This window comes from Hallella colorans (assembly GCF_003096815.1).
Lineage (GTDB): Bacteria > Bacteroidota > Bacteroidia > Bacteroidales > Bacteroidaceae > Prevotella > Prevotella colorans.
The window spans coordinates 1-57671 of the sequence record NZ_QENY01000005.1; the positions used below are offsets into that span (position 1 = coordinate 1).

Here is a 57671-nt window from a genome sequence, read left to right on the forward strand (position 1 = left end):
GGGTCCCACCTCTTCCCATTCCGAACAGAGAAGTTAAGCCCGCTTGCGCCGATGGTACTGCAATGCAATGCGGGAGAGTAGGTAGCCGCCTTTTTCAACGAAGCCCTCAGGATATTATGTCTTGAGGGCTTTTTTCATTATGTTCAACATGTTTTGACGGACAGTTAACTTCTTTTTTCATTTTCTGCCAGATACGCCGTGAAATCGTCAAAAGAGTTAAAGCACGTTGAGACGATGTCCGTTTTTAGGCCGATTAAATTCGCTTGTTTGGCTGTATAGGGGCCTAAATAGCATAATGTAAGCTCGCCCAGGAGGTTGTGAGCATCTTTTCCATAAACCTCTTTCAGACCATCGCTGAACGCGACAACTTCGCTGCCACTTGTAAAAGCTATGCCGGTCAAATCTTTATTCTTAATCAATTCATATGCTTTTTTGCGCAGACGCAGTTCCGTCGGCATGTTAAGGTATGCGCCAAAGCGTTTGATTTTTGCGCCAAGACGCTCAAGTTCGTCCAAGAAATCCGGTACTGTCCGAGGTTCCTCCATTTCCTTGAATGCCGGCCCCACCACTGCCATGAGCTTGCCTCGCGCCATATCTCGCCGCTCCAACTCTTTGGCTATGCCCATAGGGCTGGGCTCCGTCGACACAAAAGGTGGCTCAACTCCCATCAACTCGCGCATGTAGTCATTGTCTTTGCCAATGGCAAGGAAACGCGCGCTTCCCAGTTCCTTGCGATTGTGCCAATGAAAGTGCATACTTTCGATGGCTTTCCTGCTGAGCAGAATGACAAAATCATATTTGTCAAGGTTGTCGCACAATTCACGCATTTGCTCACTGGTGTTGTCAAATGTAGACTCAACCATCGGTATATGCAATACGTCTACCCTGTCCTTGTACCTCTCAAAGGCCTTTAGAAGCCTCTGGCTGTAATGCATGGGAGCTGTGATTAATAACTTTCTGTTCATTTTGTCAAAGGATTACATTTTATATATTTTTTTTCGAATTTATGAAGAAGTAGATGACGTATAACAAGGAGATGGTGGCAATGCCCGCCTCCATGCAGAACAGGCCGCTATAACCAGCAAGGTCAGCTATCTTTCCGCTACCGATAGCCATGAGCAACCCACTGGTATGCGTGATGACAATCTGTATGGTGAAGTCGGTCCCTTCCGCGCCCTTGCGCACGATGTACATCGAAGAGGTGTACACCACCACCGTACCCATGCCATAGCAAATCCAGAGAAACACGATGCCAACCACCAACTCCGTCTTGGAGGGGATACCCATCGACATGAACGCGAAATAAATGGTTGCTAACAGTATGCACGCCGCAAAAGCTATTTTCGCCTTTTCCGTTCCCCATCGCCTTATCAGCATGCTGGCTGGGTAGCTCACGAGCATGGCCGCCGATATGCCAATGATGCCATTGAGCACGCCGATTTCTTTCATATCGTAACCAAGGTCTACCATGTAGGGCCTTGTCACGGATAGCAGGCCCATGATGCTGGCATAATAAAGCAGCAAGAAACCTATCTGTGGATATACCTCCTTGCGGCCGAAAAACCATATAAAATCATTCCATTTGGCTTTGTGCGACGGCTCTTTTTCTTGCACAAGCCTCATCTTCTTGTTCGTCAATAGTGGTATGAGCGCCAAGAGCACAAACACGCTCAAGCATTGTGTCACAACGTTCCAGCCGTAGTGGTGCATCACTATTAGCAGTATGCCACTTCCCAACAAGCTCCCGCCGAAGCTGCCCATCGACTGCATGCCGTTCACGAAGCTTTTCTGTTCTTTGCGTGTGGATAGTATGGCCAGCGCGTCTGTCGCTATATCCTGCGTGGCCGAGGCGACGAGCGACAGAAAAACCAAGATAATGATTAATTGGATATTGGTCTCCAAATTCAGCAGTCCCGCCCCGAGGATGAGCGCGGCGTAGACCACTTCGGACGATATTATCCAGCGTTTGTAGTCTTTCACTGTCATGCACTTGCGGTCGACGAGGGGCGACCACAGGAATTTCAGAATCCAAGGCACCTTGATTAATTGCAGCAAACTGATGGTGGTGAGTGAAAACGCCTGCTCGCGCATCAGTACTTGCAGTGCCGTTGAGAAGAAACTCATTGGCACGGCTTGCGCTATGTATAGGCTAAAAAAAGTTCCTAAGAGCAGTCGGTTTTTGTTGTTTTCTGATTTCATCTATTGTCAATGGTATTTGTTTTTGTCTCGTGCGTTTGGCCGTGGCTTTGCCGCGTGGCCTGTCCTACACGAACAGCTCCCGCAGTTCTTTGTTGCTCAACTTGCCAATCCAGCTTTCTCCCACCGCCACTGTCATGTCGGCGAGAGCTCGTTTCTCGTTTATCATGTCGTTAATGCGCTCTTCGAACGTGTCGCGCGTGATGAGCCGATGCACCATCACGTTCTGCTTTTGCCCTATGCGGTACGCCCTGTCAGTGGCTTGCGCCTCCACTGCCGGATTCCACCACAAGTCATAATGTATGACATGCGTGGCCGCCGTGAGGTTCAGGCCGGTGCCCGCCGCCTTGAGCGACAGAATTAATATGCGGTTCGATCGGTCGCCCTGAAACCTGTCCACCATTTCCTTGCGTTGCTTGATGGAGCATCCACCGTGCAGAAACATTGGCATGGCGCCTGTTGTCTCGGCTATAAAATGCCGCAACATGTCGCCCATTTCAGTGTATTGCGTGAAGATGAGAGCTTTCTCGCCGCTGTCATAAATAGACGAGACGATGTCTAACAGCATCTCTGTTTTGCCGGACAGCGATGGGTCCATCACTCTGTTTTTGAGGTATTGCGTAGGGTGGTTGCATATCTGTTTCAACGCCAGCACCATTTGCAGCACCAATCCTTGCCGCTTGAAGGGTGTTCTAATATGTCGTCTATAAGAGCCTCTTTTTCTTTGTCCGCGAAGGCTTTTACCTTGACCGCCACTCTGTATGGGGTGGGGCGGCTGCCGTCCACCTTGGCGCTTATCGCCCCATGATCAATGCTCACGCTCCGTACGTAGCCGTTGCGGGCGTATCTCGCGCCACGTGGTATGCGGTTTTCATAGTCTATATGCTGTAGCGATTGTAGCCATTCGCTTCCCCACCATGTTTTTCCAAAATTTTTTGCCATCGTTGCTATGGTAATAATTTTATATGGTTTCTCTGCTTGTCAGTGCCTTGCGTTGTTCCATGAGTGGAGGCGAGATCTTGGCGCGCGCTTGCCCCGTTCCTCCAGCGGGCCGCCACAAGCTCGCCAAGAAACGGTGGCCATGTATGCCTATGGATGACGACGGTTTTCTTGTCTTTTGTGACAGGTCCATGACAGCATGCGACAAAGGTACGATTTTTAACCCGCAAACCGCGACTGTAGACTTATAAAATATCTGCTTGCCACGTTCGTTTTTTATGGTTTAGTACAGGGTGTGTAAAATATTTTATCACAAAAACGACGTGGCTCGGGTCGTTGTTTTAGAAGTTAAAAAGGCTTTTGTCTGCCGATCTTTTTCGTAAGACAGTGCTTGTTTTTCGTTGTCGTTTGGCCATTGATACCTAAAGCTGTGGCGTTTAGGCCTTTTTTATGCCGTGATTGAGACTTAATCGTGGTGCCAATAGAACCTAAAGGCATCCCCTTTAAGGCCTAAAGGCAAGGCGAGTTTGAAAACTGATTTGAAGAAATGTTTCTTTTATCACTGTAAAGTGTTGTTTTTCTGTTATATGCGGAAAACTCAAATGCTTGGCGTATTTGCCATCAAGAAGTAAATTGCACGGAAATACGCGAAGCATGAAAGGGCTTTTGTCAATTTTTTTTAGTTTCTTCTATCTGACTGCTTGCTAAATATCAATTGTAATTCCGCGCTTGATGCTTGACCGCTAATCCTAATTAGCAGTGCAAAACAAAATAGGGTTAGAAGATGCGAAAAAAACAGAAATATCCAATATTATTCCTTAATTTTACACTGACTTTTTTTCTTTATATGTAAAAACGTGAAGCGTCTATCATAAATTTTGTTTTTTTATTATAAAAAAACATATCGCATGAAAAGACTATTTGTAGCATTCATTTGCATAGTTGCTTGTTGCATGTCAACAAACGCTAAGATCAAGACAGATTTTGGAACCTTTGCGTTCGGAGCCACGGCCAATTATGGAACAAGTGGCACTTACAACCATGGTGGCGCCGGTTTGAAATAGCAAAAGTTTTTTGGTGATGAATTTCGGGGCAGCATCTTCGTCGACTATTTCTTCAAACAAAACAACGCCAGCTTTATTGAGTTTGGCACAGACTTCAACTATGTGTTCGCATTGACGCCTAAGATGGGAGTTTATCCCATTTTGGGTTTGGGGTATTCCATCATGAAGTTGAACAATGTGATAGAGAAGCCCGCTGGTGTCGACATTCTACCTGATGACTATTCGGACGACTCTGAAGGCAATCTCAATTTTGATCTCGGCGTGGGATATGAATATTATTTCACTCCAACACTAAAGGGTTTTGCCGAGGCAAAATACCGATACGTTAAAAACTACGACCGGACGCTGTTACAAGTAGGAGTGGCCTACGTTTGGTAGTCAACAAATGGACCATTAACCAATCTAACATATAAGAGAAGATCACTATTCGCCATCATTGCCGCCGTATGCGCGACGATAACCACCGACCATGATCTCTGTAGGCAAGGTGGGGCGTTGGCGTTGTTGCTTCACAATAAACGGGTAGATGTTGCGTTGTATAGACAGTTATGCAATGGACCGATAAAATCAGGCGTGTCAATATTCTGCTCGTTATGGCGGCAATCACGATTGCCGTGGGGTCATTGTTGGTGTCTCATTATCTGACGCGCGACCTGCGAGAACAAGAGCAGCGCAAGATGGAGGTGTGGGCCGAGGCCATGCGTACGCTAAGCAATGCCGACGAGAATACCGACTTGAACTTGGTGCTCAAGGTGCTCAACGACAACAATTACATACCGGTGGTGGTGCTCGACGCCAATGGGCGCGCCACCGAGTTTCGCAACATTGAGCTGACGGCCGATAGCTATCAGGACAGCCTTAGGCAGGCTGAAAAAATAGGCAGGCAGCTGCTCATGCGCCATCAGAACATTCGCATCAAACTGTCAGGCGCCTCCAGCCGTCACGACGAGGTACGAGCGAACGATTTTATCGATGTGTGTTACGACGAGTCGCTCATTTTGAAACGGCTCTCTATCTATCCTTTCGCTCAAATGGGCGTGGTGCTTATCTTTGTCGCGGTGACTCTCTTCGCGCTCTTGTCGTCTAAGCGTGCTGAACAAAACAAGGTGTGGGTGGGTCTTTCCAAAGAGACGGCCCACCAGTTGGGGACGCCGATATCGAGCTTGATGGCATGGACGGACGTGCTGCGCGAGACCTATCCAGAGGACCCGCTTATACCTGAGATGAGTAAGGACGTGAAGCGCTTGGAGCTTATCGCTGACCGCTTCTCGAAGATAGGCGCCAAACCTGAACCGGTGCCCACCAGCCTGCAAGAGGTGGTGGAGCGCGTGGTGGACTATATGAACAGACGCACCTCGCATCGGGTCACTATATCAACAGTTTTTCCCCAGCATCGGGTCATGGTCAAATTGAACAGCTCTCTCTTTGAGTGGGTTATCGAAAATCTGTGCAAAAACGCCGTGGATGCCATGGGGGGTGAGAACGGCACCATCACGCTCCGCGTTTTTGAGCGTGGCGACAAGGCTGTCATAGAGGTGAGCGACACCGGTCGCGGCATCAAGAAAAAAGACGTGCGCAATGTGTTCAAACCTGGATTTACCACCAAACGCAGAGGATGGGGGTTGGGATTGTCGTTGGCCAAACGTATCGTGGAGGAGTATCACGATGGCCGTATATGGGTGAAAAACTCCGAGGTGGGGCGTGGCACTACTTTTCGCGTGGAGTTGCCGCTCATGGATAACAAGGGCCGCGATGGCGCAATGGCTCGTAAAAATTAGTTTGTCGCGGGCGTCATGGCTTACGCTGGTTGCTTTCTCAATATAATGAGGATGACCGCCGTGAGTATTAGCACGATGCCTGAGGCCAATCGCCATGTGAAAATTTCGCCAAAGACGAACGTGCTGATTACAACGGCCGTGACGGGTTCGAGCGCGCCAAGGATGGACGTGGGGGTGCTGCCAATGAGTTGGATGGACACATTGATAAAATATAGTGACAGCAATGTGGGCAACACGGCCAATTGTATCACGCAGAGCCATTGTTTAGGCGTATTGAGTGTTTGTAGTGGGTCGCCCGCGAAAATCATATATCCGATGATGGTCAGCCATCCAAACGCAATGATCCAAAAGGTGTATTTCACGACCGACATCTCTGTTTTGAACTGGTGAACATACACGATGTAGAGGGCGTAAAACAAAGAGGAGGCTAAAACTAATATCACGCCAGTGATGTTGAGTGGCTCGCCGCCATCGCCACGATATAACAATCCTATACCCGTGATGGCCAACACCAACGCAAAAGTGGTGATCCATGTGACGCGCTCGTGATAGAACACCACCATGAGCATGGCCGTGATGATGGGATAGGAAAACAAAATGGTAGACGCTACACCTGCGTTCATGAAGTGGAAGCTCATGAAAAGCGTTGCCGACGACAAGCCGAAGAGTACCCCTAAGATGGCAAACTTGATGGCATGCCCCCGCCTAATCTTGAAGTTTTCTTTTTTCAACAGCATCCATGCGGCAAAAAGTAGCATCGTGATGCCGTAACGATAAAATAACACATTGCCCGACGTGATATGGTCAGCATAGAGCGGTAGCGCGCCTAATGGGTTGGTACCATAAAAAACAGCAGCAAGAACACCTGCGATAAATCCTTTAACTCGTGAGCTCATTTTTATTGGCCCGCACTCTACACAATGTGCATAGTGTACAGGCATTTAATGTCATCATTTATTATTCGGGGTGCAAAGGTATAATTAAAAAGCATAATGACCAATGCTGTTGGCAATATTTTTGGGGCGCTAAGCCTATTTGATGATTTGGAACAATACGAGAAAGATACTATAATTATCTTTTGTTGTTTTTTTTCTTAATTATCCGATATGATACGATAACATTTTTTATATCTATTCTGAGAAGGCATATGTAAACTTGGCCATATAGCAAGTCAAGCTGCTTGGACAATTTGGTACTTGTTAGTTCAAGGTAAAATCTCGCAAAGTGACAACACTAATTGACAAACTCCATCATAATTCACATTAAGCGACGTAATGCTATGCTTTTTTGTTTTTTATCATTACATTTGCCAAATCATCTCAATGATGTTACACATTCGCTTTCTTGAGACACCATAATGTATTTGAGAGCGTAAAAGCAGGCAAGAAAGTTACGAATAAGGACGTAATAAAAATGTGGAGATACATAGAAACTATAATCGGAAAATCGCCTGTTATGGCAGCTATGGCAGCGTCTAAGAAAGGTAATCAAAGTAGTTCTCTGACAATCCAAACAGATGATATAATCGATATTCGTTCCATGACGGTTGAACAATTGCAGGGTGTTGTGCCAATCCTTATGCTTGCAAAAAGCGTCCAAGCTGTGGAACCTGTGCGTGAACTATCTTATTTTAGTCCTAAAGATATAGAACCTTTGCTATATGACAAACTCAAATCTGCAAAGAAATTGTTAGATAGAGCAAAGCGACTTACAGTAACAAAAAGAGATGTTGAGAAAATAAACTTTATCCTATTATCTGTAGATAGAATTTTAAAATAGCCTTTGGCATACTATTCTTAAAGGAGTATGAATAATATTTTATTATCATTATTTTTTGCGATTAGATAGTTATTTATCAGAAAAAAATCGTAACTTTGCAGCCCAAAGTGTGGAGATGTCTTATTTAGAGCAGTTTAAAATAGATCTGAAACGGTTGGCTGAGGGAGACAATGTTCTCGAGTACGACCTGGATGATACCTACTTTGAGGCCATAGGTGCTCCCGTGGTGCAAAGAGGAAAACTGCGCTGCACGCTTGACATTCATTGTGTCGGGTCATTATTTGACATTAATTTTCACACAAAAGGCTCGGTCGTAATACCGTGTGACATCTGCTTGGACGACATGGAACAAGTGGTTGACACTCGCGATCATCTCACGGCCAAGCTTGGCGAAGGCAGCTCTGACGATGACAACCTTGTCTTTATAGCCGAGAACGAAGGAATACTCGACGTGGCATGGTACATCTACGAGTTCATAGAGCTCAGCATCCCACTCAGGCACGTGCATGCACCTGGAAAATGCAACCCTGCCATGATGAAAGTTTTAGAAGAACATTCGGCTGCCCGAAGCGGCGTTGGTGATGGTGATAAGGCTGTGGACTCTCGATGGGAAGCATTAAGAAAAATAAAAATTACAGAATAAAAGTTTAAACATTAAAGTATTATGGCACATCCTAAAAGAAGACAGTCAAAGACACGTACTCTTAAGAGAAGAACTCACGATAAGGCGGTCGCCCCAACACTGGCCATCTGCCCCAACTGCGGCGCATACTATGTTTATCACACAGTCTGCCCCACTTGCGGATATTATCGTGGTAAAGTCGCTATCGTCAAGGAAGCTGCGGAGTAATGGGCAAGATTAACGCTGTAATCACAGGTGTGGGTGGCTACGTGCCCGACTATGTTCTCACTAACGAGGAACTGTCTCGCATGGTAGATACCAATGATGAGTGGATCACCACACGTGTGGGTATCAAAGAGCGCCGCATCCTCAAGGAAGAAGGGCTCGGAAGCAGTTACATGGGGCGTAAAGCCGCCAAGCAACTCATGCAAAAGACAGGCGTTGATCCAGACACTATAGATGCACTCATCCTTTCCACTACCACTCCTGACTATGCGTTTCCTTCCACGGCAAGCATTGTGTTGGGAAAGTTGGGCTTGAAAAATGCGCACGCATTTGATATGTCGTGCGCTTGTTGCGGATTTCTTTACGCTATGGACACCGCATCAGCGATGATTCAGAGTGGTCGCTATAAGAAGATTATCGTGATTTCGGCCGAAAAGATGTCGTCTGTTGTTGACTACACCGATCGCCAAACTTGCGTTCTTTTTGGCGATGGTGCTGGAGCGGTATTGGTAGAGGCGACCGAAGAAGAAGGGGTCGGTTTTCAAGACTCTTTCCTTCGCACAGATGGCAAAGGCCTTCCTTTCTTACACATGAAAGCAGGTGGTAGCGTTTGCCCTCCCTCTCATTTCACGGTGGATCATCATTTGCACTATATATATCAAGAAGGGCGCAATGTTTTTCGCCATGCTGTTACCGATATGGGCAATGACGTTGGCGAGATTTTCAAGCGCAATGGCTTGAGTGCTGATGATGTGAATTGGGTGGTGCCCCACGAGGCCAACTTAAGGATTATCGAGGCCGTTGTCAAGCGTGCGGAGATACCTATAGAGAAGGTGATGATTAATATTGATCGTTACGGCAACACCAGTTCCGCCACCATACCTTTGGCGTTGTGGGATTATGAGTCTAAGTTGAAAAAAGGTGACAATGTCATCATGACGGCTTTTGGAGCCGGTTTCGTTCATGGAGCCTCTTATTATAAATGGGGATATGACGGAGCGGCTGTTTCTGGTGTAAAATAAGTAAATTAAACTATAAGAAAACGCATCCTTCAGTCTCATGAATCATGCGTTTTTTTATTGTTTCTCCAATTTTTCTATACCATAAAAGATATGCACAAAGCAGGCTTCGTAAATATTGTGGGCAATCCCAATGTGGGCAAGTCGACGCTGATGAACCAGCTTGTTGGCGAGAAAATAAGTATAGCCACTTTTAAGGCACAGACCACGCGCCATCGCATCATGGGCATTGTGAACACACCAGAGACACAGATAGTATTCTCTGACACGCCTGGGGTGTTGAAACCAAACTACAAGATGCAAGAGATGATGCTGGCTTTCTCGGAGTCGGCGCTTGCGGATGCGGATATTCTGCTCTATGTCACCGATGTAGTGGAGAACCCGGAAAAGAACATTGAGTTCTTGAACAAGGTCAAGACCATGACTATCCCGGTGATTTTACTTATCAACAAAATAGACGAAAGCGACCAACAGCATCTTGGTGATATTGTGGAGAAGTGGCACGCTCTACTCCCTAACGCAGAAATCTTGCCGATCTCGGCTCAAAACAAGTTTGGTATTGATATTCTGATGAAGCGTATTGTTGAGCTGTTGCCCGAAAGCCCAGCTTATTTTGACAAAGACCAGCTCACGGATAAACCTTCCAAATTCTTTGTCTCGGAGATCATTCGCGAGAAAATTTTGCGTTATTACGACAAGGAGATACCTTACTCGGTAGAGGTGTTGGTTGAACAATTTCGAGAGAGCGAAAACCTCATACGTATCAATGCGGTGATATATGTGGAGCGCGATTCGCAGAAAGGCATTATCATTGGGCATCAAGGCACTGCGCTAAAACGTGTGTCTTCAGAGGCGCGAAAAAGTTTGGAGACCTTTTTTGGCAAGAAAATTTTTCTCGAGATGTTTGTCAAAGTTGACAAGGATTGGCGAAACTCTCAAAAAGAGTTGGACCATTTCGGATACAATCCGCGATAAATCTTTTTCTTGGAATGAGGTAAGGTAAGTGTAGAGAAAGAAGTGGAAGACATTGTTCATCCTTGTAATTATACTTATCATACTTTTAAACTTACCCAACTTCTCTCTCTTCTCTGGAGTGCTTTCTCCTGTTTTAAGAACAACCCCTTTAATATTGATATAGATATGGCAAATTTAGTAGCAATCGTAGGACGTCCCAATGTGGGCAAGTCTACACTTTTCAACCGTCTCACCCAGTCGCGTCAAGCCATCGTTAGCAATGTGGCTGGCACCACTCGCGACCGCCAATATGGCAAATGCAATTGGAATGATCGGGAGTTCTCGGTCGTAGACACGGGTGGATGGGTTGTGAAATCTGATGATATTTTCGAGGGTGCCATACGCCAGCAAGTGAAGATAGCGGCTGATGAGGCCGACTTGGTGCTGTTCTTGGTGGATGTGGAGACAGGACTCACCGATTGGGACGAGGATGTAGCGGCAATCTTGCGCCGCGCCAAGCTGCCTGTGATACTCGTGGCTAACAAGGTGGATAATAGTGGTGAGGCATACGTGGCTGCCGAGTTTTACAAGCTTGGCTTGGGCGACCCTGTTTGCGTGAGCGCTGCCACGGGCGGTGGTACGGGCGACTTGCTCGACCTTGTCATACAGAAACTGCCTTCTGAGGCCAACGAGGAGCCGCTGGATGATATACCGCGCTTCGCTGTCGTGGGCAGGCCCAACGCTGGCAAGTCGAGCTTGATAAACGCCTTTGTAGGCGAGGAACGCAATATCGTGACCGAGATAGCGGGCACCACGCGCGACAGTATTTATACCCGTTACGACAAGTTTGGCTTTGATTTTTATCTTGTTGATACAGCTGGCATACGTCGCAAGAACAAGGTGACCGAGGACTTGGAGTTTTACAGTGTGATGCGCAGCATCCGCGCCATAGAGAACAGCGATGTATGTATATTGATGATCGATGCCACGCGTGGCATAGAGGCGCAAGACATGAACATCTTCCAGCTCATACAGCGTAACAGAAAGAGCTTGGTCGTAGTGGTAAACAAGTGGGACTTGGTGGAGAATAAAGACCAAAAAGTAATCAAGACGTTTGAGAGTGCCATCCGGGAGCGCATGGCCCCATTCACCGACTTCCCCATTATCTTCGCCTCTGCTCTCACCAAGCAGCGCATATTCAAGGTGCTTGAGACGGCCAAACAGGTCTATCTCAACCGTACATCCCGCGTGGGAACTACCAAGCTCAACGAGGTGATGCTTCCCATTATCGAGCAAACGCCACCTCCATCTATCAAGGGCAAATATATCAAGATAAAATATTGCTCGCAGTTGCCCAACACGCAGATACCCTCTTTCGTGTTTTATGCTAATCTGCCGCAATATGTCAAGGAGAACTATCGTCGTTTTCTCGAAAACAAGATACGTGAGCATTGGCCCATGCACGGATGTCCCATCCATGTGTTTGTCAGAAAAAAATAGGGTTGGCACGGCGACCTGCACGTTGCTCGAGCATCCCAAACGAAAGTCTGCCCCCATAAAATCTGTTTTAGAGTGAGGAAAATACTATTTTTGATACTTGCCACATGTGCGGCTTGTTGGAGCTGTAGCGATGGTCCCGTCCCTGAGGAGCGAGCCGCACGAGCCGCAAAAGTGTACTACGACTGGTTGATACAAGGCAAATACGAAGATTTTGTCGATGGCAGGTATCAACCCGAAGCCATACCTCCGGCCTATCGCCAGCAACTCATTGCGAACGCCAAAATGTTTGTGGGCGAGCAGCAAGCCGCCCACAAAGGATTGAAAGAGGTACGCGTGGCTACTGCTACTGTCGATACCGCTCGCCATGTGGCCAACGTGTTTCTTATCTTTGTTTATGGAGACAGCACCACCGAGGAAGTGTTAGTGCCTATGATTGAAAACAAAGATGTCTGGTATATGCGTTGAGCGTGATATGCCTTTGCTATTCGTTTGGATGCGTGTTGACGTTCGTGGCTTGATATTCCAGTTCTTTATTGTTGAGTTGTTGACGATTTTTCTTTAGTCTGTTTGCTCGTATGGCAACACTTGGCGGATTTGAGAAAAATACGTTGAAAAATCACGACAAAACCCTTCTGCTCCTTGCGCTATTTGCAAAATCTAAGTTGATGGCTCGAAAATAATCTAAAATTGCGAGTTTTTTGTAACGCCCTAATCATAACCTTGTTATGTTTTTCTTGCGTTGTTGTCGCCATCATAGTTTTCAAAATGTTTTGCGTTTAAGGCTTATTGACGTGTCGTTGGATACCTAATTGCAGTGCGATAAAGGTTTAAACGTTGAGCGTATAGGCCCTAAAGGGAGCGCGTTTAATACTTATTCGTGACAGCTCGAAGTTTCTGCACGTTGAAATATCATAATTTTTGCGATTTATTTTCATGCGAATGGGCCAAAACAAGTTTATTCCTTCTCTATAATGATGAATAAACAAGATTGTTTTTTACGACTGTTTTTTTTACATTTTGGTTGCTTGTGCGTGTGCTTCTCAAAACTTGCTATAGGTTCGATCGCTAAACTTTCCTTGCGTCTGCTTTTCTTGTTTGTGGCGTGTGTCGTATTGCTATGCGAAGTGCGCTCACTACGTGGGCGCGGCAAAATGTGTCAATGGGTGTGTTGTGGCGTTGTGGCTATAACCCTTTCGGTTCATTGGTCGTACCCCAATCGTTGGCTATGCCACCTTTCTTTTAGTCGTCATTCTCCACTTGTTTCACCTTTTGGAAAAGGTCGCTGGCAAAGACAAAATCGTTCAGCCGCTTGTTGGTGGCTTCCATTACCTCGTCCTTGTTGCCCTGCCATTCACTTCGCCCCTTGTAAATGAATAGAATGTTTTCGCCGATACCCATCACTGAGTTCATGTCGTGGGTGTTAATAATGGTTGTCATGTTAAATTCTTTGGTGATTTCTGACAGCAGATTATCAATGACGAGCGATGTTTTGGGGTCGAGCCCAGAGTTGGGCTCGTCACAAAAAAGATATTTGGGATTAAGTACAATAGCTCTCGCAATGGCTACGCGCTTTTGCATGCCACCTGAAATCTCACCCGGAAACTTGTTTTCCGCATCTATGAGATTAACCCGGTCAAGACATTCTTGTGCTCTTTTTACACGGTCGCGGTAAGTGTTGGAGGAGAACATGTCGAGCGGAAATTGCACGTTCTCAAGCACCGACAGAGAGTCGAACAGCGCGGAGTTCTGAAAGATCATGCCCATCTCTCGGCGCATTAGCACACGTTCTTTCTTGGTCATTGTCACAAAATCTCGCCCATCGTATATCACCTCACCTTGGGTGGGCTCAAGCAGTCCGACAATGTTTTTCACCAATACGGTTTTCCCCGACCCGCTTTGGCCGATGATCAAGTTGGTCTTTCCTGTGAGGAACGTGGCGTTGATGTCTCGCAGAACGGTTTTATCCTCAAAAGACTTGGTAAGGTTTTTAACTTCAATCATGTTTGCAAGATGACTTTTAAGCAGGCTTTCTATGAGAGTAATTGTGTGAGAAATACGTCTGAAAACAGGATGAGCACACTGCTGCTCACCACAGCTTTGGTAGATGCCTCGCCCACTTCTACGGACCCTCCCTGGACGGTATAGCCGTAATGGGACGAAACGCTGGCGATGATAAAAGCAAAAAACAAGCTCTTGATGATGCTCATCCACACATACCACTGGTTGAAATAATGGGTCATACCTGCGGTGAGGTCCTCTGGTGGCATCATGTGTCCAATGTATGCGGTGGCGTATGCACCTACAGTGCTCATGGCCATAGAGATGATTACGAGAAAAGGCATGATGGCCAACAATCCCAATATTTTGGGCAAGATGAGATAACAGGCAGAGTTTATTCCCATGATATCGAGTGCGTCTATCTGCTGGGTAACACGCATCGTGCCTAATTCGGAGGCGATGTTAGAGCCCACCTTGCCAGAAAGTATGAGGCACATGATGGAGCTGGAAAACTCGAGCAAGGTTATCTCTCGCGTGACATAGCCCGTTACCCATCTCGGCATCCATGGACTCTGGATGTTTACTTTCATCTGAATGCAGATGACGGCACCAATGAAGAAGCTGATAAGTAATACGATGCCAATAGAGTCGACACCGAGTTGGGACATGTCTTTGATAAATCTTTTGTAAAACATCCTGAGTCGTTCAGGGCGTGAGAACACTCGCCCCATAAGGATGAGGTAACTACCTACGGTGCTGAGATACTTGTGTAGTATGTGAATGACAAACATCTGTACTTGCTTAGTAGATGCAAAAGTAACCAAATTCCTCTTAAAAACTACAACTATTCTAATAGTTTTTATTAATAACAACGTAGATTAGATGTTTTTTTAGTATTTTTGCATCTCAAACCTTTGTGTTCCCGAACATTGCGGGCGGTGGCATGCTTGTGCGTTTGGCGGCGGTATGGTGTCGATGAACACGTGATGTTCATACGTTTCCATGTGCCACACACTTATTTAAAAGGGTTTGTGCTATATGGCGTATGAGACAGTTTGATAGGCAATACGCTAAAACTGAAAGTGTAAAAATCTATGTCTGAAACAATAAAAACATTAGAAGACGACATGCAGGCAGCTTCGCAGGATCTGATGTCAGAATCGGAACAAGACCGTGACGCGCGTCTTGATATTGATAATATGACGCCCGAGGAGGTTGACGAGCTGCTGCGTGAGAAATTGAAACACAAAGAGCTGCGTGCCGAGGGATTGGTGAAGCGATATGGTCGGCGTACAGTGGCTGATCAAGTGACGTTCAATGTTAGGCAGGGAGAGATTGTTGGATTGCTTGGACCTAATGGCGCCGGCAAGACCACGTCGTTCTATATGACCACAGGGCTCATCATTCCCAATGCTGGCAAAGTGTTTATCGATGACAAGGATATAACAGGATATCCAGTCTATAAGCGTGCGCGGGCTGGCATAGGCTATTTGCCACAAGAGGCCAGCGTGTTTCGCAAGATGAGCGTAGAGGACAACATTATGTCTGTATTGGAAATGACAGACATGAGCCGTGAACAGCAGTTGGCCAAGCTGGAAAGCCTAATCGACGAGTTTCGCCTCAATAAAGTGCGAAAAAACAAGGGTGACAGGCTCTCGGGAGGTGAACGGCGACGCACGGAGATAGCTCGCTGTTTGGCCATAGATCCAAAATTCATCATGCTCGACGAGCCTTTTGCTGGCGTCGATCCTATCGCTGTGGAGGATATCCAGCACATTGTGTGGCGACTGAAATATCGCAATATTGGAATCTTGATAACCGACCACAATGTGCAGGAGACACTCTCCATCGTGGATCGCGGATATCTGCTCTTTGAGGGGCGCATCCTTTTTCAAGGTAGCCCAGAGGTGTTGTCGGCTAACGAGGTGGTGCGCAAGAACTATCTGAGCGATAATTTTGTTTATCGAAAGTTCCAGTCGAACGAGGAAGATCGAGCCGTCGCCGAAGAGTCAAGAAAATCTCTGCTGAATGAATTGTATAGTAAAAAATAATAATTTTTAGTTATATATATTAGGCATATTCATCAAATATGGCTAACTTTGCGCTTTAAAATCGCAATAATCCCCTTTAAGAAATACAAATATTAAAATAATAAAAATTAGAAATGAAAGTATCATTTGAAGCCCCTGACAAAATCAACGGTTTGCTGACGATCACCGTAGAAGAAGACGATTACAAGGAAGATGTCGAGAAGACACTAAAGGAATATCGCAAGAAGGCCAATGTGCCAGGCTTCCGTCCGGGACAGGTTCCTATGGGCATGATTAAACGCCAATTTGGCTCAGCGATCAAGATGGATGCCGTCAACAAGCTGCTTGGAAACGAGATCGAGAAATATATCTCCGAAAACAATATACAGATGCTTGGTGAGCCCTTAGGATCTGAGAAGCAAGAAGCGCAAGATTTAGAGGCGGCACCACCTTACACATTCATGTTTGATATTGCCATTGCGCCAGAGTTTAAGGTTGAGCTTACGAACAAGGATAAAATAGATTACTATGACATACAGGTGGACGATGAGCTTGTGGACAAACAAGTGAAAATGTTTGCCGCGCGTATGGGTAAGAATGTGAGCGTGGAAGAGTATCAAGATGGAGATTTGCTCAAAGGCGACATGCGTGAACTTGACGACAAGGGTAACACCAAGGAGGAAGGTCTCACCGTAGAGGATGCCGTGATAATGCCTAAATATATCAAGGTGGATGAGCAAAAGAAAATCTTTGACGGTGCCAAAAAGGGTGATATCATCACATTTAATCCTAAAAAAGCGTATCCAGACAGCATCACGGAGGTGGCCGCTCTCTTGAAAGTGAAAAAAGAAGAGGCTGAGCAATATGCTGGCGACTTCAGTTATCAAATCACAAATATAGACCGTATGCAGGATCATGCAGTTGATCAGGAGCTGTTTGACCAAGTGTATGGAGCTGGAAATGTCAAAGATGAGAAAGACTTTCGCGCGAAAATCGCGGATGGGTTGAAGAAGCAATTGGAGCATGAGTCTAACTATAAATTCTTGCTTGACTTGCGTAAATACGTTGAGAACAAGGTGGGTGCCCTAACCTATCCCGATGCTCTGCTCAAGCGTATATTAAAACAAAGAAACACTGACAAGGATGAGGCAGCCATAGAAAAGAACTATGAGTTGAGTCTAAAGGAGCTTTCTTGGGATTTGATGCGTAGCCAATTGGCAGAGCAATTGAAGGTAAAGGTGACCGATGACGATGTGAAGAACGCCGCGATAGAGACCGCTCGCATGCAATTCGCACAGTATGGCATGAACGATGTGCCAGAGATGTACGTGGAACAATACGCCGAGAATCTGCTAAAAAAAGAAGACACCAGACACAACTTTGTTAACCGGGCTGCCGATGTCAAAGTTGTGGAGGCTGTCAAACCAGTGGTGAAACTTAATAAGAAAAAAATATCTTTGGATGATTTTCAGAAGATGACCGAGGAGTAACACGGCGACAATACCCTTTCGATATTTGGATAAACTCTGCCTAAAGGCGAGTATGCTGAGGAGCCATAGTATCAAGACCAGTTGCATGTGCCAGGTGAGGCGTTGGTGGTCAAGGTGCTATGGCTTCTTGGGCTATGTGAGCATTCGTGTAGAGAGTTTATCGTTAGAAAAGATTTTTTAAGAATTTTAATAAGGCTAATCAGGTCAATATCGACTTTTTTTGTTATCTTTGTGTTATAAATCATAGTAAGAAGAAACATTTATCGTGATTTCTTAGTACAAACAAGAAATAAAATATGAACAACGATTTTAGAAAATTCGCAACCAAACATTTAGGTATGAGCGGTATGGTCGTGGATGATGTGATAAAAGCGCAAAACCGCTACCTCAACCCATATATTCTTGAGGAACGCCAGCTGAACGTGACACAGATGGACGTGTTCTCCCGATTGATGATGGATCGCATCATCTTTCTCGGCACCGAGATAGACGACTACACTGCCAACACGTTGCAAGCGCAGTTGCTTTTTCTCGATTCTACAGACGCGGGCAAAGATATTTCCATATATATCAACTCGCCTGGAGGTAGTGTCACGGCAGGTTTGGGTATTTACGACACCATGCAGTTTATCTTGAGCGATGTGACAACGATCTGTACAGGCATGGCCGCGTCGATGGCCGCGGTGCTGTTAGTGGCCGGCGCCGAGGGCAAACGCTCATCGCTACCGCATGGCCGCGTGATGATACACCAACCGCTTGGTGGAGTGCAAGGACAGGCTTCGGATATAGAGATAGAGGCGCGAGAGATTTTGAAGTTCAAGAAAGAGCTGTTCACGATCATCTCCGAGCATTCGCATCAGCCTTATGACAAAGTTTGGAAAGACAGCGATCGCAATTACTGGATGAACGCAGAAGAAGCTAAAGCGTATGGCATGATAGACTCTGTGATGAATCGTAAGAAAGTGAAAAAAGAACAAGAAGACATAAAGGACGAATAATATGCCAAAGAAAGCTTGTAGCTTTTGCGGGAGAACTGAAAATGACGTGAAGCTACTTATAACCGGACTTAGTGGATACATATGCGAAGATTGTGCCGCACAGGCGTATGAGATTGTCCAGCAAAGTGGAGTATGGGGCGAAGACGTGACGAACCCTGATGCTCCACACACCTATAAACCCACAAAAAAAATACCTAAGCCTAAAGAAATAAAGGCTTATCTTGATGAGTATATCATAGGACAAGACGAGGCAAAACGCTATCTGTCCGTGTCTGTTTATAACCATTACAAGCGTTTGCAACAGAGCAAGGACGATAATGGAGTGGAGATAGAAAAGAGCAATATCATCATGGTGGGCTCTACGGGTACTGGCAAAACTTTGCTGGCTCGCACGATAGCTCGGCTACTCGACGTGCCATTCACCATTGTCGACGCCACGGTATTTACAGAGGCTGGCTATGTGGGTGAGGACGTGGAAAGCATTTTGAGCAGATTGTTGCAAGTGGCCGACTATGACGTGGCGGCTGCTGAGCGTGGCATCGTCTTCATAGACGAGATTGATAAAATAGCGCGCAAAAGCGATAATCCCAGCATTACCCGTGACGTGAGTGGGGAGGGTGTGCAGCAAGGTCTACTCAAACTCTTGGAGGGCACCATGGTTAATGTGCCACCCAAAGGTGGACGCAAGCATCCTGACCAAGATTACATACACGTGAACACCAAAAATATACTATTCATCTGTGGCGGAGCCTTTGATGGAATAGAGCGTAAGATAGCGCAACGGCTCAACACGCACGTAGTGGGTTACAACTCCGTAATGAACGCTCGCAATATCGACAAGGGCGATCTTATGAAGTATATCTTGCCCCAAGACCTTAAATCGTTTGGGCTTATACCCGAGCTTATTGGTCGTGTGCCTGTGCTTACTTATTTGGAGCCACTCGATCGTAAGGCTTTGAGACGTATATTGGTAGAACCAAAAAATTCCATTATCAAACAGTTTGTCAAACTTTTCAGCATGGATGGTATCGCGCTGACATTCACTGACGATACGCTGGATTTTATAGTGGACAAGGCTGTGGAATATAAACTTGGCGCTCGTGGGCTGCGTTCTATTGTTGAGGCCGTGGTCATGGATGCCATGTTTGATGTGCCATCAAGGCGCATCAAGAAATTTGAGGTGACACTTGATTACGCAAAGAGCCAGATTGACAAGGCGCATATGCATAAATTGGAGTCTGCGTGACGTTTCTTATGGGTATCCTTGGTGGCTTGTGGTATGACGCATCTATCTGATATGATGAACAAAGACTATTTAATAGAGAAGTTAAAACTGTTTTTTGGCTTTGATAATTTCAAAGGCGATCAAAAATCCATCATAAAAAATTTGATGGATGGCGACGACTTGTTTGTGCTGATGCCTACGGGTGGTGGCAAGAGTTTGTGCTATCAGTTGCCCTCTCTGCTCATGGAAGGCACAGCTATAGTGATATCGCCCTTGATCGCACTGATGAAAAATCAGGTAGACGTTGTCAATGGTTTGACCGAGCAAGATGGTGTGGCGCATTTCATGAACTCTTCGCTTAACAAGGCCGCCGTGGCACAAGTGGTGAAAGATGTGCATAGTGGGAAAACCAAATTGCTATACGTGGCCCCAGAATCGCTTAACAAGTTGGACAACTTGGATTTCTTCGTGTCGTTCAAAATTTCTTTCTATGCTATAGACGAGGCACATTGTATTTCAGAGTGGGGACATGATTTCAGGCCTGAATACCGCAATATACGCCCTACAATAGAAAAAATTGCCACACTTAGAAATGAAAGGCGAGCGCCCATTATCGCACTTACTGCCACGGCTACCGATAAGGTGCGCATGGACATTAAGAAAAGCTTGGGTATTTTGAATGCCAAGGATTTTAAAAGCTCGTTCAACCGACCAAACCTATATTATGAGGTAAGGCAGAAGAATAGCGAGGAAGACGCGGATAGCCAGATAATCCGTTTCCTAAAGCAATGTGAGGGCAAGAGTGGCATTATCTATTGCTTGTCGCGCAAAAAGGTGGAGGAGCTATCTAAGAAATTACAGATAAATGGGTTTAGAGCGGCTCCATATCATGCAGGACTCGATACCGAGGTTCGCACGCAGACGCAGGACGATTTCTTGCGCGAGGATATAGATGTGATAGTCGCAACTATCGCTTTTGGCATGGGAATTGACAAACCGGATGTGCGATTTGTCATCCATTATGACATCCCCAAAAGTCTTGAGGGTTATTACCAAGAGACGGGTAGGGCTGGCAGAGATGGCGGAGAGGGGCGTTGTATAGCGTTCTACTCGCCCAAAGACTTGAAAAAATTGGAGAAATTCACTGATAATAAAGGTGAGGCAGAAAAAGAGATAGGGCGCCAGTTGCTTGAGGAAACTAAGGCTTACGCTGAAACTTCGGTATGTCGACGCAAATTCTTGCTGCACTATTTTGGAGAGGAATATACCAAGGATAATTGTGCAAACTGCGATAATTGTACGCACCCACAAAAGTCTATCGATGCCCAAGATGCCTTGCTGGTGGTGTTACGTGCCATTAAAGCGGTGAAACAACACTTTGACCAAGCGTATATTATCGATTTCGTTAGAGGTCGTGCCACAGATAATATCGTGCGCCATGAGCATGACGAATTGGCTGAATTTGGGTCGGGAATGGAGATCAATGAGCGTGAGCCATCTATTTGGAACCCAGTGATCAGACAGGCCATGATAGCGCATTATATTTACAAAGATGTGGAAAATTATGGCTTTTTGACATTGACACCAGAAGGACTTGGATACATCAAAAAACCGAAACCGTTTCATGTAGTGCTTGATAGACAGTTTGATGAAACGGAAGATGCCTCAGGTGGTAACTCCAGCGCACTTGATGACAAACTCTACAAGCTGTTGAGAGGGTTGCGAAAAGCTGTTGCCCGTAAGCACAATCTTCCACCATATGTCATATTCCAAGATATATCGATAACGCTCATGGCCACTACTTATCCCGTGACCATGGACGAACTGCTTCAAATTCAAGGCGTAGGGCAAGGTAAAGCCAAAAAGTTTGGAAAAGAATTTATAGACTTGATCAAACGCTATTGTGAAGAGAACGATATTCAGCGCACGGACATGATGCGTGTGATTAGTCTGCCAAATAAATCGCAAAAGAAACTAAAAATAATAGAACTGATAGACAAGCGTATTCCATTGGATGAAATAGCCGCCGATCAAGGCTACGAGTTTGACGAATTGTTGGACGAGATTGAGTCTATCGTAAACAGTGGGATGAAAGTTAATATCAGTTATTACGTAGACGATGACGGGGTGGTTGACCCTGACGAGATAGCCGATATCTACGAGTATTTTCGTAAAAGCGAGACGGACGATATTGATGAAGCCATCGACGAGGCTGATATATATGACGACGAAGATGGCTTGACGGCTGAACAAAAGGCACGTTTGGTGCTCATCAAATTTTTGTCGGAAGAAGGAAATTAAGGCTGTTTTTTCTCAGAGTGAGACTTGACAAACTGTCTTAATAATTGTTTATCTTGTGACAGACGCATGTCGCAGTCATCGTTTTGGATAATCGGGCTATGAAATTTTGTTATTCTTTGCTTAAAATATTTATTTCATGTGAATTTCTATTTGATAACTCGCGGAAATATAATTGGCGTTAAATAGCTTTAAAGCAGTAAGAAAAAAACGAAATGGAACCTGAATATGCGAAAATATTGCTATATTTGCACGCAATAAATTTATAAAATCACATTTATGTCATCATTTGTTGCAGATAAGATCGTCATGGACGGCTTGACTTTCGACGATGTCTTGCTCATTCCTGCTTACTCTGAAATTTTACCCAAGGAGGTACAATTAAAAACCAAGTTTTCTCGGCATATCGAGTTGAACGTGCCATTCGTTACCGCCGCAATGGATACTGTGACCGAATCGGCAATGGCCATTGCCATTGCGCGAGAAGGTGGCATTGGTGTTATCCATAAAAATATGCCAATAGACGAACAGGCCCGACAGGTAGCTATCGTCAAGCGTGCCGAAAATGGTATGATATACGATCCCGTGACCATACGTAGGGGAAGCACAGTGAGGGACGCCATGAAAATGATGGCAGAGTACCATATTGGCGGCATTCCGGTGGTAGACGAGGAAAACCATTTGGTGGGTATTGTTACCAATCGCGACTTGCGTTTTGAGGGCAGATTGGACAAGAAGGTGGACGAAGTGATGACTAAAGAAAACTTAGTGACAACGCATCAGCAAACCGATCTTGGCTCGGCGGCGCATATTTTGCAGGAGCATAAGATAGAAAAACTGCCTGTAGTGGATGCTAACAATCGCTTGGTTGGCTTGATCACGTATAAGGATATCACCAAGGCGAAAGACAAACCCATGGCGTGCAAAGATGACAAGGGACGTCTGCGTGTCGCTGCTGGCGTGGGTGTTACGGTTGACACGCTCGACCGTGCAAGTGCGTTGGTAGGGGCTGGAGCTGATGCGATTGTCATCGATACGGCTCATGGTCATTCCAAGGGAGTGGTCGACAAGCTGCATGAGGTAAAGGCTGCGTTCCCTAACGTGGATGTAGTGGTAGGGAATATCGCTACCGGCGAGGCTGCAAAATATTTGGTTGACAATGGGGCTGATGCCGTTAAAGTGGGAATTGGCCCTGGGTCCATCTGTACCACGCGTATTGTTGCGGGTGTGGGCATGCCACAATTAAGCGCTGTCTATGATGTTTTTTCGGCATTGAAAAATACAGATGTGCCATTGATTGCTGATGGTGGATTACGTTATTCGGGTGATATCGTGAAAGCCTTGGCCGCTGGTGGAAGCAGCGTGATGATAGGATCGCTTGTCGCTGGCACGGAAGAGTCGCCTGGAGACACCATTATTTATAATGGCCGCAAGTTTAAGAGCTATCGTGGCATGGGCTCTCTCGAGGCAATGGGACAAAAGAATGGCTCCAAGGATCGATATTTCCAAAGTGACACTAACGACCTGAAGAAACTCGTTCCGGAGGGTATTGCTGGACGTGTGCCATACAAAGGAACTGTCCAGGAGGTCATCTACCAGTTGGTAGGAGGGCTTCGTTCGGGAATGGGCTACTGCGGAGCAGCTATAATAGACAAATTGCACGAAGCCAAATTTGCCCGTATCACCAATGCGGGGGTGCAAGAAAATCATCCTCACGACATAACCATCACCAGCGAGGCGCCTAACTATTCGCGCCATGAGTAAATAGTATTTGGGATAGGCGAGAGGGCTTGTTTGTGAGCCTCTCTTGCTTGTTTTCCTTCATGATGAACAATTTTAGAATGAAATCAAAGCTACTATTAGGCGCCATGCTGTTGTGTGGCACTTTGTCGTTTGCACAGAATGCTGATCCTGTTATTATGACCATCAATGGTACCGATGTACTTCGTTCCGAATTTGAATACTCTTATAACAAGAACAATACGGCTGACGTTATTGATAGGAAAACAGTCCAGGAATATGTTGGAATGTTCATTAACTACAAGTTGAAAGTTGAGGCTGCCAAGGAAGCTGGCCTCGACACCATGATTTCATTCCAAAAAGAATTTGCCAACTATCGTGATCAGCAAATAAAGCCCGCTTTGGTCACAGACCAAGACTTAGAGTCAGAGGCTCAAAAGATATACGAACAGACACGTCAACGAATTGATAACAATGGCGGAATGGTGCAAGTGGCTCACATTTTGATAGCCATGAGACAGCAGGCTACGCCAGAGGAGGAAAGGGCGGCCAAGGTTCGCGTGGATTCCATTTATCAGGCATTGAGGAACGGAGCTGATTTTGGCTCATTGGCCAAACAGCTATCCCAGGACCCCACTACGGCTCAAAAAGGCGGTGACTTACCCTATATAGTCAAGGGGCAAACATTAAAAGAATTTGAAGACCAGGCTTGGCGCTTACAAGACGGCGAGCTTAGCCAGCCTTTTTTGTCTCCTGCCGGATGGCATATTATGCTCAAAAAGTCGCATCGTAACTTTTATAGTTATGCCGACCAGCGCGAGCACATCATGAAATATCTTGATCAACAAAGAATACGCGACCGTATAGCCACGGTCAAATTAGACACATTGGCCAAACAGCTGAACTCTACGCCTGCGCAAATGCTTGCGAAAAAACAGGCAGAGATGGAGGCGAGGGACTCCAGTCTGAAATATCTCATCAAAGAATACCATGATGGTTTGCTGCTCTATGAGATTAGTAACCGCCATGTCTGGGCCAAAGCGCAGAAGGATGAGCATGGATTGATGCAGTATTTCAAGAAAAATAAGAAAAAATATAAATGGGAAGAACCTCGCTTTAAAGGCGTAGCCTATCGCGCTCGAGAAGAAAAAGATATCAAAGCTGTGCGTAAGCTATTGAAAAAAACACCTTTTGAGCGTTGGGAAGAACAGCTTCGTACTACATTCAACACGGACTCTGTCCTCCGCATTAGAGCAGAAAAGGGTATTTTCAAAAAAGGAGATAATGCCCTCGTAGATCACGAGGTGTTCAAGGTGCACACCCTGCCCAAGCAAATAGAAGGATATCCATACAGTGCGGTTTATGGCAAAAAACTCAAATCGCCAAAAGTAATGGATGACGTTCGTCCCTTGGTTGTTACTGACTATCAAGAATATCTCGAAAGCCAATGGGTAAACGATCTTCGACAGAAATATACGGTTACCGTTAACGAGGATATCGTAAAGACTGTCAACAATCATTAAAAAGAAAAACGTATGACAATCAGACATTTCGCAATCATATCAGCATTAGCGTTGTTTACGGGTATGATGGCAATCCCCAACAGCAATCGTCGTGGCATGGATCAACAATCTTTTTTTTCAGATACCACGATAACAACCGTCACGCCAAACACTAACGAAGTCACAATCCCCGATGGAAGCGTGGTTGACGAGGTGGTATGGGTAGTCGGAGACGAGCCTATTCTTCGATCGGATATAGAAATGATGCGCATGCAAGGCATGGCAGAGGGCGTGAACTGGGGCCGAAACCCAGATTGTGCCATACCAGAGCAAATTGCCGTTCAGAAACTTTTTCTACACCAAGCGTCTATAGACTCGATTGAAGTGACAGAGAATGAGATTTCAAGAGGTATTGAGCAGCAGATCAATAGATGGATAGATGTTGCTGGAGGAAGAGAAAAATTGGAGGAATATCGCAAGAAGACGATAAACGAAATGCGTGCCGAACTGCATGACGATTTCAAAAATCAGTTGCTCATTCAGCAGATGAAGAACAAGATCGTGGAACATGTCAAAGTGTCTCCAGCGGATGTTCGCACCTATTTCCGTTCCTTGCCACAAGACAGCATCCCTTTTGTTCCTATGGAAGTAGAGGTACAACTGCTTGTCAGGACACCACGTGTCAAGCAAGAAGAGATAAACCGGGTGAAAGACCTGCTGCGCAATTACACCGACAGGGTGACCAAAGGCGAGACCACGTTCTCCACGTTGGCGCGTTTATACTCCGAGGATCCTGTCTCGGCGCGGGCTGGTGGTGAGATGGACTACACCGGTCGCGGCTATCTTGATCCCGCTTTTGCTAACGTGGCTTTCAACCTCACCGACCCAAACAAGATTTCCAAGATTGTAGAAACAGAGTTTGGTTACCACATCATTCAACTTATTGACAAGCGTGGCGACAAGATAAAATGCCGGCATATATTGCTCAAACCAAAAGTATCTATGGAGGAAATAGACAAGGCTTCGCACCAAGTAGATTCGATCGCAAACGATATTCGTGCGGGTAAGTTTACTTTTGAGGAGGCCGCCTCATACTTGTCAGAAGACAAGGACACCAGAAACAATCAAGGTTTGATGACCAACAACACGGGCGAATCCATGACCTCGCGATTCCAAATGAGAGAATTGCCCACAGAGGTGGCGCGTGTAGTTGATACGATGAAAGTGGGCGAAATATCCCAACCTTTCCAAATGATCAACAGTAAAGGCAAAACTGTTGTTGCCATAGCCAAACTCAAAAGCAGGACTGACGGGCATCGCGCAACCATAACAGAGGATTTTCAAGTGATGAAAAATGTGGTTTTAAATAAGGAGCGCGAAAAAACCATCAATAATTGGGTATCCGACAAGATTAAGCATACATACGTGCGTATGAGCGACCGCTATAAAAATTGTGACTTTAAGTATAAGGGGTGGATTAAATGACGAGTCGATCCATCTGCCACTTGCGTGCTATTGGGCATAGGATTATCTTTTCGATGGTTCTATGCTTCTTTGTCCTTGGCTTGCTCAACGCAGCAATCCGGAAAGGGAAGCGAAAACCTACCGACGAGCGAGTGCATCTTGTTCATGCAGACGAGTTGAGGTATGACGCCTATGGTCCCAACCCGGATGTTCAAATAGTCAAGGGACATGTAGCCTTCACGCACAAAGGGGCGCGGCTCAATTGTGACAGCGCTTACTTCTACCAAGGCACTAATTCTATGCGCGCCTTTGGCCACGTGCGATTTCGCCAAGGGGATACGCTGTCGCTTACGTGTGACAGAGCGTGGTATAATGGTGAGGAGCAAATGTTGGAAGCGAGGCAAAACGTGGTGCTCAAACATCGAAAACAAACGCTCTATACAGACAGTTTGAATTATGACCGACTTTATGAGTATGCTTATTTTTTCAATGGCGGAAGATTGATAGATGGCAAGACAAAGCTTAGTTCAGACTGGGGCGAATACCATACAGCCACCAGAACGGCTCGGTTTAACCTCGATGTTCAGCTCAAAACGCCCAAAAATTGGATTTCCACGGATACGCTTTACTATGACACAAGAAAGTCGAGAGCGCATGTGGTGGGCATGTATACCACGGATAAAGGCCGAGGCAAGGAGATGCCTTCTATCATAAGGGGAAAAGACAATACCATCACCACAACAGACGGTTATTTTAACACTGCCAAGGACGAGGCCGAGCTGTATGGACGATCCACCGTGGTGAACAAAGAGAAGACTATCACGGCCGATACCCTATATTATAATAGCGAGACTGGCAAAAATCGTGGCAAGGGTAGGGTGATATTTGTTGATGATAAGAATCTCCAAAAGATCACCTGCGAGAAGATGGAATACAATGAGAAAATTGGCCGTGGATATGCCACAAAAAATCTTTTGGTCATGGACTATTCGCGCAAAGACACACTATATATGCACGCCGACACGATGCGGATAGAAACTTTTAATATCAACACAGACTCGGTCTTTCGTAAGGTACACTGCTACAACAAGGTGCGAACGTATAGGGTGGATATCCAGTCTGTGTGCGACTCGCTCGTCTTCAATAGCAAGGATTCGTGCCTCACAATGTATCGCGACCCGATAATTTGGAATGCTGGGCGCCAGCTCCTTGGTGAGGTCGTCAAAGTATTTATGAACGATAGTACGGTGCGTGAGGCACACGTGTTGGGGCAGGCTTTGTCGGTGGAACAACTCCCGGATAGCACCTATTACAACCAAGTGTCCTCAAAAGATATGTATGCCTATTTCGTCAATGGACAAATGCGACGTAGCGATGCCGTCAGAAACGTCAGATCCATCTATTTTCCTATAGACAGCAAAGACAGCACCCTCATAGGACTTAACTATGTGGAGACCGACACCATGAAAATGTACATGTCTCCCAATCGCCAATTGGAGCGTATATGGATGCCCAAGGCGCAAGGCACGCTTTACCCAATGTCGCAGATTCCCCCCACGCGATACAAGCTCGACGTATTTGCTTGGTTCGATTATATGCGACCCAAAGACAAGGACGACGTGTTTATTTGGCGTGCAAAAACACAAGGTAGCGAGCTCAAAAATATTGTTCGCCATGCGGCACCCATACAACAAATTAAGATAGATCAATCACCCACGCCTAAACAGCAAGTAAAACAAGGGGAGGATTAGATATGCCCATGCTCTTCAAAGTGCCTAAACCACGACGTTTTAAACATCCAATGATTTATAGTGACGAGCGTAAAGAACGATTAGCGCGAATAGAAGAGCGCGCGCGGCAAGAGTTGGGCATGTCTTCAAAAGGCACAACTACGAGCGCATCGCGACGCATAAGGTTTGCCACCCAATGGCAATTGCGCCATCAACAGCATGCCAAGTCATCGCATTCAAGTACAGTCTTGCTTCTTTTTTTAATAGCCTTATTCGTTTTATTACTGATAATATTGATAATATGAGTGATGTCATCCATCTTTTACCTGATTCCGTTGCCAATCAGATAGCGGCCGGCGAGGTGATACAACGACCGGCGTCTGTTATCAAGGAGCTGATGGAAAATGCCTTGGACGCTGACGCTAAGACGGTGGATGTGAGCGTGGTGGAGGCTGGTCGCACTTCCATCCAAGTGATAGATGATGGGAAAGGCATGTCCGAAACCGACGCTCGTTTGTCTTTTGAGCGCCACGCCACTTCCAAAATTCGCTTGGCCGACGATCTTTTCAACCTTCGAACAATGGGATTTAGGGGTGAGGCTTTGGCTTCTATCGCTGCCGTGGCACAGGTGCAACTAAAGACGCGCACGTGTAATGAGGAAATAGGAACGCAGCTGTCAATAGCCGGTTCGCGCTTTAAAGATCAGGAACCATGCGCTTGTCCCGTCGGTTCCAATTTCCTCATCGAAAACTTGTTTTACAACGTGCCCGCGCGTAGGAAATTTCTCAAATCGAACAATACCGAGCTCAATCACATCATAACGGCGTTTCAACGTATAGCCCTTGTATATCCAGAGGTGGCTTTCTCGTTAAGAAGCAACAACTCGGAGATGTTCAATCTCAGGGCTGGAGGTTTGCGCCAGCGCATTGTCGATATTTTTGGCAAACGTATCAACCAAGATCTTTTGCCAGTCAACGTTGAGACATCCATGTGTGGTCTCAATGGATTTGTGGGCAAACCCGAGTCTGCTCGCAAAAAAGGGGTACACCAATATTTTTTTGTCAATGGCCGATACATGCGACATCCCTATTTTCACAAGGCTGTCACAACGGCTTTTGACCGGCTCGTGCCTCAAGGTGACCAAGTGTCTTATTTCCTTTATTTTGACGTGGATCCAAAGGATATCGATGTCAACATACATCCCACCAAAACCGAAATAAAATTTGAAAACGAGCAAGCCATCTGGCAAATCGTTCTCGCTGCGGTCAAAGACGCTGTCGGTAGGTTTAACAATGTATCTACGATAGACTTTGATACCGAGGGTAAACCAGACATTCCGGTCTTTAATCCCAATAACCATGCGGAGGCGCCCAAGGTGGAATACAACCCCACTTACAACCCTTTTGACAGTATGCAGGCGCCTTGCTCCTATTCTTCAAAAGACCCCAAACCATCTAAAGGTGATGCCGACCAAATTATACGCTCGCATATTCCAAGCCAATGGGAGCAACTCTATGACGACCTTGACACTGAGGGCGAGCGCCAACATGACACACTGTTTCCCGAAACAGCGACCGAGACAGCTGATAGTCTCATAGCCGAGAAGTCGCCTGCACATTATCAATACAAGGGGCAATACATCATGACCGCTGTCAAATCTGGACTGATGGTCGTAGACCAACATCGTGCGCACATTCGTATCTTGTTCGATCACTATCAGAAACAACTTGCCACGCGAGCTGTGCACGCGCAGAAAATGCTTTTCCCCGATACCATCCAGTTGTCCGTGCAAGAAGACACGCTGTACCAAACCATAGCCGAGGAAGTTTCAGCCATGGGTTTTGAGCTTGCCAATCTTGGAGGCGGCACCTACGCTATCAATGCTATGCCCGAAGGGTTGGAGGGGGTAGATGTGCTATGTTTGCTACACAATATGCTCCAATCAGTGCAAGACAGAGGCGTCGCTGCTAATCAAGAGGTTTACGATACCATCGCGCTGAGCATGGCACGCGCCGCCGCAATACCTTACGGTCAAGTGCTAAGCAATGATGAGATGGAAAATATCATCAACAATTTGTTTGTCTGTTCCAATGTGAACTACACCCCTGATGGAAAAAGCGTGCTATATATCTTAAAACAGAACGATATAGAGCAAATGTTGCGTTAAATTTTAAGCAAAATGGACAATACTTGTATAGAATAAAAATATTTCTTGATTTTTTTATTAAATTTGTGTACAAAAATCGCTTAGATTTAAAAAATATTATTAACTTTGCCCGTGTAATAGTGTGCGATTCAATAAAAACGATATATATTTGATCATTAAAGAATAAAAGATTATGAAAAAACTGTTAATTGCACTGGCTTGCGCCGGTATGTTCACGGGTGCTAATGCTCAAGAGGCAACGCCTCAAAAGAAGTACAGTGTTGCTACCAATTCTTTTTGGAGCAATTGGTTTGTTCAATTAGGTGGTGACTACCATGCATGGTATCCAGACGAGGAGCATGGCCGTTTTGACAAACGCGCAGGTGTCTTCTCTGAAGATCGCCGTACATTTGGCGCTCATGTTGCCATAGGTAAGTGGTTCACTCCCGGTTTGGGACTCCGCACAAAGTTGCAGGCTTGGCAGGGCAAGAAGATTGCTCCTAAGAGCACTGGCGAGCGCGAAACATTCGACATGTGGATCCTGAACGAGCACATCATGTTCAACTTGAGCAACCTCCTCTGTGGCTACAATCCAAATCGTGTTTGGAATGTCATTGCTTTCGCTGGTGGTGGTGTGGCTCGTAACATGAGCGACAACCTCTATGCTATGCAGCTTAGCGCAGGTATCCAGTCTACATGGCGTCTTGGCAAACGTGCCAACTTCTATGTAGAAGCAGGCTGGAACCGTCTTGAGGAAGATTTCTCCTTGTATCAGGGCACTTCTTTGGCAGACACTCGTCTTAACCGCGGATGGGAAGACAAAGACAACGACGTGTATGCCGAGGTTGGTTTGACTTTCAATCTTGGTACCGCCACTTGGGACAAGGTGCCAGATGTTGATGCTATCAAGGCCCTCTCTCAGAGCCAGATAGACGCTCTCAACGCACAGCTCAATGACGCTAATGCAGAGAACGCTCGCCTGAAGAACTTGCTGGCCAACCAGCCTAAGCAGGAAGCACCTAAGGCTGTTAAGGAGTTTGTTACCACTCCGGTATCTGTATTCTTCAACATCAACCGTACCGATATCGCCTCTCAAAAGGATCTTGTAAATGTTGCCGCTATTGCAAAATATGCAAAAGAAAACGGTAATAAGTTGCTCGTAAACGGTTATGCTGATAGCGCTACTGGTACTCCAGAGATTAACCAAAGACTGTCTGAGGGTCGTGCCGCAACTGTTGCTGACGAGCTTGTTAAGATGGGCGTAGACCGTAGCAACATCACAACCGTAGGTCGTGGTGGTGTTGATGAGCTCTCTCCAATCTCATTCAACCGTCGTGCTACAGTTCAGGTTTCTGAGTAACATCATCATTTTCTCCTAATTTTTTGACATAAAGTAATTAGGAGTTCCTAAGAATTACAAATTGAGCGCACCGTTTATCGGTGCGCTCTTTTTTTATTGAGGTGTGCAAGCTATTCGGGCCAAGTATGATAATGATATGACAACTTTTCGTTTACATACTAATCCCATCGTGATTAGATACTAATCCTATCTCGTTTAGATACTAATCCCATCGTGATTAGATACTAATCGCATCTCGTTTAGATACTAATCGCATCTCGTTTAGATACTAATCCCATCGTGATTAGATATTAATCGCATGGCGTTTAGATACTAACCACGTCGTAATTAGATACTAATCCCAAAGACTAACAGACTTTGATATGCTGGTTTTCGGTTTTGACATGCTGCGTTTAACCCCGAAAGGCAAAATCTTTAGCAAGAAAGGCGTTTCTGCTGATTGTTTCCTACTTCTATCTTGACACTTGCTCTGTTACGTTTCTGCATGCCATATCTGTGCAAACTCATGCTAAACACTGATTTTGGCAGGACTGTTTTTCTTGAATTTATTTACAAATTTTTAAATAATGACAATTTAGTTTCAAGACGTTGGTAATCAGATAGAAATAAAATGTGTGGCTTGTACTCTTCCTAAAAATTTATAAGGGGATATAGTCGCTTTTGATAATGTTTTTTGTTAGCGCTAAATCGTGTGGTTCTTGGTGCTCGCATGAATGTATGAATGACAGATTTGTGGAGCGTAATAAGTAATGATTTTTCATGTGGAAATAAAAAAAAGTTGCAAATATTTGGTGGTGCAATATTTTAATTGTATCTTTGCACCCGCAATCCGAGTTACTCGGGCGTTTAGCTCAGCTGGTTTAGAGCATCTGCCTTACAAGCAGAGGGTCGGCGGTTCGAATCCGTCAACGCCCACTTAGGGGTGTTTCCCTGTGGTCTTTCGGGGCTGCGGGGATTTTTTTTTAGAGGGCGTTTAGCTCAGCTGGTTTAGAGCATCTGCCTTACAAGCAGAGGGTCGGCGGTTCGAATCCGTCAACGCCCACCAATTAAAAAGTCTTACGACCACAACGGTTGTGAGACTTTGTCATATAGATGTGAGAGACTTTATGTGAGATATGATGGCATTAACTTATATTTACCAAAGATTTTAAGCCGAACTGCACATCATCTCGAATTTAATTCGTAAATTTGCATACATACAATACTTGTTATAATATATGAATCTTGATGTGTTGACCGCCATCTCGCCTATCGATGGCCGTTATAGAGGAAAAACAGAACCTTTGGCAGACTATTTCTCAGAATTTGCACTTATAAAATATCGTGTGCGTGTAGAAATAGAATATTTCATTACACTTTGTGAGTTGCCGTTGCCACAGCTTGCCAATTTCGACCACCATCTTTTCGATAAATTGCGCGCTATTTACCAACGCTTTGATGAAGTTAATGCACAGCGCGTGAAAGACATTGAGAAAATTACCAACCACGATGTGAAAGCGGTGGAATATTTCATCAAGGAGCAGTTTGATCAAATAGGTGGGCTCGACGACTTTAAAGAATTTATTCATTTCGGACTCACTTCGCAGGATATCAACAACACCAGCGTGCCACTTTCAGTCAAGGAGGCACTTGCTCACGTGTACTATCCTTGTGTGGAAGAACTGATAAGCCAGCTCAAAACTTATGCGGATGAGTGGAAGAATGTCTCTATGTTGGCACGCACGCATGGCCAGCCTGCTTCGCCTACACGTTTGGGCAAAGAGATAATGGTCTATGTTTACAGGCTTACCGAGCAGCTCGACGACCTTAAAAAGGTGAAGTTGACGGCCAAGTTTGGTGGTGCCACAGGCAATTTCAACGCACACCATGTGGCTTATCCGAATATAGACTGGCGCAAATTTGGCAATGATTTTGTGGCCAACAAATTAGGTTTGCAGCGAGAGCAGTGGACAACCCAAATCAGCAACTACGATTTTATGGGTGCCGTGTTTGATGCCATGCGCCGCATCAATACCATCATCATCGATTTGGACCGCGATTTCTGGATGTATATTTCCATGGAGTATTTTAAGCAAAAGATCAAAGCTGGCGAGGTCGGGTCCAGTGCCATGCCACACAAGGTGAACCCAATAGATTACGAAAACAGCGAGGGCAATCTTGGAATGGCCAATGCCGTGTTGCAATTCTTGGCTGCCAAACTGCCAGTAAGCCGTTTGCAAAGAGACTTGACAGACTCTACGGTGCTGCGTAACGTTGGCGTACCATTCGGTCATGGTGTCATTGCTATCAAGAGCACGCTGAAAGGGTTGAGAAAACTCATTCTTAATGAAGACAAGATGGCGCAAGACCTTGAAAACTCATGGGCTGTCGTGGCGGAGGCCATACAGACAGTTTTGCGCCGGGAGGGCTATCCGCATCCGTATGAGGCGTTGAAAGCGTTGACCCGCACCAATGAGAAAATGACCAAGAGGACAATACACGATTTTATACAAACACTGAATGTCAGTGATGAGGTGAAAAAAGAATTGATGGCAATAACGCCAGAAAATTATACAGGTATTTAATTTTACAAAAATAGTATCATTTATTAACCATAGCCGAGAGGCTTAAAATGTTACAACTATGACAGAAGATTTAGAGAACAAGATTCAGGAGCAAAGATCAGAGCAGTATCAAGACAACGAGAGTGGCCGTGAAGGCTATGAGCGCAATTCAGATTATCAGAACGACTATCGTGAAGAAAACTCACGGTCGCAACGGCCGCGCATCCATACTCAGCGGGCCTATAGCAGTGACCGTAACAACAATATGCAAGATCGGGGTGGGTTCCGTCCCGAGGGCTTCGGCGCCAATCTACAATCGGGAAGTGGCGAGCAGGGCCGCCCATCTTACAACAATTATCAGCCGCGTGGTGGCTATCAACCTCGCCAAGGAGGTTATCAATCGCGTGGTTACCAGCAGCGTGAAGGCGGTTATCAGCAGCGTGATGGCGGCTATCAGCAGCGTCCCAATAATTATAACCGTCCGCGTTACAACAATAATGATGGCGGCTATCAACAGCGTGAGGGCTACCAACCACGCGAAGGCTACCAGCCACGCACCGGTGGTTACCGTCCGCGCCAAGGTGGGTACGACCGCCAACAAGGTGGTTATCAACCACGCCAAAGTGGCTACGGTCGTCAGCAAGGTGGCTATCAGCCTCGCCCGGGAGGCTATGGCCGTCAGCAGGGTGGCTACCAGCCACGCCAAGGTGGATACAATCGTTATCAGGGCGGTTATGATAGGCGTCCGGGTGGGTACGTGCCTCGTCAGGGTTATGACCCAGACGCAAAGTATAGCATGAAGAAACGCATAGAGTACAAGGAGGAACATATAGATCCAAACGAGCCGATTAGGCTAAACAGATACTTGGCTAACGCTGGCGTTTGCTCTCGGCGAGAAGCCGACGAGTTCATACAGGCTGGCGTGGTGGCGGTCAATGGTGAGATCGTTACAGAATTGGGCACGAAAGTGTTGCGTAGCGACGAGGTAAAATTCCGTGACCAACTGGTGACTTTGGAGAAAAAAGTGTATGTGTTGCTCAACAAACCCAAAGACTATGTCACCACGAGTGACGACCCTCAACAGCGCAAGACGGTGATGGACTTGGTGAAAGGGGCTTGCCCTGAGCGCATATACCCCGTGGGAAGATTGGACAGAAACACCACGGGAGTGCTTCTTTTGACGAACGATGGCGATTTGGCCAGCAAACTCACACACCCTAAATTCTTGAAGAAAAAAGTTTACCACGTGTTCCTCGATAAAAATGTGCCCGTAGAAGACCTGCAGAAAATAGCAGAGGGTGTCGAATTAGAAGACGGCGAGGTGCATGCTGACGCCATAGAATATGTTGACGAGTGCGAAAAGGCGCAGGTTGGCATTGAGATACACAGCGGTAAAAACCGTATTGTACGCCGTATCTTCGAGGCGTTGGGCTACCGTGTGATCAGACTTGATCGTGTACAGTTTGCCGGGCTGACCAAAAAGAATGTTCGTAGGGGCGACTGGCGGTTCTTGACCGAACAGGAAGTAGACATGTTGAGAAGTGGAATGTACGAATAAAATATTTATGTAAAAAATCGTGATATCGAGAATGTAATATGGCATACTACGTATGTTGGTTTACACTCGATATCCAAATATAATATGGAAAGGCGATTATAGTTTATGAAAAGAACAAAAGTGGTCGATGCGCTGTGCTGCACCGATTTTGGAAAAGATATAACGGTAAAAGGATGGGTTCGGTCACATCGTAGTAGCAAGGCTGTGGATTTTATTGCCGTCAACGATGGCTCTACCATCAAAAATGTACAAGTGGTCATTAATCCCGAAAAGTTTGATGCAGACATGCTGAGGGGCATAACCACCGGAGCTTGTATACGAGCTACCGGAAAATTGGTGGAGAGTCAGGGCAAAGGTCAAACTTCAGAGATCCAAGCAGAAGACATCGAGGTGTATGGATTGTGCCCGAGCGACTATCCCATGCAGAAAAAAGGGCAGAGCTTTGAGTATATGCGCCAATACGGACACATGCGGCTTCGCACCAACACTTTTGGAGCGGTGTTCCGCATTCGCCATAATATGGCTATTGCCATACACAAGTATTTCCATGATCATGGCTTCTATTATTTTCACACGCCAATCATCACGGCCAGCGACGCGGAGGGAGCCGGGGAGATGTTCCAAGTGACCACGCTCGACCTTGACCGTGTGGCTAAAAGTGGTCAAGTGGACTATGACCGGGATTTCTTTGGTAAGAAAACAAGTCTTACGGTAAGTGGACAGCTTGAGGGAGAGCTCGGTGCCACGGCGCTTGGGGCCATCTATACGTTTGGTCCCACCTTTCGTGCCGAGAATAGCAACACGCCCCGGCACTTGGCTGAATTTTGGATGATTGAGCCCGAGGTGGCGTTTATCGACCAAGAAGAGTTGATGGATCTTGAGGAAGATTTTATCAAGTACTGCGTGCGGTGGGCGCTGGACAATTGCAAGGACGACCTTGAGTTCTTGAACAAGATGATAGACAAGTCGCTTATCCAAACTTTGGAGTCGGTAGTTAAGGAAAGCTTCGTGCGCCTCACTTATACGGAGGGTCTCAATATCCTGCAAGAGGCGGTCAACAAAGGCCATAAGTTTGAGTTCCCGGTTACGGAATGGGGCATGGACCTTAGTAGCGAGCACGAGCGTTACCTTGTGGAGGAGCATTTTAAGCGTCCTGTCATTATGACCGACTATCCTGCGGAGATCAAGGCTTTCTACATGAAGAGAAATGCCGATGGCAAGACCATGCAGGGCACCGATGTGCTGTTCCCGCGTATAGGTGAGATTATTGGCGGCTCAGTGCGTGAGGAAAATCTTGATAAACTTGTTCGTGAGATTGAGGATCGTGGCATGGATAAAAACTGCTATAATTGGTACTTGGATACCCGTAAATATGGATCTTGCCCACATGGCGGCTTCGGGTTAGGCTTCGAGCGGCTCATTCTCTTTGTGACGGGAATGCAAAACATTCGTGATGTCATTCCATTCGCAAGAACACCAAGAAATGCAGAGTTTTAATCCCACCTTATTATATATAGCACCCAAAATTCATGGAGATGCGTTTAAAATAATAGATTTTGCGAAAAAAAATATAGAAATACTTGCAAGTTTATTAAAATATGTCTATTTTTGCAGAGTAGTCATAATCCTTTTTATGGGGGAACTATGTCTTATAGAGAATATAAAGCATGTAATATATTAAATAGGTTTAATTTTTTAATTTTAATTTCGTATGAGAAGAAAATTTTTTAGTACGTTGCTTATGGGTCTCCTTGTTTTTGGAGCCATGGGTACTGTTACTTCTTGTAAGGATTATGATGACGACATCAGTGCAAATACTGGGTCCATCAAAAACTTGCAGACTCAGATGACCACTCTTGAGAGTGCTTTGAAGCAGGTAAAAGAAGATGCTCAAAAAGCAGCTGCTACCTATGCTACAAAACAAGATCTCAAGTCTTTGCAGGATCAAATTAAGAATTTGGTGACTGCAGAGAAGTTACAAGAAGCTATCAATGACCTTCAAAAGGTTATCGATGGTAAGGCTGATAAGTCAGAAGTTGAGGCTCTGAAGACTAAAATCGATGGTATCGATGGTCGTTTGAATAAGCTGGGTACAACTTTGAATGAAGCTGAGACCGCTCAAAAGGCAGTGAATGAAAACCTCCAGAACCAAATTGACGCTTTGAAAGCGTTCGAGAATGAGCTTGGCGGTAAGAAAGGCGCAGAGGAACTAAAAGGTCAGGTTGCTAAATTGCAGGAAGACTTGAAAGCTTTGCAGGCTGCATCTGGCAATGCGCAAGCTATTAAGGAACTGAAGGAAACCATGGAGAAAGCTAACAAGGAAGTGGAGAAAACAGTTAAGAATATCAATATCTTGACAGTTTTCGTTAAGCGTAACTTGTCAAGCCTTGTGTTGAAACCAGATACTTACTACGGTGGTATAGAGGCTATCAAGGTGCTTTCTGACTCTGCTGTTATTTATAAAGAAGGCGATGCTTCTCTCACATTCTTTGAGCTTACGGGTGAGGCAAAGATATTGTCTGGCATTGGTACTGCTATGTATCATGTGAATCCTTCGACTGTTGATTTGAGCAATTCGACCATCGGCTTCTATGGCAATGTTGCTGAATTGCTGAAGCCTATGACTGGTCTTGAGACTCGTGCTGGTGCTGATATCGCTACCCCGGAATATGGCAAAACAGACGATTTGTTCAAGGCAGATAAGGACGCTTACAAGGATGGCATTCTCTCCATACCTTTCAGAGCCAACTTTAAGGCTATCGAAGCCAACCTGAAGGCTGGTAACGGTTCTTTCGTAGCTGCTCAGATTTCTAAGGGTGACACTACTGTTACTTCTGACTATGCTTTGATTGCACCGGTGAAGATTTACAACTTGCTTGTTGCAGACAAGTCTTTCAAACAAGCTCCGTTTGTTGACAATATAGGTGCGGCAGTTTCGGGACACCTTCACAAGAAGTTCAAAGAGTATGCAAAAGAGGATACCCGTGCTACACACAGTGTTAAGTACAATGAAAGTATTAATATTTCAGCTCTTCTTGAGACTCACTACACAACCGAAAAAGATCTTGGAACAGATAGTGCTAACGCAACTATTGACGCTGCCAAGGTTCGCAAAATGGAGCCTTCTACATTCAAGGCTTTGGGGTTGAAGTATGTTGTTAAGACTGTTGATTACACACTTGGCTCTAATAAGACCAGTGAAACACATCACATTCAGTTGTCTACAGACGAGAATGGCGATGTGATCGCTACTCCAAGAAACGTATCAAATACTGGTGAAACTATAAAGAATGAGGTTGCTAACGCATCTGCAGTTGGTCGTATGCCTATGTTGGTTATCGAAATTCAAGATGCAGAAGGCACAATTCTTGCCTATGGTTACATGAAGTTGTTAATTACAGATTTGGACGCGGTAGGTCCTCAGGATGTTACTTCTGATCCATTCGCCATGAACGATTACTTCTTCGATTGCAATGGAGCTAAGGATAAATTGACTTGGGCACAGGTTGAATTCCATATTTACAATGACTTGCTGAAGATTTCTAAGAAGAACTTCGACGAGACTTACAAGTTTGTTGCAGGCAAGCAGTTTGTTCCTAAAAAAGATGGTGGTTACAAAGAGGCTACCGCCGACGAAATGCTTGGTACTGTTACGGAACTCCATAACGCTGGTACAGTTGGTGCTCAGACGCATGTTCTTGAGTGGTCATTCGCTCTTGCAGATTATAAGAATGTAAAGACAGCAGCTGCTCCTAAGGAAGGTGTTAGCACCAAGGACGTTACTGTTTATGTTAAGTATGAGAATAAGAAGAATGGTGGTGATGTTTATGTGCCTATGACAATCAAGGCTGGTAAGTTGCACTTCGCAACAGCTAACCTCGACGCTCAAAAGACATTGGCTCAATGGTATAAGTACCAATCATCAGTTAATGCTCCTACAGCCACTGACGCATTCGAGGTTCGCGCCAATGTACCTGTACCAACAGAGGCTGACAATAAGCTCGAAAATACTGAGTTTGTTAAGGATCTCCATGATTATTTCTTGAATGGTAAACTTTCTGCATCTCTGAACAATGCTGAAAAGTTCCCTGAACTGAAAGCGGAGATGGCCGATCCAGCTAACCAGCCTAAGTTCAAGTTCACATTGCCAAAGAAGGGTGTTAATGCTGACTTTAGCGCTAATGCTGCAAACCAGTGGACTGTCAAGGGCTATTCTGGCAATGAATATACTTTGGCTTTGAGCGATGACAATCTGACTATTAAGATTGTTAAGGTCAAGAAAGTCGGTGCAAAAGACCCAGTTGATATTGACAAGAAGCTCGTAGGAATGGATGCTGCTGGTAAAGTTACTTATGTAGAAGGCGAAGAGTCTGATGATATCTTGAACTTCGCATCTCACTCTAAGTTGGGAAGCAAGCAGACTTTCACAGCTTACGTTCAGATTACATTGCCTGAATTGTGCTATGAGCCATACATGCCACAAACATTCTTCAACGTTCGCTTCTTGCGTCCATTGAATCTCTCTGGTGCAGAACCATACGAAATTAAGGATGCTCCTAACGATTGGCAGAAGATTTCATTTGGTAAACTTGTTAGCGTAACAGACTGGCGTGATTACACAGGTCTTGCTGACAACACAAACCTTGGTAAGAATGATGGTAAAAAACAGTTTGACTTCAAGTACTATGGCATCGAATTCATTGCTGATGTTGAAAATGCTTTGACCGACGCTAACCTTGGAACAGCTGCTCGCGACAGTTACAAGAATGATGTTGCTTATCGTAAACAGTGCGTGAATGCTAAAAAGAACATTACGAACTTGCAACTCGTGCAGGATGGTGATTTCGTTAAGTATATGAACAACGGTGGTAACACCGGTACCTATCATATCTTCTTGCCTATCAAGATGAAGTATGTATTTGGAAACTATGATGCTTCACAACAAAAGGCATGGGCTGTGATCACAGTTAAAAATACTGCAGGTAATGCTAAAAAAATTAATTTCTAATTAGAATTTAGAATTGATGTAATAATTGGGGTGTCAATTTCTGGCACCCCTTTTTTAACATGATATAGAATGAGAAAACGCTCTTTTTTATTTAGTCTGTTTGTTTGTTTGCTAAGCTTAACGCTGGTGTCAAGCTGTAAAAACAAGCCTAAGGAACGCAGTTTAAAGGAAATGCAAGATGATTTCATTCGTCCTGCTGAAATGACTTTGGCTAAATCAGACACAGACCAAGTAAAGTCATTAGTTCAACTTTATCTTTCTCATCTTAAACAGGGTGACGTGGATGGAGCTCTTTCAATGTTGTATTATTTGAATAAGGATAGTATTACTAATTTGCCAGCAGACTTGGCTAAGAAAGAAAGAATGACTTTAACAGCTTTCAAAGGTAAGAAAGCATCTGTGGAGGAAATACAATTCCTCAAGGAAACAGACAGCAAGGTTAGATATACTGTTACTCTTTTTGACAAGGCACCCGGTGACAAACGGCCTAATACGATTTCTTTTGTCATTCGTCCTGTTAGAAGAGATGGCAAATGGTATTTGACTTTGGCAGATAGTGCGACAGAAACTCAACAATCTCAACTTGACAATTAAATTTATTATGAAACGGATTAAATCATTATTGGTTGTTTCATTGCTTATGGCTGGAACAGCTGTTTTCGCTCAAAACACAGAGAATGAGTATGTCTTTAAAAAGCATGCGTTCATTAATCTGCAAGGTGGAGCGCAGTACACATTGGGTGAAGCTAAGTTTAAAGATTTGATTTCTCCTAATGTACAGTTTGGTATTGGTTACCAATTTTGTCCTTGGTTTGCCACGAGGTTACAAGCTAATGGATGGCAAAGCATGGGTGGTTATAATGGTATTGATGAAATGGGCAATTTGGCTGGCATCAATACGACATATAAGTTTAACTATGTAGCACCCGGTTTGGATTTCATGTTCAATCTGTCAAACCTTGTTGCAGGATGGAATCCCAAACGTGTTTTTAACCTCACTGCATTTGTAGGTGGCGGTGCTAATGTAGCTTGGAAGAATGACGAGGCCTTGGCGATGGCTAATGCTAACCACATGCGTTACATCTGGGATGGTACCAAGGTGCGTCCTTTTGGTCGTGGCGGTATTGAGATGGCATTTCGTTTAGGCGACGCTGTTCACTTTGTAGTAGAGGGTAACGCCAACATTTTGAACGATAAGTACAACTCTAAGAAGGCAGATAATCCTGATTGGTATTTCAATGCTTTGGCAGGTTTCCGCATTAATCTTGGCAAAACTTATACTAAAAAGGAGACAACACCTGAGCCCGAGCCTGTAGCCGAGCCTGTTCAGGAGAATATTGCTCCAACGCCCGCTCCTGCTCCTACTCCTGAGCCTAAGGTAGAAAAGATTGAGCCATTGCGTCGCGACGTATTCTTCTCTATTAATAAATATGCCATTACTGCAGAAGAGCAGGTTAAGGTAGACGAAATAGTGGCTTACCTTAATAACAATCCTAAGGCCAAGGTTTCTGTTACTGGTTATGCCGATGCTGGAACCGGTAACAATCGCATTAACGATCGTTTGTCAGCTCAGCGTGCCGCGTCTGTTGTCAAAGCTCTTCAAAATAAGGGCATATCGGCAGATCGTATCACCTCTGATTCTAAAGGCTCTCGTGTACAGCCATTTGCCCAGAACGATAAGAACCGTGTGTCAATCATGATAGCCGAGTAATATGCGTGGCATTTTTATCTGACAGTTTGAGGTAGAGCAAATAGATCAATACAAATCGACAAGCTGTCAAAAGCACATTATAAATAAGCTCACGAGTAATTCGTGAGCTTATTTTTGCTAATAACATTTTATATTATTCATCAAAATGTTTCTTTTTTCGTAAAAACGATTGTTAGAACGCGCCTGCTTGCCAGTTCATTTTATGGCTCTACCAATCTTATACCTTGCTCTGCGATGACAATTAGCCTGCGTTTGTACAAGTCTCCTATAGCCTTTTTGTAGGTTTTCTTGCTCACGTGAAATTGTCGTTTGATATCTTCCGCATCGCTTTTGTCACCCAACGCGCAGCTACCGCCGTTGTCTTTAAGCCATCGTAGTAGCGTTTCCGCGAAATCCACGGTGTTTTTTCTGCCTGCGGGTTGCAGTGCGATGTCTATTTTTCCATCAGGCCTCACGCATTGCACATACCCTTGCAAGCGGTCTCCGGTATGCACATATTGGAATATTTGGTTTTCGTAGATAAGTCCAGCGTACTTGTTTTCCACAATCACCTTGAAACCAAGGTCTGTCTTTTGCCACACCAAGAGGTCTACGGGCTTGCCCGTCTTCTCTTTGTTATACAAGGCTTCGCGCCGTTTGTCGTCCTCGTCGTTTAGGTCAATGATAAATCGGTCCACCTTGGCCGATGCCGCTATGCGATAGCTTTCCTTGTCAATATAGAGGTACACAATATAGCTTTCGCCAATCTCCATCCGCTTTTTCTGTTCGCCGAATGGGCAAAACACGTCTTTCATCACGCCCCAGTCAAGGAAAGCGCCATACTCGTTCACCCAGTTCACCTTCAGGTAAGCAAAGTCGCCAACCCTTGCCAATGGTGTTTCAAGCGTAGCGATGGGGCGCTCATCTTGGTCCAAATAGACCAAACAGCGTACATCGTCGCCCACTTTCACCCCTTGTGGCACATATTTTTGAGGCATGAGTATCTCTCCGTCGTTACCACCGTCAAGATATATGCCAAAAGTTTCCTTGCCTCCAAACGAGTGTGGGTTTGGTCGTTCGGCTACCTTAACCATTTTCAGCGTGTTATAATCACCAAGTTTTATAGTTGTCATTTCTTCTGCTTTTATCGGATTGAATATATGCGTTGCGTTACCGCGCGCCCATCTACACTGTGGGAGCGCTGACGTTTTCGGGCGCACTCTCATCTCTTGCCTTGATGTCATGGTCCACCAGCAGACCGTCTTTCATGTGTATTGTCCTGTCAGTCAGAGCGGCCAATCCCTCGTCATGGGTCACGATGACAAACGTTTGCCCAAACTTATCGCGCAAGTCGAAGAACAGTTGGTGCAACTCCTCCTTATTCTTGCTGTCGAGACTACCCGAAGGTTCGTCCGCCAATATCACCGATGGGTTGTTCATCAACGCTCTCGCTACCGCCACGCGCTGTTTCTCACCGCCCGACAACTCGTTGGGTTTGTGGCTTGCCCGCTCACCCAAGCCCATAAACTCTAACAGTTCTTTGGCTCGTTGCTTGGCTTCCTTGCTTTTTGCGCCACCAATAAACGCAGGTATCATCACGTTTTCCATTGCGGTGAACTCTGGCAAAAGCTGGTGAAATTGGAAAACGAAGCCCAATTTCTCATTGCGAAATCTTGATATTTTCTTGCTCGACAGTTTGCCCACGTCTATGCCGTCCACCACCACGGTGCCACTGTCTGGTTTGTCCAATGTGCCGATAATTTGTAACAATGTGGTTTTGCCGGCTCCCGATGGACCCACTATCGATACCACCTCTCCTTTGTCAATGTGCAGGTCTATGCCTTTCAGCACTTGCAGTTTACCAAACGATTTGGTAATGCCTTGAATGTCTATCATGATTGTTTACGTATTTTTTAATCTTTGTTGCTTTCCGCGTCGCCGACACTGGCGATAGGTTAGGCGTTGAGCTTGTCTTTTATCCAGTCGTGCAATTCCATGTATGCCGAGCGTTCCTCAGTGTGCTGTGGTGCCGCGAACGTCATTGATGTGGTGTCGTCGTATGCGTATTGGTCGGGGAAAATAATCATCAAGTTTTTGCCCGAGAAATATTTTGTCAGTTCCTCTGGCAGTCGCTCCTGAGCGTTTTTATACGACATCGTGCCTTTTCTTGCCGTTACCACCACGAAGAGATGGTCTTGCGCGATGGTTGCCGCCAGCTTGGGTAGCTCGTTCCAGTGTTCCATCACTATGTATTCCGCCCTCAGTTCGGGGTGTATGTTCTTCACAAACTCATGAATCATCTGTAGCGTTTCTTTCCTGCCGTGAAACTGAATGCGACATTCCAAGTTTTTCGTCATCCTTGCCAACCGTTCCAGCCATCGGTAAAATCCCGGTTCATATTCCGCTCTCGATGGCACTGCCACCTGTATGCGCCTCAGTGTTTCCAGCGGGTGCATGATGCGCGCCATGATTATTTGGTTGCTCAACCCATTGAAAAGACTTTGGTGAAATTGTCCCCAAAACCTTGGCGACTCATCCGAGCGGGTATGCATGCCTATGACAATCTCCGATGCCTGAAACTCCTTGAAGGCGTGCTTGATGCCGTTGGCTATGTTTGCCGCCACGCGCACCTGCGTTTGCAGCAGCACGTCTGAGCCGGTTGCGTAGCGCGACACCTGTTCCAGCAGTTGCCGTCCTCGCTCTTGGTTGCGGCGCATGTGCTCGTCATCGTACACCACGTTCAGCGCCACCAAGCCACGGTTCAGCTTGGCGTTGCGCATCATGATGCCCAGTTGCACGAGCCTGTTCGCATCTTCCGCATATTTCACGGGCACCAATATGCGCTCGTCATCGCCCTTGCGCTCCTCTTGTGGCATTTCCTTGTCGCGCAGCACTATCTTTTGCGCCGCCCGTTCAGTGACGAGCGATGAAATCACGCAGGTGAGCAGCACCGTTATCATCACGCCGTTGAGCATTCCCTCGTCCACGAGTGGCATGCCCATGGCGTCTTTCAGCCTCATGCCCACCATCACGATGGCGATGGCACCGGCCGCATGTGCCGATGTCAAGCCAAACATCATGTGTCCCGACGACAGTGGCATCCTAAACGCGTGGCATGCTATATACGCCGCTATGGCTTTCCCCAACGTGCCAAAGAGCACGATGCAAAACACCACGTAGATAATGGCACCACCCTCAAACAGCAACCTCACGTTTATCACCATGCCCACTCCTATGAGAAAATATGGTATGAAAAGCGCATTGCCGATAAACTCGATGCGGTTCATTAACGGTGATACATGTGGCACATATCTGTTGAGAATCAAACCGGAGAAGAAAGCGCCGAAGATGCCTTCCAATCCCACCAGTTCGGCCAGCGCCGCTCCTAAGAACATTTCCGCCAACACAAAGATGAACTGCATCACCGCGTCACTGTAGCGGCGCAGGAACCATCGGGTGAGCCGTGGCAAGAAAAACAGCAGCCCACCACAATATAAAGCAAATTTTACGACAAACCATATCCAATACGCCACTCCGCTGTTGCCATGGTGGGCAGACACGATCGTGGCCAGAATAATCAGCGAGGCGAGCAGGGCTATCATCGTGCCACCCACGCTAAGGGATACACTTGGTTTGCGTTGCAGGCCGTACCGGCCCACTATCGGATATGCCACCAACGTGTTTGACGACATGATGCATGCCAGCAACAGGGCTGCCGTGCCCGTGTAGCCCAATGCCTTGACACCTATAATATAGGTCGTTACGAAAGGGATGGAAAAGGTTAGACAACCGTAAACGAGTGTCTTGTATTTGTTTTTCTTGAGCCCTCCCGTGTCCATTTCGAGCGCGGCCAAGAACATAATGTAGTAAAGTCCCACGCGACCAAACAGCTCGAACGACGCGTCTCGGTCCAAAATGTTCAGTCCGTATTGGCCTATCAGTACGCCAGCGAGCACCATGCCTATGATGTGGGGTATGCGCAGCTTGCCCATGATGATAGGTGCCATCAAGATGATGAGCAGCACCACAAAAAAAATAAGGGTGGGGTCGGTGATGGGGAAGTATGATGCGAGGTGCGACATGAAGGCTCGTTACTTTCTTGCAAAGTTAGCAATTATTTTCCAATAGCGTGGCAAGTTGTCGTCGATAGTAAATGTTCTTGGCAAAAAACTTTCATATTGTGCCCCTTATTCGTTGAAAAATCGTAATTTTGCCCATCGTAGTTTTAATATTTAAAAGTATTATAAGATGAGAGTAGCAATTGTTGGGGCCAGTGGCGCCGTGGGTCAGGAACTCATGCGAATACTCGCAGAGCGCAATTTTCCGATAGACGATTTGGTGCTGTTTGGCTCAGAGCGTAGCGCTGGCAGAAAGTATAGCTTTAAGGGCAGGGACTATGAGGTTAAGTTCTTGCGACACAACGATGATTTCAAGGATGTGGACATCGCTTTCACGTCGGCTGGAGCTGGCACGAGCAAAGAGTTTTTGGGCGACATCACCAAGTATGGCGCGGTGATGATAGACAATTCCAGCGCCTTCCGCATGGACAATGACGTGCCTTTGGTGGTGCCAGAGATTAATGCAGAGGACGCCCTCGATCGCCCACGCGGGGTCATTGCCAACCCTAATTGCACCACCATTATGATGGTCGTGGTGCTCTATCCCATAGAGCGTTTGTCGCATATCAAGAAGGTACACGTGGCCAGTTACCAGAGCGCAAGTGGCGCCGGCGCGGCGGCCATGGCAGAGCTTGAGCAGCAGTATAAGGAGATGGTGGAGCATGGCAAGGTCACCACGATTAGCAAATTCCCCCACCAGTTGGCTTACAATGTTATCCCACAGATAGACAAGATGACCGAGACCGACTACACAAAAGAGGAGATGAAGATGTTCAACGAGACCCAAAAAATCATGCACTCAGACGTGCGCACCAGTGCCACCTGCGTGCGTGTCAGCTCGTTGCGCTCACACTCTGAGAGCGTATGGTTTGAGACAGAGCGGCCGCTCAGTGTTGAGGAGATACGCCGCGCGTTGCAGTCGGCACCCGGCGTGACACTTGTGGACGACCCACAAAACTATGTTTATCCCATGCCCCTTGAGAGTGCGGGCAAGGATGATGTCTATGTGGGCCGTGTTCGCAAGGATTTGGCCGATGATAATGGTTGCACATTGTGGCTCACCGGCGACCAGATACGCAAGGGAGCCGCCCTCAACGCCATCCAGATAGGCGAGTATCTCGTCAAGTCGGGCAGTCTGAAATAGACCTTGTCCTCCCATTTACCAATCTTGTCCCCATACCCGCCTGTTGATGGCGCGTGTGGGGACAAGATTTTTTGACACTTGAGCGAAACCGTGCGCGTTTACCTTTGAACATGGCAAGTTGGGGTTTTGCTCGCAAGCATGCTTTCGCATGATGGTTGCGTCGGTGCTATTTAGGAGGCACGATTCTTACAGCGGGGTAACCAATAGGTATGTGCGGAGAAGCCAATAGGACAATATTCCAGCCAAGTAACCCACCAAAGCAATCCAGCTGACGTGCTTCATGTACCAGCCAAACGTTATTTTCTCCAGTCCCATCACAACCACGCCGGCGGCCGATCCGATGATGAGTATCGATCCTCCCACGCCCGCGCAGTAGGCCAACAGTTGCCAAAAGATACCATCAACGGCCATGTCTCCAGTGGGTGCCACGGGGTACATACCCATGCATCCTGCCACCAAAGGCACATTGTCGACTATGCTTGAGAGTAGGCCAATAACGCCAGTAACGGCATAGTGATTGCCGTTGAAGGCCACGTTCAAGCCCTCGCCCACGGTGGTGAGCACGCCCACCTCTTCCAAACAAGCCACGGCCATCAGTATGCCGAGGAAAAACAGAATGGTGGACATGTCGATATTATGTAGCAGATTGGTTACGCGCTTCAGGCTTCCTTGCTGTTCTTCGGTCTGTGTCGCACCTCTATAGAATATCTCGGTGACAGCCCATAGTATACCGAGGACCAGTAATATACCTACGAATGGTGGCAGGTGGGTGATGCTTTTAAATACGGGCACGAGCATCAAACCACCCACGCCAATGAAAAAAACAGCTTTGCGCTGGCCACTGGTAAAATCCAACAACTCGTAATCGCTGTCCATGTGCATTTCGGTTTGGTTGTCAAGCTCGCCTTTTAAAGCGTATTGCATGATAAAAGCAGGTACCACCATGGATACCAACGAGGGCACTAATATCTCTGTGATGACACCCAAGGCTGTTATTACACCCTTGTTCCAAAGCATGATGGTGGTCACATCGCCAATTGGTGAGAACGCCCCTCCAGAGTTGGCAGCTATGATGACGAGTGACGCGAAGACGATGCGGTCTTTGTGCTCATGCACCAATTTGCGCAGTATCATAATCATCACGATGCTCGTGGTGAGGTTGTCGAGGATGGCCGAGAGGATGAACGTCATGAAGGCTATGCGCCAAAGCAGCGCCCGTTTAGACTTGGTCTTCATCACATCGCGCACCCAATTGAACCCGCCGTTTTGGTCAACGATCTCCACGATGGTCATGGCGCCCATCAGAAAGAACAGCGTGGTAGACGTGCTGCCTAAGTGGCGCTCTATCGCCGCGCTCACCTCGTTGACCAATTCTGGGCCGGAAAATCCCGGCATATAACTTCCCGGTGACACCATGAAAAGTGTCCAGCACAGCACAAACATCAACAAAGCTATGGCAGCCTTGTTCACCTTGGTCACGCCTTCGATAGCAATCAGAAAATAGCCCACGCAGAACGTGATGATAATCGCAATTGTTAAAGTCGACATGAAAATTTAAATTTATAATGATTGGAAATCCCTACCATAGCCAGTAGGCCCATAGAGAGGTATTGCAAAGATAAATAAATTATTAACACAAACGACTAAAATATTAAATAATTATTTGTGTGCCATTCTAAATTACCATCTAACGGTATTTTGCCCGATGAGTATTAATTGTGCCAAGCCTTTCAAGACGTCTTGGAAAATAGTATTTGAAAATACCTGACAAAAGCTCTCAAATGCTTGGCTTATTTGAAAAATAAAATGTATTTGTCCAAAATAAGCTGAAAATAGAGCACATTTTCTATGTGCTTGTAAATGAAGATGTTGTCGTGATAGCTGCAAAAAGAGATGAGAAACCGTTGTGAGAACTGTTGCGTTTAATGCTCTTTCGTGTCGCGATTAATACTTGATCGCATTGTAATTAGGTCTTTCTCGCACCATGTTTAGAGCCTAAAGGGGTTACGATTAAGCATTAATCGTCTCGCCAAGTTTTTTTTATAGTCTTGTTTTAATTTTTTTTTGCTCCGAAAAATGCGGTGTGTGGCTCGAATGCCTAAAAACTGTCGGCTATTTCGATAGAAAATCATGATGCTTTTTTTATGATTTTTTCTTAACATCGGCAGGCTGTTCTTGGTATATCTTGCTATTTGCTTTGTCAGGAACTTTGGTTTTAAGGCAAAAATCTATCATTTAAAATCGTTATCGATGAAAAAATCGCTCACTGTGCAATAAAAATATAGAATTTTTTCCACATTTTGAGAATTTTTTATTAACTTTGAATGCACGAAGCGTGGTGTCTGTATAAGGGTTTTTGGTATTTCTATGCCGGGGCAGCGTGACGGTGGTAGCAATGTTGCCATTTTTCCAATTATTCCTTGTATGGACAGTAATCTTGATGGCGAGTGCTGCGTGCCATGCCTGCGACAAGGTTAAATTGAACTAATCGACAAATAAATCTACAATACGATATATTTTGATGAAACGTTAAATCAAAGTGACCATTTGGTATCTATGCACGTATATAATATATGGATGTTACAATAACCAAAATTGACAAGAAATGAAACAAAAACATCATTTTTTATGGGCTGTCGTCATGGCGATGCTGTTTTTTCTTATGCCATGCCATGTCATGGCGCAAAACCATGAAATAACGCTTAGCTATCAAGACGAGAGCTTACCCACTGTTTTTAAGCGCTTGGAGAGTGTGTCAGGCTACAAAATCAGCTTCTCTTATGATGATGTAAGCCAATACCGCGCAAGCGGAAAACTTGAAAAGGCTTCGATAATAGAAGCCATGAACCATATCATCGGTGACAAGCCGTTGGGCTATACGGTGGACGGACTTACGGTAAAGGTGGTGCGCGCCCAACGTGACGACAAGATCTTGCCAACAGTAAAGGGTAGGGTGGTGATGGATGACGATGGGTCGGCCGTAATGGGGGCCACGGTTGTCATTGATGGAACTAACCAAGGCGTGGCTACCGATATAGATGGAAAATTTGTGCTGCAAGAGGTGCCTAAGAGCGCATATCTCAAAATATCCTATATTGGTGCCACCACAGTGAGGCTAAAAGTTGCCGCCATGATGAACGTGCGGCTAAAAAGTGATGAGCTGTCCTTAAAAAATGTGGTAGTGACAGGCTATTACACGCAGCGTAAACAGACGTTCACCGGAGCGGTAACAAGTTTCAGTGGATCTGAATTGCGGTCGGTCTCAGACCAAAACGTGCTGTCTACGGTAGCCGCTTTGGACCCCTCTTTCAATCTCACGGAGAATTTGTCTATGGGCTCTGACCCAAACAATATACCTGACATACAGGTGCGTGGTGTCAACTCGCTGCCCAATACGGATGCCAACCTTCTCAATGAGCAGTATAAAGGTAAAGCCAACCTGCCCACGTTTATCCTTGACGGGTTTGAGGTGAGTGTTGAAAAGATATACGATTTGGACCCCAACCGCGTGTCTAATATCTCCATTCTCAAAGACGCTTCGGCCACAGCAATATATGGTTCGAGAGCGTCTAACGGTGTGGTAATCATTGACACCAAAGCACCTACACCGGGACAACTTAAGCTAAACTACACCGGTAGTGTCGATTTTGAGATTGCCGATCTGTCCAACTATAGCCTTTTGAATGCTCGCGAAAAGCTTAAATATGAAGATATGGCCGGACTATACTATGGAAGCAAAGCCATATACGTTAAGGAGGACTATCTCGAAACTTACAACGAACGATTGAAACTGGTGACCAAGGGGTATGACACAGACTGGCTGTCAAAACCGTTGCGCTCTGTAGGCATCACTAACAGACACAGCGCACAGCTCGAGGGAGGCAGCGACAACTTCAGATATGGCGTGAACTTCACCTATAATAATACCGCAGGTGTGATGAAAGGCTCCGGAAGAACCCGCATCGGAACGGGTATCAAATTGCAATACAACTATAAGAACTTGCGTTTCAGAGACGAAATTACCTATGACAATGTTTCGTCAACACAATCGCCCTATGGCTCTTTCAGAACCTATACGAACCTGAATCCTTATTATTACCCTTATGACGAATTAGGAAAATTGAAGAAAATATTGTTTGTCAACAATACGGCCACGGGCTCTTCGCAAATTGTGAACCCCATGTACAACACCACACTCAATGCCTATGACAAGACGGTGTATGACGATTTTGTAAACAATTTCAGCGTGGAGTGGGATATTATGCGGGGACTGAAGCTCAAAGGCAACTTCTCTTTGGAACGAATCAACCGAAACATGGATGTGTTCAAGTCGGCCGACCATACCGACTTTATCAACGTAAAAGAAAATAAAGGCAGCTATACCAAAGGAAATCGGGTTACTAATAATTATGATGGCAATATCATATTGTCTTATTTCACAACTCTAAAAGAGAAGCATGCGGTGAGCTTTAACGGTGGATGGAACATCCAAGAGACCAACGACGACTATAACTCTTATACCGTTTATGGTTTCGCCAACCAAGCTTTGGACCATCCTTCGTTGGGCGCCAACTTTAAAGAAGGCGACCATGTTAGAGGGTATGCTACCAAAACGCGTCTTATGGGCTTCTTGTTGAACACCAACTACAGCTATGATGACAGATATTTTGTGGATGCTTCGATACGAGCGGATGGCTCGTCTATCTTTGGAAGTAACAAACGATGGGGCGCGTTTTGGAGCTCGGGCATAGGATGGAACCTGCACAAAGAGCGTTTCATGGAGGGCAACAAAATGATAAACCAATTGCGCTTCAAGCTGAGCACAGGTTTCACGGGCAACCAAAATTTCTACCCATATCAGTCCATGATGATGTACCAGTACATGAGTGCGCTGTCTTATCAAGATTATATTGGGGCGATAATTAAGGCATATGGCAATGATAACCTGAAATGGCAACGTACGCAAAAAAATAATTTCGGTATAGATTTTGAGCTCTTCAACCATTATGTGAGTGGATATTTCAACTATTTTGTCGAGAACTCAAAAGACTTGTTGGTGGATGTGACAATGGCCAACTATTTGGGATTTGAGGCTTACAAAGAAAATTTGGGTGAGACACAGAACCGCGGTTTTGAGTTTAATGTCAAGGCTTCTGTCATCAGAACGAAGGACTTTCGGCTCAATTTGTTTGCCAATGGTATGCATTATAAGAACAAGTTGCGCAAGATTTCGTCAGGGTTAAGCTCGTATAATGCCCACGCCGATGCCGATGCGTCGTCTAAACCGTACGTGAGGTATGTCGAGGGAGCGTCTATCAACTCGATATGGGTGGTGCCATCGGCTGGCATCGACCCAGCGACTGGCAACGAGATCTTCATCAAAAAAGATGGCTCTTACACCAACGCATGGAGCGAGAAAGACTACGTGCCTTACAAATCGACCGATCCTAAGTTGGTGGGTACGTTCGGATTGAACGCCTATTACAAAGGGTGGGAATTGAACTCGATATTCTATTATAGGTTCGGAGGATATGCTTATAACCAAACTTTGGTGGATAAGGTGGAGAATGTAAATCCGTATCTCAACGTCGACAGGAGGGCATTGTACAATCGTTGGTCCACGCCCGGCGTGTCTGCGAAATTCAAAAGAATTAACGATTTAACCACAACCAAGCCTACATCTCGTTTTGTGGAGAAAGACAACTTGCTTAGAGGTACGTCTCTCAGCATCGCGTACACATTTAACAGAAACTGGATTAAAATCTTTGGAGCGCAGTATCTCAAACTGATGTTTACCGCGAATGACTTCCTGTACACGTCATCCATACATAGAGAGATGGGTACTGCATACCCTTACGCGCATCATTACGCTCTGTCAGCACAACTTACTTTCTAAACCATGAGTATGAAAAAGATATTTATTATATGTGTTTCGGCACTTGCAATAACCCTTACTTCGTGTGAGGATTGGTTTGATATTTCTGCTAAATCAGAGTTGAAGGCAGACGATTTGCTCAATAATGAGCAGGGATATAGAGATGCTCTGATAGGCTGTTATGCTTCAATGAAAAGTAAAAACCTTTATGGAGCACAACTCACCATGACCTATTTAGACTGTCTTTCCCAATATTATTCTACGGCCAACAACGCCCAAAATAGCTTTTATTACGCCGCCAAATACGACTATGCCAACACTAAAGAAGAAAAAAGAAAGGACGAGATATGGAAAGATCAATATAATGTCATAGCCAATGTGAACAGTCTCGTCAATAGAATAGATAAGTCAAAAGACGTCTTTTCTACGGGAGTGTACGCGCTTTTAAAGGGCGAGGCATTAGGAATAAGGGCTTTTTTGCATTTTGATTTGCTACGTATGTTTGCCCCTTCACCATCCATGACAGATGGCTTGCAGGCAAAAGCGATACCTTATGTGGACCAATTCACCAACGCTCTGTACGCCCAACTTTCTACGGAACAGGTTTTAGACAGAGTGGTGAAAGATCTCGTCGAGGCTCGTGAAATGCTTAAGGATGTTGACCCATATGGTCCAAAGCACGCCAATTATGATTTAAAAGCGTTGGAGGGAGTGTGGAAAGGACGTGAGTTTCGTATGAACTACTATGCCGTCACCGCATTGATGGCAAGGGTGCTGCTATATAGAGGGCATCCCGAAGACAAGGAAAAGGCATTTCAATATGCCAAGGAGGTAATAGATTCGGGCCTTTTCCCTTTGATAACCAGTAGTGAAATTAAAAGCTCTGAAGATAATGGTTTTGTTAGGGAAAATATCTTTTCGTTGGAGCATACCGGCTTGAAAGATGATATCGTGGATAATTATTTTGTCGTGGATGAGCGCGCGTACAATTTTCTCGCGCTTAATAAACGCACACTTAAAAGAGTCTTCCCATCCACGTTGGACATGGATTACAGGCGTCAATGGTGGCTGGGCACCACTGGCAATAACTTTACAATTGTCAAATACAACAGCTCCAAGCGCGTACCTTTAATCAAGGTTTCCGAGATGTATCTTATCGCCACCGAAACCGCACCCAATATAACGACGGCCAATAAGTACTACAATGAGTTGTTGTATCATCGCGGATTGCCAAGCGAAGCGTTAACGCAAGCCAATATGAACAAGCATTTATTGGCAGAATATGCCAAAGAGTTCATAGGGGAAGGCCAGCTTTTTTATGCTTACAAAAGATTGAATAACAAGATAGTTCCAATACTGCAAAGAGGCATAGAGAAACCAGAAGCAGTCTACGTGATACCTTTGCCAAAGGAAAATACTTATTTCATACAACAATGATTATTCCATTATTATACCCTCTAAACTATCGCACTTTATGAAAAGAATAATCTTTAGCGGTTTATATATACTAACATTTTTGTTACTATTCGCCGCATGTCAGGAGAACGAGCAGATGGAATTCGGTCAAAAGGCAAGTGCTTATTTCAGCTCATTGACCGCGGCCGATAGTATGGCTTATTCTTTCGCGTCGGGAAAATTGAAGCAAGACACGGTGCTCATACCCGTCAAAATCATTGGTGAGTCTACCAGTTACGACCGAAAAATAGCTTTTAATGTAGATCCGTCGTCTACGGCGCAAGCGGGTCTTCAATACGAAGCTTTGCATGGTATGGTTACGCTGCCCGCGGGAAAAGTGGAAACTTATATCAAGATCGTAGTCTTTGACAAAGGCTTGGACAAGTCGGACGTGTCTTTGACACTGAACATTGTACCCAACGAAAGTTTCAATCTTGGCTACGGTGACAGACTTCGCGCCAAACTCATCATCACCAATCAGCTGGTCAAGCCAACCTATTGGGACATGCCTTTGTCTTTCTATTATGGCGAATACTCCAAAGCCAAGCACCGCATTTGCATCATGTTGCAAGGTGAGGATTTCCCACCCACATGGGATCGCACCAAGGTACAGACCTATATGTCATACGGCAGAATGGTGTACAACTATCTACTGAAGACCCCCGTGTGGGATGAAGATACAAAAACTTGGATTACGGCAGACTGGGCTCCACTCTAAAAAATGAACAGAAATGAAAAGAATTATTATATTATTTTCGATCTTTGCGCTCGTGTTGACCTCATGTGTACACGACGATACGAACGAGAACTTCATTCAACTCAATGAGGCAGCCATCACCGGCATAGCCGATGAGTACAACAATGTCTATGTGGACGATTACCTAAAGATATCGCCTGTTATCAGCACGACTAAGAATGACCTCTCCCAATTTAGCTACTTTTGGATTACGTACGACACGAACACCTTGTATAATGCGGACACACTGTCGCATCAAAAGGACCTCAATGTCAAGATTGGGATGATTCCCGGCAAACACACGGTGGTCTTCAAGGCCGTCGATAACAAAACCGGCATATTCTATAAAAAGCAATTTGTTATCAATGTGGTTAACGAGTTTACAAACGGTATCATGGTGCTCTATGAGAAAAACGGCAGTGCCGAACTTGGTTTTTGGAGTCAGGAGCGTGGCAAGCTCATCTCCGATATCTATGGCAAACTGAACGAAGGCGGTACCATTGGGCAGCGTCCACAAAGGGTTTACTTCAACAAATACAGTGACGAGAAAGCCAATGAAGTCTTGATTTTGTGCCAAGACCAAAAGGGTGGCGTGTTCTTGGATGCTACAACCATGCAAAAAACGCGCGACTATAAGGATTTCTTTTTTGCCGCGCCAGATGAGATTAAACCACAAGCCTATTACAAAGCTAACATGCGCGAATATCTCATTGACAACGGATTGGCTTACGATAGAGCCACCAACAGCATGATACCCAACCCCACTGTCAAGCCAAATCTCAGTGTCGCGGGCAAAACTTATGAGATAGCAGGCAACGCTGATTTCGGCGATCCGGAGGTTGGACACGATGATTACCCCGCGCGCATCATCCTATACGATAACAAAAACATGTGTTTTTACTCCGTTTATAACATCGCTTCGGCTTTTATGGAGTTGATACGTGGCTCTGAGGACGTGATTTACGAGCCAGGAGGCTTCTTCGATCCTAACAATGTTGGTATGACTTGCCTTTATGCCAACATCTCCGCGCGTAGTGCCACAGGCGCGAGAGAGTATATGGGGGTGTTCCAAACGCCACAAGGCAAGCGCCATTTATTGAGGATGGGCATAGGCTTTTGGGTTGAGAACGCCGAGCCCGACACCTACTTCAAAGATATGGGCAATGATGTCATCACTTCTGAAGGGATAGACGCAGCCACTACTTTTGCCTGTTCGCCCAAGGTTCCGGGTTATATGTTTTACGCCTCGGGCAATGCTTTGTACCTTTACAATGCGATCAACAACGCGGGGCAAAAGGTCTATGAGCTTCCAGTGGGGCAGAATATCAACCATATCGAGATAGACCGGAGTCATGGCTACTTGCTTGTGGCTTATCAAGACAAGGCCAAACAGACGGGCAAGGCCGGTTTTGTCATGTTGGAGATAAGCACTGACGGTGGTTTAAAACTTGCCGTGAAGCACCAATTTGATGCTGTTGGAGATAAAA

44 protein-coding genes, 2 tRNA genes and 1 rRNA gene (1 of these 47 running past the window's edge) are annotated in these 57671 nt (G+C 45.6%); 35 read left to right on the top strand and 12 right to left on the bottom strand.

Annotation, left to right across the window (positions count from 1 at the left end; all coding sequences use genetic code 11):
• A 5S ribosomal RNA gene (gene rrf, locus C7379_RS03470) occupies nucleotides 1–94 on the top strand; the annotation flags it as partial.
• A 70-nt stretch (nucleotides 95–164) separates the two neighbouring features.
• Here rrf and C7379_RS03475 read toward each other — a convergent pair.
• The 5 genes from C7379_RS03475 to C7379_RS12675 all read right to left on the bottom strand — a co-directional run bounded on the left by C7379_RS03475 (nucleotide 165) and on the right by C7379_RS12675 (nucleotide 3328).
• Nucleotides 165–965, bottom strand: a complete 801-nt coding sequence (locus C7379_RS03475) for a uroporphyrinogen-III synthase (RefSeq protein WP_116616051.1) — start codon at nucleotides 963–965, stop codon at nucleotides 165–167.
• A 19-nt stretch (nucleotides 966–984) separates the two neighbouring features.
• Complete coding sequence (locus C7379_RS03480) at nucleotides 985–2199, bottom strand: MFS transporter (RefSeq protein ID WP_116616052.1); 1215 nt, start codon at nucleotides 2197–2199, stop codon at nucleotides 985–987.
• A gap of 64 nt (nucleotides 2200–2263) precedes the next feature.
• Entirely contained in the window at nucleotides 2264–2863 is a 600-nt protein-coding gene (locus C7379_RS03485) for a DEAD/DEAH box helicase (protein WP_243406701.1), read from the bottom strand.
• Nucleotides 2839–3138, bottom strand: coding sequence for an SWIM zinc finger family protein (locus C7379_RS03490; RefSeq protein ID WP_116616054.1), 300 nt, complete (start codon nucleotides 3136–3138; stop codon nucleotides 2839–2841). The genes C7379_RS03485 and C7379_RS03490 overlap by 25 nt, the downstream gene beginning before the upstream one ends.
• A gap of 19 nt (nucleotides 3139–3157) precedes the next feature.
• Complete coding sequence (locus C7379_RS12675; RefSeq protein WP_165815014.1) at nucleotides 3158–3328, bottom strand: hypothetical protein; 171 nt, start codon at nucleotides 3326–3328, stop codon at nucleotides 3158–3160.
• A 715-nt stretch (nucleotides 3329–4043) separates the two neighbouring features.
• Between C7379_RS12675 and C7379_RS12680 the strand changes: the two genes are divergently transcribed.
• The 3 genes from C7379_RS12680 to C7379_RS03500 all read left to right on the top strand — a co-directional run bounded on the left by C7379_RS12680 (nucleotide 4044) and on the right by C7379_RS03500 (nucleotide 5977).
• Nucleotides 4044–4199 carry a hypothetical protein gene (locus tag C7379_RS12680; RefSeq protein ID WP_165815015.1) on the top strand — a complete coding sequence of 52 codons (156 nt, stop codon included), beginning with the start codon at nucleotides 4044–4046 and terminating at the stop codon, nucleotides 4197–4199.
• 33 nt (nucleotides 4200–4232) lie between these two features.
• On the top strand, nucleotides 4233–4577 hold the full coding sequence (locus tag C7379_RS03495) for an outer membrane beta-barrel protein (protein ID WP_116616055.1): 345 nt from the start codon (nucleotides 4233–4235) through the stop codon (nucleotides 4575–4577).
• Between the two features lie 170 nt (nucleotides 4578–4747).
• On the top strand, nucleotides 4748–5977 hold the full coding sequence (locus C7379_RS03500; RefSeq protein ID WP_116616056.1) for a sensor histidine kinase: 1230 nt from the start codon (nucleotides 4748–4750) through the stop codon (nucleotides 5975–5977).
• A 20-nt stretch (nucleotides 5978–5997) separates the two neighbouring features.
• Here C7379_RS03500 and C7379_RS03505 read toward each other — a convergent pair whose 3' ends face one another.
• A complete protein-coding gene (locus C7379_RS03505; RefSeq protein WP_116616125.1) occupies nucleotides 5998–6873 on the bottom strand; it encodes a DMT family transporter in 876 nt (291 codons plus the stop codon).
• A gap of 559 nt (nucleotides 6874–7432) precedes the next feature.
• On the opposite strand from C7379_RS03505, the gene C7379_RS03510 reads away from it, so the two are divergent.
• From C7379_RS03510 to C7379_RS03540, 7 genes are all read left to right on the top strand, one after another.
• Nucleotides 7433–7756, top strand: a complete 324-nt coding sequence (locus tag C7379_RS03510) for a hypothetical protein (RefSeq protein WP_165815017.1) — start codon at nucleotides 7433–7435, stop codon at nucleotides 7754–7756.
• A 115-nt stretch (nucleotides 7757–7871) separates the two neighbouring features.
• A complete protein-coding gene (locus tag C7379_RS03515) occupies nucleotides 7872–8399 on the top strand; it encodes a YceD family protein (RefSeq protein WP_116616058.1) in 528 nt (175 codons plus the stop codon).
• Nucleotides 8400–8420: 21 nt separating this feature from the next.
• A complete protein-coding gene (gene rpmF / locus C7379_RS03520; RefSeq protein WP_081935257.1) occupies nucleotides 8421–8606 on the top strand; it encodes a 50S ribosomal protein L32 in 186 nt (61 codons plus the stop codon).
• Nucleotides 8606–9625 carry a beta-ketoacyl-ACP synthase III gene (locus C7379_RS03525; RefSeq protein WP_116616059.1) on the top strand — a complete coding sequence of 340 codons (1020 nt, stop codon included), beginning with the start codon at nucleotides 8606–8608 and terminating at the stop codon, nucleotides 9623–9625. Before rpmF ends, C7379_RS03525 begins: the two co-directional genes overlap by 1 nt.
• 90 nt (nucleotides 9626–9715) lie before the next feature.
• Complete coding sequence (gene era / locus C7379_RS03530; RefSeq protein ID WP_116616060.1) at nucleotides 9716–10597, top strand: GTPase Era; 882 nt, start codon at nucleotides 9716–9718, stop codon at nucleotides 10595–10597.
• A 165-nt stretch (nucleotides 10598–10762) separates the two neighbouring features.
• A complete protein-coding gene (gene der, locus C7379_RS03535; protein ID WP_116616061.1) occupies nucleotides 10763–12076 on the top strand; it encodes a ribosome biogenesis GTPase Der in 1314 nt (437 codons plus the stop codon).
• Nucleotides 12077–12148: 72 nt separating this feature from the next.
• Entirely contained in the window at nucleotides 12149–12541 is a 393-nt protein-coding gene (locus tag C7379_RS03540; protein ID WP_116616062.1) for a hypothetical protein, read from the top strand.
• Nucleotides 12542–13315: 774 nt separating this feature from the next.
• Here the strand turns inward: C7379_RS03540 and C7379_RS03545 are convergent.
• Both C7379_RS03545 and C7379_RS03550 read right to left on the bottom strand, forming a co-directional pair.
• Nucleotides 13316–14077, bottom strand: coding sequence for an ABC transporter ATP-binding protein (locus tag C7379_RS03545; RefSeq protein WP_116616063.1), 762 nt, complete (start codon nucleotides 14075–14077; stop codon nucleotides 13316–13318).
• Nucleotides 14078–14106: 29 nt separating this feature from the next.
• Complete coding sequence (locus C7379_RS03550; protein WP_116616064.1) at nucleotides 14107–14865, bottom strand: MlaE family ABC transporter permease; 759 nt, start codon at nucleotides 14863–14865, stop codon at nucleotides 14107–14109.
• 408 nt (nucleotides 14866–15273) lie between these two features.
• Between C7379_RS03550 and lptB the strand changes: the two genes are divergently transcribed.
• From lptB to C7379_RS03650, 19 genes are all read left to right on the top strand, one after another.
• Nucleotides 15274–16125 carry an LPS export ABC transporter ATP-binding protein gene (lptB, locus tag C7379_RS03555; RefSeq protein WP_116616126.1) on the top strand — a complete coding sequence of 284 codons (852 nt, stop codon included), beginning with the start codon at nucleotides 15274–15276 and terminating at the stop codon, nucleotides 16123–16125.
• Nucleotides 16126–16238: 113 nt separating this feature from the next.
• The gene (tig, locus tag C7379_RS03560) at nucleotides 16239–17594 is read left to right on the top strand and encodes a trigger factor (protein ID WP_116616065.1); all 1356 of its coding nucleotides are present in this window, start codon (nucleotides 16239–16241) and stop codon (nucleotides 17592–17594) included.
• Nucleotides 17595–17890: 296 nt separating this feature from the next.
• Complete coding sequence (gene clpP, locus C7379_RS03565; protein WP_116616066.1) at nucleotides 17891–18592, top strand: ATP-dependent Clp endopeptidase proteolytic subunit ClpP; 702 nt, start codon at nucleotides 17891–17893, stop codon at nucleotides 18590–18592.
• A 1-nt stretch (nucleotide 18593) separates the two neighbouring features.
• Nucleotides 18594–19838: an ATP-dependent Clp protease ATP-binding subunit ClpX gene (gene clpX, locus C7379_RS03570; RefSeq protein ID WP_116616067.1), complete on the top strand. Its 1245-nt coding sequence runs from the start codon at nucleotides 18594–18596 to the stop codon at nucleotides 19836–19838.
• A gap of 54 nt (nucleotides 19839–19892) precedes the next feature.
• Complete coding sequence (gene recQ / locus C7379_RS03575; protein WP_116616127.1) at nucleotides 19893–22118, top strand: DNA helicase RecQ; 2226 nt, start codon at nucleotides 19893–19895, stop codon at nucleotides 22116–22118.
• A gap of 276 nt (nucleotides 22119–22394) precedes the next feature.
• Nucleotides 22395–23879 (top strand): IMP dehydrogenase, encoded by a 1485-nt coding sequence (gene guaB / locus C7379_RS03580; RefSeq protein ID WP_116616068.1) that lies wholly within the window; start codon nucleotides 22395–22397, stop codon nucleotides 23877–23879.
• Between the two features lie 77 nt (nucleotides 23880–23956).
• Nucleotides 23957–25378: a peptidylprolyl isomerase gene (locus C7379_RS03585; RefSeq protein ID WP_116616128.1), complete on the top strand. Its 1422-nt coding sequence runs from the start codon at nucleotides 23957–23959 to the stop codon at nucleotides 25376–25378.
• Nucleotides 25379–25390: 12 nt separating this feature from the next.
• The gene (locus C7379_RS03590; RefSeq protein WP_116616069.1) at nucleotides 25391–26842 is read left to right on the top strand and encodes a peptidylprolyl isomerase; all 1452 of its coding nucleotides are present in this window, start codon (nucleotides 25391–25393) and stop codon (nucleotides 26840–26842) included.
• Nucleotides 26843–26895: 53 nt separating this feature from the next.
• The gene (locus tag C7379_RS03595; protein WP_116616070.1) at nucleotides 26896–28572 is read left to right on the top strand and encodes an OstA-like protein; all 1677 of its coding nucleotides are present in this window, start codon (nucleotides 26896–26898) and stop codon (nucleotides 28570–28572) included.
• Between the two features lie 280 nt (nucleotides 28573–28852).
• Nucleotides 28853–30718 (top strand): DNA mismatch repair endonuclease MutL, encoded by a 1866-nt coding sequence (gene mutL / locus C7379_RS03600; protein ID WP_116616129.1) that lies wholly within the window; start codon nucleotides 28853–28855, stop codon nucleotides 30716–30718.
• Nucleotides 30719–30890: 172 nt separating this feature from the next.
• Nucleotides 30891–32057, top strand: a complete 1167-nt coding sequence (locus C7379_RS03605; protein ID WP_116616071.1) for an OmpA family protein — start codon at nucleotides 30891–30893, stop codon at nucleotides 32055–32057.
• 840 nt (nucleotides 32058–32897) lie between these two features.
• Nucleotides 32898–32972: transfer RNA gene (locus C7379_RS03610), tRNA-Val, on the top strand.
• A 52-nt stretch (nucleotides 32973–33024) separates the two neighbouring features.
• Nucleotides 33025–33102 (top strand) — tRNA-Val (locus tag C7379_RS03615).
• A gap of 172 nt (nucleotides 33103–33274) precedes the next feature.
• Entirely contained in the window at nucleotides 33275–34621 is a 1347-nt protein-coding gene (gene purB / locus C7379_RS03620) for an adenylosuccinate lyase (RefSeq protein ID WP_116616072.1), read from the top strand.
• Nucleotides 34622–34679: 58 nt separating this feature from the next.
• Nucleotides 34680–36158, top strand: coding sequence for a pseudouridine synthase (locus C7379_RS03625; protein ID WP_116616073.1), 1479 nt, complete (start codon nucleotides 34680–34682; stop codon nucleotides 36156–36158).
• A gap of 105 nt (nucleotides 36159–36263) precedes the next feature.
• Nucleotides 36264–37655: an asparagine--tRNA ligase gene (asnS, locus tag C7379_RS03630; RefSeq protein ID WP_116616074.1), complete on the top strand. Its 1392-nt coding sequence runs from the start codon at nucleotides 36264–36266 to the stop codon at nucleotides 37653–37655.
• 214 nt (nucleotides 37656–37869) lie between these two features.
• On the top strand, nucleotides 37870–41166 hold the full coding sequence (locus C7379_RS03640; RefSeq protein ID WP_116616076.1) for a coiled-coil domain-containing protein: 3297 nt from the start codon (nucleotides 37870–37872) through the stop codon (nucleotides 41164–41166).
• Nucleotides 41167–41235: 69 nt separating this feature from the next.
• On the top strand, nucleotides 41236–41760 hold the full coding sequence (locus tag C7379_RS03645) for a hypothetical protein (RefSeq protein ID WP_116616077.1): 525 nt from the start codon (nucleotides 41236–41238) through the stop codon (nucleotides 41758–41760).
• 7 nt (nucleotides 41761–41767) lie between these two features.
• A complete protein-coding gene (locus C7379_RS03650) occupies nucleotides 41768–42877 on the top strand; it encodes an OmpA family protein (RefSeq protein ID WP_116616130.1) in 1110 nt (369 codons plus the stop codon).
• A gap of 200 nt (nucleotides 42878–43077) precedes the next feature.
• Here the strand turns inward: C7379_RS03650 and C7379_RS03655 are convergent, their stop codons facing one another.
• The 3 genes from C7379_RS03655 to C7379_RS03665 are packed head-to-tail and all read right to left on the bottom strand — an operon-like array spanning nucleotide 43078 to nucleotide 46938.
• The gene (locus C7379_RS03655; RefSeq protein ID WP_116616078.1) at nucleotides 43078–43989 is read right to left on the bottom strand and encodes a CvfB family protein; all 912 of its coding nucleotides are present in this window, start codon (nucleotides 43987–43989) and stop codon (nucleotides 43078–43080) included.
• A 52-nt stretch (nucleotides 43990–44041) separates the two neighbouring features.
• The gene (locus tag C7379_RS03660) at nucleotides 44042–44752 is read right to left on the bottom strand and encodes an ABC transporter ATP-binding protein (RefSeq protein ID WP_116616079.1); all 711 of its coding nucleotides are present in this window, start codon (nucleotides 44750–44752) and stop codon (nucleotides 44042–44044) included.
• 59 nt (nucleotides 44753–44811) lie between these two features.
• Complete coding sequence (locus tag C7379_RS03665; protein WP_116616080.1) at nucleotides 44812–46938, bottom strand: cation:proton antiporter; 2127 nt, start codon at nucleotides 46936–46938, stop codon at nucleotides 44812–44814.
• Between the two features lie 166 nt (nucleotides 46939–47104).
• Between C7379_RS03665 and C7379_RS03670 the strand changes: the two genes are divergently transcribed.
• Nucleotides 47105–48118 carry an aspartate-semialdehyde dehydrogenase gene (locus tag C7379_RS03670; protein WP_116616081.1) on the top strand — a complete coding sequence of 338 codons (1014 nt, stop codon included), beginning with the start codon at nucleotides 47105–47107 and terminating at the stop codon, nucleotides 48116–48118.
• 186 nt (nucleotides 48119–48304) lie between these two features.
• Here C7379_RS03670 and nhaD read toward each other — a convergent pair whose 3' ends face one another.
• Complete coding sequence (gene nhaD / locus C7379_RS03675; protein ID WP_116616082.1) at nucleotides 48305–49666, bottom strand: sodium:proton antiporter NhaD; 1362 nt, start codon at nucleotides 49664–49666, stop codon at nucleotides 48305–48307.
• A gap of 1057 nt (nucleotides 49667–50723) precedes the next feature.
• Between nhaD and C7379_RS03680 the strand changes: the two genes are divergently transcribed.
• The 4 genes in view from C7379_RS03680 to C7379_RS03695 are tightly spaced (at most 37 nt apart) and all read left to right on the top strand, a layout consistent with a single transcriptional unit that may run on beyond the window.
• On the top strand, nucleotides 50724–54014 hold the full coding sequence (locus C7379_RS03680) for a SusC/RagA family TonB-linked outer membrane protein (RefSeq protein WP_116616083.1): 3291 nt from the start codon (nucleotides 50724–50726) through the stop codon (nucleotides 54012–54014).
• 9 nt (nucleotides 54015–54023) lie between these two features.
• Nucleotides 54024–55430, top strand: coding sequence for a RagB/SusD family nutrient uptake outer membrane protein (locus C7379_RS03685; RefSeq protein WP_165815018.1), 1407 nt, complete (start codon nucleotides 54024–54026; stop codon nucleotides 55428–55430).
• A 37-nt stretch (nucleotides 55431–55467) separates the two neighbouring features.
• Entirely contained in the window at nucleotides 55468–56166 is a 699-nt protein-coding gene (locus tag C7379_RS03690; RefSeq protein WP_116616085.1) for a DUF4843 domain-containing protein, read from the top strand.
• Between the two features lie 13 nt (nucleotides 56167–56179).
• On the top strand, nucleotides 56180–57671 hold the 5' portion of the coding sequence (locus C7379_RS03695; RefSeq protein WP_116616086.1) for a PKD-like family lipoprotein. It continues 26 nt past the right edge of the window; 1492 of the gene's 1518 nt are visible here — the first part of the coding sequence; it begins with the start codon at nucleotides 56180–56182; its stop codon lies off the right edge, out of view.

What these genes read in the sequence shown, in the direction of transcription:
- C7379_RS03475 (WP_116616051.1), bottom strand. Translation starts at nt 965, where the DNA reads ATGAACAGAAAGTTATTAATCACAGCTCCCATGCATTACAGCCAGAGG.
- C7379_RS03480 (WP_116616052.1), bottom strand. Translation starts at nt 2,199, where the DNA reads ATGAAATCAGAAAACAACAAAAACCGACTGCTCTTAGGAACTTTTTTT.
- C7379_RS03490 (WP_116616054.1), bottom strand. Translation starts at nt 3,138, where the DNA reads ATGGCAAAAAATTTTGGAAAAACATGGTGGGGAAGCGAATGGCTACAA.
- C7379_RS12675 (WP_165815014.1), bottom strand. Translation starts at nt 3,328, where the DNA reads ATGGACCTGTCACAAAAGACAAGAAAACCGTCGTCATCCATAGGCATA.
- C7379_RS12680 (WP_165815015.1), top strand. Translation starts at nt 4,044, where the DNA reads ATGAAAAGACTATTTGTAGCATTCATTTGCATAGTTGCTTGTTGCATG.
- C7379_RS03500 (WP_116616056.1), top strand. Translation starts at nt 4,748, where the DNA reads ATGCAATGGACCGATAAAATCAGGCGTGTCAATATTCTGCTCGTTATG.
- C7379_RS03505 (WP_116616125.1), bottom strand. Translation starts at nt 6,873, where the DNA reads ATGAGCTCACGAGTTAAAGGATTTATCGCAGGTGTTCTTGCTGCTGTT.
- C7379_RS03510 (WP_165815017.1), top strand. Translation starts at nt 7,433, where the DNA reads ATGGCAGCTATGGCAGCGTCTAAGAAAGGTAATCAAAGTAGTTCTCTG.
- C7379_RS03515 (WP_116616058.1), top strand. Translation starts at nt 7,872, where the DNA reads ATGTCTTATTTAGAGCAGTTTAAAATAGATCTGAAACGGTTGGCTGAG.
- rpmF (WP_081935257.1), top strand. Translation starts at nt 8,421, where the DNA reads ATGGCACATCCTAAAAGAAGACAGTCAAAGACACGTACTCTTAAGAGA.
- C7379_RS03525 (WP_116616059.1), top strand. Translation starts at nt 8,606, where the DNA reads ATGGGCAAGATTAACGCTGTAATCACAGGTGTGGGTGGCTACGTGCCC.
- era (WP_116616060.1), top strand. Translation starts at nt 9,716, where the DNA reads ATGCACAAAGCAGGCTTCGTAAATATTGTGGGCAATCCCAATGTGGGC.
- der (WP_116616061.1), top strand. Translation starts at nt 10,763, where the DNA reads ATGGCAAATTTAGTAGCAATCGTAGGACGTCCCAATGTGGGCAAGTCT.
- C7379_RS03545 (WP_116616063.1), bottom strand. Translation starts at nt 14,077, where the DNA reads ATGATTGAAGTTAAAAACCTTACCAAGTCTTTTGAGGATAAAACCGTT.
- C7379_RS03550 (WP_116616064.1), bottom strand. Translation starts at nt 14,865, where the DNA reads ATGTTTGTCATTCACATACTACACAAGTATCTCAGCACCGTAGGTAGT.
- lptB (WP_116616126.1), top strand. Translation starts at nt 15,274, where the DNA reads ATGACGCCCGAGGAGGTTGACGAGCTGCTGCGTGAGAAATTGAAACAC.
- tig (WP_116616065.1), top strand. Translation starts at nt 16,239, where the DNA reads ATGAAAGTATCATTTGAAGCCCCTGACAAAATCAACGGTTTGCTGACG.
- clpP (WP_116616066.1), top strand. Translation starts at nt 17,891, where the DNA reads ATGAACAACGATTTTAGAAAATTCGCAACCAAACATTTAGGTATGAGC.
- clpX (WP_116616067.1), top strand. Translation starts at nt 18,594, where the DNA reads ATGCCAAAGAAAGCTTGTAGCTTTTGCGGGAGAACTGAAAATGACGTG.
- recQ (WP_116616127.1), top strand. Translation starts at nt 19,893, where the DNA reads ATGAACAAAGACTATTTAATAGAGAAGTTAAAACTGTTTTTTGGCTTT.
- guaB (WP_116616068.1), top strand. Translation starts at nt 22,395, where the DNA reads ATGTCATCATTTGTTGCAGATAAGATCGTCATGGACGGCTTGACTTTC.
- C7379_RS03585 (WP_116616128.1), top strand. Translation starts at nt 23,957, where the DNA reads ATGAAATCAAAGCTACTATTAGGCGCCATGCTGTTGTGTGGCACTTTG.
- C7379_RS03590 (WP_116616069.1), top strand. Translation starts at nt 25,391, where the DNA reads ATGACAATCAGACATTTCGCAATCATATCAGCATTAGCGTTGTTTACG.
- C7379_RS03595 (WP_116616070.1), top strand. Translation starts at nt 26,896, where the DNA reads ATGGTTCTATGCTTCTTTGTCCTTGGCTTGCTCAACGCAGCAATCCGG.
- mutL (WP_116616129.1), top strand. Translation starts at nt 28,853, where the DNA reads ATGAGTGATGTCATCCATCTTTTACCTGATTCCGTTGCCAATCAGATA.
- C7379_RS03605 (WP_116616071.1), top strand. Translation starts at nt 30,891, where the DNA reads ATGAAAAAACTGTTAATTGCACTGGCTTGCGCCGGTATGTTCACGGGT.
- purB (WP_116616072.1), top strand. Translation starts at nt 33,275, where the DNA reads ATGAATCTTGATGTGTTGACCGCCATCTCGCCTATCGATGGCCGTTAT.
- C7379_RS03625 (WP_116616073.1), top strand. Translation starts at nt 34,680, where the DNA reads ATGACAGAAGATTTAGAGAACAAGATTCAGGAGCAAAGATCAGAGCAG.
- asnS (WP_116616074.1), top strand. Translation starts at nt 36,264, where the DNA reads ATGAAAAGAACAAAAGTGGTCGATGCGCTGTGCTGCACCGATTTTGGA.
- C7379_RS03640 (WP_116616076.1), top strand. Translation starts at nt 37,870, where the DNA reads ATGAGAAGAAAATTTTTTAGTACGTTGCTTATGGGTCTCCTTGTTTTT.
- C7379_RS03645 (WP_116616077.1), top strand. Translation starts at nt 41,236, where the DNA reads ATGAGAAAACGCTCTTTTTTATTTAGTCTGTTTGTTTGTTTGCTAAGC.
- C7379_RS03650 (WP_116616130.1), top strand. Translation starts at nt 41,768, where the DNA reads ATGAAACGGATTAAATCATTATTGGTTGTTTCATTGCTTATGGCTGGA.
- C7379_RS03655 (WP_116616078.1), bottom strand. Translation starts at nt 43,989, where the DNA reads ATGACAACTATAAAACTTGGTGATTATAACACGCTGAAAATGGTTAAG.
- C7379_RS03660 (WP_116616079.1), bottom strand. Translation starts at nt 44,752, where the DNA reads ATGATAGACATTCAAGGCATTACCAAATCGTTTGGTAAACTGCAAGTG.
- C7379_RS03665 (WP_116616080.1), bottom strand. Translation starts at nt 46,938, where the DNA reads ATGTCGCACCTCGCATCATACTTCCCCATCACCGACCCCACCCTTATT.
- C7379_RS03670 (WP_116616081.1), top strand. Translation starts at nt 47,105, where the DNA reads ATGAGAGTAGCAATTGTTGGGGCCAGTGGCGCCGTGGGTCAGGAACTC.
- nhaD (WP_116616082.1), bottom strand. Translation starts at nt 49,666, where the DNA reads ATGTCGACTTTAACAATTGCGATTATCATCACGTTCTGCGTGGGCTAT.
- C7379_RS03680 (WP_116616083.1), top strand. Translation starts at nt 50,724, where the DNA reads ATGAAACAAAAACATCATTTTTTATGGGCTGTCGTCATGGCGATGCTG.
- C7379_RS03685 (WP_165815018.1), top strand. Translation starts at nt 54,024, where the DNA reads ATGAAAAAGATATTTATTATATGTGTTTCGGCACTTGCAATAACCCTT.
- C7379_RS03690 (WP_116616085.1), top strand. Translation starts at nt 55,468, where the DNA reads ATGAAAAGAATAATCTTTAGCGGTTTATATATACTAACATTTTTGTTA.